58 protein-coding genes (1 of these 58 running past the window's edge) are annotated in these 57,671 nt (G+C 44.1%); 30 read left to right on the forward strand and 28 right to left on the reverse strand.

Annotated elements, in window-relative coordinates; genetic code table 11:
- The 5 genes from NBH07_RS18240 to NBH07_RS18260 all read left to right on the forward strand — a co-directional run.
- On the forward strand, nucleotides 1–2,055 hold a 2,055-nt coding region (locus NBH07_RS18240), incomplete at its 5' end, for an RHS repeat domain-containing protein (protein WP_284706147.1).
- A gap of 2 nt (nucleotides 2,056–2,057) precedes the next feature.
- Nucleotides 2,058–2,483 carry a hypothetical protein gene (locus NBH07_RS18245; protein ID WP_250833568.1) on the forward strand — a complete coding sequence of 142 codons (426 nt, stop codon included), beginning with the start codon at nucleotides 2,058–2,060 and terminating at the stop codon, nucleotides 2,481–2,483.
- Nucleotides 2,484–2,685: 202 nt separating this feature from the next.
- Nucleotides 2,686–4,170, forward strand: a complete 1,485-nt coding sequence (locus NBH07_RS18250) for an FRG domain-containing protein (protein ID WP_117816564.1) — start codon at nucleotides 2,686–2,688, stop codon at nucleotides 4,168–4,170.
- A gap of 331 nt (nucleotides 4,171–4,501) precedes the next feature.
- On the forward strand, nucleotides 4,502–4,891 hold the full coding sequence (gene tssD, locus NBH07_RS18255; RefSeq protein ID WP_004308665.1) for a type VI secretion system tube protein TssD: 390 nt from the start codon (nucleotides 4,502–4,504) through the stop codon (nucleotides 4,889–4,891).
- 221 nt (nucleotides 4,892–5,112) lie between these two features.
- On the forward strand, nucleotides 5,113–7,002 hold the full coding sequence (locus NBH07_RS18260) for a P-loop NTPase fold protein (RefSeq protein WP_250833569.1): 1,890 nt from the start codon (nucleotides 5,113–5,115) through the stop codon (nucleotides 7,000–7,002).
- A 241-nt stretch (nucleotides 7,003–7,243) separates the two neighbouring features.
- Here NBH07_RS18260 and NBH07_RS18265 read toward each other — a convergent pair whose 3' ends face one another.
- Nucleotides 7,244–12,223 (reverse strand): helicase-like domain-containing protein, encoded by a 4,980-nt coding sequence (locus NBH07_RS18265; protein WP_250833570.1) that lies wholly within the window; start codon nucleotides 12,221–12,223, stop codon nucleotides 7,244–7,246.
- Nucleotides 12,224–12,762: 539 nt separating this feature from the next.
- Here NBH07_RS18265 and NBH07_RS18270 point away from each other — a divergent pair.
- Genes NBH07_RS18270 through NBH07_RS22675 form a run of 3 tightly spaced genes read left to right on the forward strand, consistent with a single transcriptional unit; the run spans nucleotide 12,763 to nucleotide 14,184 of the window.
- Nucleotides 12,763–13,320, forward strand: a complete 558-nt coding sequence (locus NBH07_RS18270) for a Panacea domain-containing protein (protein ID WP_004308669.1) — start codon at nucleotides 12,763–12,765, stop codon at nucleotides 13,318–13,320.
- 5 nt (nucleotides 13,321–13,325) lie between these two features.
- Complete coding sequence (locus NBH07_RS18275; RefSeq protein ID WP_004308670.1) at nucleotides 13,326–13,811, forward strand: hypothetical protein; 486 nt, start codon at nucleotides 13,326–13,328, stop codon at nucleotides 13,809–13,811.
- Nucleotides 13,812–13,830: 19 nt separating this feature from the next.
- Nucleotides 13,831–14,184, forward strand: a complete 354-nt coding sequence (locus NBH07_RS22675) for a hypothetical protein (protein WP_004323416.1) — start codon at nucleotides 13,831–13,833, stop codon at nucleotides 14,182–14,184.
- A 139-nt stretch (nucleotides 14,185–14,323) separates the two neighbouring features.
- Here the strand turns inward: NBH07_RS22675 and NBH07_RS18280 are convergent, their stop codons facing one another.
- Together NBH07_RS18280 and NBH07_RS18285 are read right to left on the reverse strand one after the other, a co-directional pair.
- A complete protein-coding gene (locus NBH07_RS18280; protein WP_004308671.1) occupies nucleotides 14,324–14,896 on the reverse strand; it encodes a hypothetical protein in 573 nt (190 codons plus the stop codon).
- 12 nt (nucleotides 14,897–14,908) lie between these two features.
- Nucleotides 14,909–15,130 (reverse strand): DUF7688 family protein, encoded by a 222-nt coding sequence (locus tag NBH07_RS18285; protein WP_234237711.1) that lies wholly within the window; start codon nucleotides 15,128–15,130, stop codon nucleotides 14,909–14,911.
- A 457-nt stretch (nucleotides 15,131–15,587) separates the two neighbouring features.
- Here NBH07_RS18285 and NBH07_RS18290 point away from each other — a divergent pair, with 457 nt between their 5' ends.
- Nucleotides 15,588–15,788 carry a hypothetical protein gene (locus tag NBH07_RS18290; protein ID WP_234237713.1) on the forward strand — a complete coding sequence of 67 codons (201 nt, stop codon included), beginning with the start codon at nucleotides 15,588–15,590 and terminating at the stop codon, nucleotides 15,786–15,788.
- A gap of 179 nt (nucleotides 15,789–15,967) precedes the next feature.
- Nucleotides 15,968–16,453, forward strand: coding sequence for a dihydrofolate reductase family protein (locus tag NBH07_RS18295; RefSeq protein WP_004308674.1), 486 nt, complete (start codon nucleotides 15,968–15,970; stop codon nucleotides 16,451–16,453).
- 341 nt (nucleotides 16,454–16,794) lie between these two features.
- Here NBH07_RS18295 and NBH07_RS18300 read toward each other — a convergent pair whose 3' ends face one another.
- A complete protein-coding gene (locus tag NBH07_RS18300) occupies nucleotides 16,795–17,298 on the reverse strand; it encodes an SLOG family protein (protein ID WP_117848616.1) in 504 nt (167 codons plus the stop codon).
- A gap of 1 nt (nucleotide 17,299) precedes the next feature.
- Nucleotides 17,300–17,866 carry a type I phosphoribosyltransferase gene (locus tag NBH07_RS18305; RefSeq protein WP_004323418.1) on the reverse strand — a complete coding sequence of 189 codons (567 nt, stop codon included), beginning with the start codon at nucleotides 17,864–17,866 and terminating at the stop codon, nucleotides 17,300–17,302.
- A gap of 996 nt (nucleotides 17,867–18,862) precedes the next feature.
- On the opposite strand from NBH07_RS18305, the gene NBH07_RS18310 reads away from it, so the two are divergent.
- Entirely contained in the window at nucleotides 18,863–19,699 is an 837-nt protein-coding gene (locus tag NBH07_RS18310; RefSeq protein ID WP_004308677.1) for a phosphoribosyltransferase family protein, read from the forward strand.
- Nucleotides 19,700–19,731: 32 nt separating this feature from the next.
- Here NBH07_RS18310 and NBH07_RS18315 read toward each other — a convergent pair whose 3' ends face one another.
- Nucleotides 19,732–20,391: a M23 family metallopeptidase gene (locus NBH07_RS18315; RefSeq protein ID WP_004313629.1), complete on the reverse strand. Its 660-nt coding sequence runs from the start codon at nucleotides 20,389–20,391 to the stop codon at nucleotides 19,732–19,734.
- Between the two features lie 221 nt (nucleotides 20,392–20,612).
- On the opposite strand from NBH07_RS18315, the gene NBH07_RS18320 reads away from it, so the two are divergent.
- The 15 genes from NBH07_RS18320 (at nucleotide 20,613) to NBH07_RS18390 (ending at nucleotide 36,805) form a co-directional block, all read left to right on the forward strand.
- Nucleotides 20,613–21,371 (forward strand): DUF4099 domain-containing protein, encoded by a 759-nt coding sequence (locus NBH07_RS18320; protein WP_004308679.1) that lies wholly within the window; start codon nucleotides 20,613–20,615, stop codon nucleotides 21,369–21,371.
- 20 nt (nucleotides 21,372–21,391) lie between these two features.
- Nucleotides 21,392–21,616 (forward strand): hypothetical protein, encoded by a 225-nt coding sequence (locus NBH07_RS18325; protein WP_005836766.1) that lies wholly within the window; start codon nucleotides 21,392–21,394, stop codon nucleotides 21,614–21,616.
- Nucleotides 21,617–21,641: 25 nt separating this feature from the next.
- Complete coding sequence (locus NBH07_RS18330; RefSeq protein WP_008659504.1) at nucleotides 21,642–23,210, forward strand: hypothetical protein; 1,569 nt, start codon at nucleotides 21,642–21,644, stop codon at nucleotides 23,208–23,210.
- Between the two features lie 4 nt (nucleotides 23,211–23,214).
- Nucleotides 23,215–24,906 (forward strand): toprim domain-containing protein, encoded by a 1,692-nt coding sequence (locus NBH07_RS18335; RefSeq protein WP_004308682.1) that lies wholly within the window; start codon nucleotides 23,215–23,217, stop codon nucleotides 24,904–24,906.
- A 12-nt stretch (nucleotides 24,907–24,918) separates the two neighbouring features.
- Nucleotides 24,919–25,404: a PH domain-containing protein gene (locus NBH07_RS18340; RefSeq protein ID WP_250833571.1), complete on the forward strand. Its 486-nt coding sequence runs from the start codon at nucleotides 24,919–24,921 to the stop codon at nucleotides 25,402–25,404.
- Nucleotides 25,385–26,080 carry a hypothetical protein gene (locus NBH07_RS18345; RefSeq protein ID WP_004308684.1) on the forward strand — a complete coding sequence of 232 codons (696 nt, stop codon included), beginning with the start codon at nucleotides 25,385–25,387 and terminating at the stop codon, nucleotides 26,078–26,080. The genes NBH07_RS18340 and NBH07_RS18345 overlap by 20 nt, the downstream gene beginning before the upstream one ends.
- 12 nt (nucleotides 26,081–26,092) lie before the next feature.
- Nucleotides 26,093–26,779, forward strand: a complete 687-nt coding sequence (locus NBH07_RS18350; RefSeq protein WP_004308685.1) for a hypothetical protein — start codon at nucleotides 26,093–26,095, stop codon at nucleotides 26,777–26,779.
- A 12-nt stretch (nucleotides 26,780–26,791) separates the two neighbouring features.
- Nucleotides 26,792–27,436: a hypothetical protein gene (locus NBH07_RS18355; protein ID WP_004308686.1), complete on the forward strand. Its 645-nt coding sequence runs from the start codon at nucleotides 26,792–26,794 to the stop codon at nucleotides 27,434–27,436.
- Between the two features lie 26 nt (nucleotides 27,437–27,462).
- On the forward strand, nucleotides 27,463–28,293 hold the full coding sequence (locus NBH07_RS18360; protein ID WP_004313633.1) for a M23 family metallopeptidase: 831 nt from the start codon (nucleotides 27,463–27,465) through the stop codon (nucleotides 28,291–28,293).
- Nucleotides 28,294–28,316: 23 nt separating this feature from the next.
- A complete protein-coding gene (locus NBH07_RS18365) occupies nucleotides 28,317–28,598 on the forward strand; it encodes a hypothetical protein (RefSeq protein WP_009017568.1) in 282 nt (93 codons plus the stop codon).
- A 14-nt stretch (nucleotides 28,599–28,612) separates the two neighbouring features.
- Nucleotides 28,613–30,397 (forward strand): hypothetical protein, encoded by a 1,785-nt coding sequence (locus NBH07_RS18370; protein WP_004323424.1) that lies wholly within the window; start codon nucleotides 28,613–28,615, stop codon nucleotides 30,395–30,397.
- A gap of 19 nt (nucleotides 30,398–30,416) precedes the next feature.
- Complete coding sequence (locus NBH07_RS18375; protein WP_004308690.1) at nucleotides 30,417–32,666, forward strand: MutS N-terminal domain-containing protein; 2,250 nt, start codon at nucleotides 30,417–30,419, stop codon at nucleotides 32,664–32,666.
- 11 nt (nucleotides 32,667–32,677) lie between these two features.
- Complete coding sequence (locus tag NBH07_RS18380) at nucleotides 32,678–34,234, forward strand: glucosaminidase domain-containing protein (RefSeq protein ID WP_004308692.1); 1,557 nt, start codon at nucleotides 32,678–32,680, stop codon at nucleotides 34,232–34,234.
- A 271-nt stretch (nucleotides 34,235–34,505) separates the two neighbouring features.
- Nucleotides 34,506–35,117 (forward strand): hypothetical protein, encoded by a 612-nt coding sequence (locus NBH07_RS18385; RefSeq protein WP_004308698.1) that lies wholly within the window; start codon nucleotides 34,506–34,508, stop codon nucleotides 35,115–35,117.
- A gap of 5 nt (nucleotides 35,118–35,122) precedes the next feature.
- Nucleotides 35,123–36,805: a zincin-like metallopeptidase domain-containing protein gene (locus tag NBH07_RS18390; protein WP_250833572.1), complete on the forward strand. Its 1,683-nt coding sequence runs from the start codon at nucleotides 35,123–35,125 to the stop codon at nucleotides 36,803–36,805.
- A gap of 54 nt (nucleotides 36,806–36,859) precedes the next feature.
- On the opposite strand, the gene NBH07_RS18395 is transcribed toward NBH07_RS18390, so the two are convergent.
- The 4 genes from NBH07_RS18395 to NBH07_RS18410 form a co-directional block, all read right to left on the reverse strand.
- A complete protein-coding gene (locus NBH07_RS18395) occupies nucleotides 36,860–37,231 on the reverse strand; it encodes a hypothetical protein (protein ID WP_004308703.1) in 372 nt (123 codons plus the stop codon).
- Nucleotides 37,232–37,241: 10 nt separating this feature from the next.
- Nucleotides 37,242–37,526: a hypothetical protein gene (locus NBH07_RS18400; RefSeq protein WP_004308705.1), complete on the reverse strand. Its 285-nt coding sequence runs from the start codon at nucleotides 37,524–37,526 to the stop codon at nucleotides 37,242–37,244.
- Nucleotides 37,527–37,530: 4 nt separating this feature from the next.
- Nucleotides 37,531–37,725, reverse strand: coding sequence for a hypothetical protein (locus NBH07_RS18405; protein WP_004313635.1), 195 nt, complete (start codon nucleotides 37,723–37,725; stop codon nucleotides 37,531–37,533).
- Nucleotides 37,726–38,156: 431 nt separating this feature from the next.
- On the reverse strand, nucleotides 38,157–38,642 hold the full coding sequence (locus tag NBH07_RS18410) for a hypothetical protein (RefSeq protein WP_004323429.1): 486 nt from the start codon (nucleotides 38,640–38,642) through the stop codon (nucleotides 38,157–38,159).
- A 15-nt stretch (nucleotides 38,643–38,657) separates the two neighbouring features.
- Between NBH07_RS18410 and NBH07_RS18415 the strand changes: the two genes are divergently transcribed.
- Nucleotides 38,658–38,897: a hypothetical protein gene (locus tag NBH07_RS18415; protein ID WP_008659509.1), complete on the forward strand. Its 240-nt coding sequence runs from the start codon at nucleotides 38,658–38,660 to the stop codon at nucleotides 38,895–38,897.
- A gap of 184 nt (nucleotides 38,898–39,081) precedes the next feature.
- On the opposite strand, the gene NBH07_RS18420 is transcribed toward NBH07_RS18415, so the two are convergent.
- Both NBH07_RS18420 and NBH07_RS18425 read right to left on the reverse strand, forming a co-directional pair.
- Complete coding sequence (locus NBH07_RS18420; protein WP_004308712.1) at nucleotides 39,082–39,438, reverse strand: hypothetical protein; 357 nt, start codon at nucleotides 39,436–39,438, stop codon at nucleotides 39,082–39,084.
- Between the two features lie 175 nt (nucleotides 39,439–39,613).
- Nucleotides 39,614–40,084 carry a hypothetical protein gene (locus NBH07_RS18425; RefSeq protein WP_004308716.1) on the reverse strand — a complete coding sequence of 157 codons (471 nt, stop codon included), beginning with the start codon at nucleotides 40,082–40,084 and terminating at the stop codon, nucleotides 39,614–39,616.
- A 469-nt stretch (nucleotides 40,085–40,553) separates the two neighbouring features.
- Here NBH07_RS18425 and NBH07_RS18430 point away from each other — a divergent pair, with 469 nt between their 5' ends.
- Nucleotides 40,554–40,727 (forward strand): BF3379 family histone-like protein, encoded by a 174-nt coding sequence (locus NBH07_RS18430; RefSeq protein ID WP_004308720.1) that lies wholly within the window; start codon nucleotides 40,554–40,556, stop codon nucleotides 40,725–40,727.
- 129 nt (nucleotides 40,728–40,856) lie between these two features.
- Here NBH07_RS18430 and NBH07_RS18435 read toward each other — a convergent pair whose 3' ends face one another.
- The 7 genes from NBH07_RS18435 to NBH07_RS18465 form a co-directional block, all read right to left on the reverse strand.
- Nucleotides 40,857–42,299, reverse strand: a complete 1,443-nt coding sequence (locus NBH07_RS18435) for an OmpA family protein (protein WP_004308721.1) — start codon at nucleotides 42,297–42,299, stop codon at nucleotides 40,857–40,859.
- A 53-nt stretch (nucleotides 42,300–42,352) separates the two neighbouring features.
- Complete coding sequence (gene mobV / locus NBH07_RS18440; RefSeq protein ID WP_004323434.1) at nucleotides 42,353–43,810, reverse strand: MobV family relaxase; 1,458 nt, start codon at nucleotides 43,808–43,810, stop codon at nucleotides 42,353–42,355.
- A 206-nt stretch (nucleotides 43,811–44,016) separates the two neighbouring features.
- The gene (locus NBH07_RS18445; RefSeq protein ID WP_234237732.1) at nucleotides 44,017–44,877 is read right to left on the reverse strand and encodes a MarR family transcriptional regulator; all 861 of its coding nucleotides are present in this window, start codon (nucleotides 44,875–44,877) and stop codon (nucleotides 44,017–44,019) included.
- Nucleotides 44,878–44,901: 24 nt separating this feature from the next.
- Nucleotides 44,902–45,459: a hypothetical protein gene (locus NBH07_RS18450; protein WP_004323436.1), complete on the reverse strand. Its 558-nt coding sequence runs from the start codon at nucleotides 45,457–45,459 to the stop codon at nucleotides 44,902–44,904.
- The gene (locus tag NBH07_RS18455; protein ID WP_004323437.1) at nucleotides 45,456–45,851 is read right to left on the reverse strand and encodes a hypothetical protein; all 396 of its coding nucleotides are present in this window, start codon (nucleotides 45,849–45,851) and stop codon (nucleotides 45,456–45,458) included. Before NBH07_RS18455 ends, NBH07_RS18450 begins: the two co-directional genes overlap by 4 nt.
- A 10-nt stretch (nucleotides 45,852–45,861) precedes the next feature.
- On the reverse strand, nucleotides 45,862–46,308 hold the full coding sequence (locus NBH07_RS18460; RefSeq protein WP_004308726.1) for a hypothetical protein: 447 nt from the start codon (nucleotides 46,306–46,308) through the stop codon (nucleotides 45,862–45,864).
- A gap of 17 nt (nucleotides 46,309–46,325) precedes the next feature.
- Nucleotides 46,326–47,375, reverse strand: a complete 1,050-nt coding sequence (locus NBH07_RS18465; protein ID WP_004323439.1) for a hypothetical protein — start codon at nucleotides 47,373–47,375, stop codon at nucleotides 46,326–46,328.
- Between the two features lie 234 nt (nucleotides 47,376–47,609).
- Here NBH07_RS18465 and NBH07_RS18470 point away from each other — a divergent pair, with 234 nt between their 5' ends.
- Nucleotides 47,610–48,254 carry a recombinase family protein gene (locus tag NBH07_RS18470; protein WP_234237724.1) on the forward strand — a complete coding sequence of 215 codons (645 nt, stop codon included), beginning with the start codon at nucleotides 47,610–47,612 and terminating at the stop codon, nucleotides 48,252–48,254.
- A 368-nt stretch (nucleotides 48,255–48,622) separates the two neighbouring features.
- On the opposite strand, the gene NBH07_RS18475 is transcribed toward NBH07_RS18470, so the two are convergent.
- From NBH07_RS18475 to NBH07_RS18515, 9 genes are all read right to left on the reverse strand, one after another.
- Nucleotides 48,623–49,303, reverse strand: coding sequence for a DUF1281 family ferredoxin-like fold protein (locus NBH07_RS18475; RefSeq protein ID WP_250833573.1), 681 nt, complete (start codon nucleotides 49,301–49,303; stop codon nucleotides 48,623–48,625).
- A 471-nt stretch (nucleotides 49,304–49,774) separates the two neighbouring features.
- On the reverse strand, nucleotides 49,775–50,029 hold the full coding sequence (locus tag NBH07_RS18480) for an LPD11 domain-containing protein (RefSeq protein WP_004313639.1): 255 nt from the start codon (nucleotides 50,027–50,029) through the stop codon (nucleotides 49,775–49,777).
- 490 nt (nucleotides 50,030–50,519) lie between these two features.
- Nucleotides 50,520–51,020: a DUF4313 domain-containing protein gene (locus tag NBH07_RS18485; RefSeq protein WP_007218096.1), complete on the reverse strand. Its 501-nt coding sequence runs from the start codon at nucleotides 51,018–51,020 to the stop codon at nucleotides 50,520–50,522.
- Nucleotides 51,021–51,438: 418 nt separating this feature from the next.
- Complete coding sequence (locus NBH07_RS18490) at nucleotides 51,439–51,753, reverse strand: hypothetical protein (RefSeq protein ID WP_004308733.1); 315 nt, start codon at nucleotides 51,751–51,753, stop codon at nucleotides 51,439–51,441.
- A 465-nt stretch (nucleotides 51,754–52,218) separates the two neighbouring features.
- On the reverse strand, nucleotides 52,219–52,746 hold the full coding sequence (locus NBH07_RS18495) for a hypothetical protein (protein ID WP_004308734.1): 528 nt from the start codon (nucleotides 52,744–52,746) through the stop codon (nucleotides 52,219–52,221).
- 487 nt (nucleotides 52,747–53,233) lie between these two features.
- Nucleotides 53,234–53,614, reverse strand: coding sequence for a single-stranded DNA-binding protein (locus NBH07_RS18500; RefSeq protein WP_004308735.1), 381 nt, complete (start codon nucleotides 53,612–53,614; stop codon nucleotides 53,234–53,236).
- A gap of 698 nt (nucleotides 53,615–54,312) precedes the next feature.
- Complete coding sequence (locus tag NBH07_RS18505) at nucleotides 54,313–54,573, reverse strand: DUF8466 domain-containing protein (protein WP_004308737.1); 261 nt, start codon at nucleotides 54,571–54,573, stop codon at nucleotides 54,313–54,315.
- A gap of 14 nt (nucleotides 54,574–54,587) precedes the next feature.
- Nucleotides 54,588–54,917, reverse strand: coding sequence for a hypothetical protein (locus NBH07_RS18510; protein ID WP_004308738.1), 330 nt, complete (start codon nucleotides 54,915–54,917; stop codon nucleotides 54,588–54,590).
- A gap of 182 nt (nucleotides 54,918–55,099) precedes the next feature.
- Nucleotides 55,100–55,402 (reverse strand): hypothetical protein, encoded by a 303-nt coding sequence (locus NBH07_RS18515; protein WP_008659523.1) that lies wholly within the window; start codon nucleotides 55,400–55,402, stop codon nucleotides 55,100–55,102.
- 906 nt (nucleotides 55,403–56,308) lie between these two features.
- Here NBH07_RS18515 and NBH07_RS18520 point away from each other — a divergent pair.
- Nucleotides 56,309–57,671, forward strand: the 5' portion of a protein-coding gene (locus NBH07_RS18520) for an FAD-dependent oxidoreductase (RefSeq protein ID WP_250833574.1). The gene runs 497 nt beyond the window's last position; only the first 1,363 of its 1,860 coding nucleotides appear in the window; the start codon lies at nucleotides 56,309–56,311; its stop codon lies off the right edge, out of view.

Raw genomic sequence — 57,671 nt, forward strand, 5'->3', positions numbered from 1 at the left:
GAAAAGGACTACGGCGGCATAGAGCGCATATACCACAGGGACGGTTGCGGACGTGTGACACGCATAGATCGTCCCGGGGGGCGCAGCACCGCCTACACATACGACACCATGGGACGCGTGCTCGCAGCCGAGTACCACGACGGCACGAAAGAGGAATACGGCTACGACAGGAACGGGCTGATGGCCACCGCCGACAACGGTGAGGCGCGCATGGTGTTCGAACGCGACCCGATGGGGCGTGTGACAAGGGAGACGATGGGGCTTCCCGGAGGCGACAGGTTCATGAAGGTCATGTCGGTGGAGTCGGAATACAACGCATACGGCGAGCGCACCCGTGTGGTAAGCTCACTGGGAGCCGACACGGAACTGTCATACGACAGGTTCGGGCTTGTCGGCGGGATAAGGGCCACCGTCGGGAAACCGGAAGCGGATGATGCGTCCGCATACGGCGATGCCGGAGGGGACGTCCGGCCATGGGAAAGCACCATAGGCAGGGACGATGCCGGGCGTGAGGTGGAGCGTTTCGCAACAGGAGGGATAAGGATCACCACGGACTACAACGACATGGGGCTTGTCCGCTCGCGCCACGTGCGTTCGGGCAACCGCCACACGGGTTGGAGAAGCTACCGCTGGGATGTGGGCGCGAGGCTGATGTCGATGCGCGGCAACCTGTCACCGGAGCCGGTCATCTTCGACTACGACTCGATGTGCAACCTCGTCAGGGGCGACTACTCCATGCACGAGAGCGTCTTCCGCACCCCCGACAAGGTGGGCAACCTGTACCGGGAGGACGGATGCAAGGGGCGCGAGTATGACCGTGGCGGACGTCTGCTGTGGGACGGAAAGTACCATTACCGCTACGACTGCGAGGGCAACCTCATAAGCAAGAGCCGCAGGAATGTGTCCGTTCCGGAAAACAACGGGCATACCGGAAAGAAAGGATGGCTCGGTATGCTGTTCTCTGCGGATGATGCCGACAACAAGGACAACAGCCTTGAGACCGACCCGTTCGCCGACTGGCAGCAAGGTGACACCTGTTACAAATGGCAGGCCAACGGTATGCTTGCCGGGGTGAGGACTCCCGACGGAAGGACGGTCACGTTCGGCTATGACGCCCTCGGCAGACGGGTGTCAAAGAGGACTGGCGACACCGTACACCGTTTCGGCTGGGACGGCAATGTGGTGCTGCACGAATGGGACATTGAGGAAGCCGACAGGCCGAAGCTCGTCACGGACGAGACCGGACGCGAGGAATACGATGGCACGGAGAAGCCGGGTAACCTTGTGACATGGGTGTATGACGGAACGTCGTTCACTCCTGTGGCGAAGGTCACGGACGGGGAACGCTACACGATAGTGCATGACTACCTGGGTACGCCGACGCAGGCATACGACAGCAAGGGAGAGCTTGTCTGGGAGATGCTGCTGGATGTGTACGGCAAGGTGGCGGAATGCCATGGGGACCGAACGCTCGTACCGTTCCGCTATCAGGGACAGTACGAGGATGGAGAAACGGGGCTGTATTACAACAGGTTCAGGTACTACTCGCCGGATATGGGTATGTATATTTCTTCTGACCCTATTGGGCTGGCGGGTAACAATCCGACTCTCTATGGATATGTGCAGGATGTCAATATGTGGCTCGATCTGTGGGGATTGAATCCATTAGGATTACTTACATCGAGCATGTCTAATCCATGGGATACAAATAGTAGTATAACATCCATTGTTGTGCCCAAAGGTGGTATAGATATTGAAATGGCAATGAGTCCTAATCAAACAAAACCAGGCGGTTGGGGTACAACTGACCATATTACGAATGTTGATTTTGTTCGAAATAGATTGGCTGTTACGCCAGAGTTTAAGCCCGAAATCTCGCATGTACAAAGGTTCCATATTCCAGAAGGTGTAAGAATTCAGGTTGGTATAGTAGGACCTCAAATTTACAATGGAAAAATATATGAAGGTGGAGGAAACCAAATTCAAATCCTAAATTATGAGGATAGAGCTAAGCTAAAGCCAATTGGTACACCAAGAAAAATAAGTTGTGAATAAATATGAAGTTTATAAAGAATTTTACATTAAATAATGGGGATATTTCGGAATCGGGAAAAGGAATTTTAACGGTACTTGATACTCTACCCTATGTTATAACATGGTCATATAATGATATGAATCATAGAATTGAAGACATAAATAAATTAGTTCCATTGGTTTTAAAAGATAGCCAACATATTGCAATTATCCAAGCTCCGTATAATAAAGAATTAAATAAGGCTTATATTATTAATGGGGATGGAAACGTTGTTTGGAATTTAACAGATTTGTTAAAAAAACAAAAGGATTTAAATCAGTTTTTATTTTCTGATGTTTATTATATAAATAACTCTTTGTGCTTTTTTGTTGTGATTTCAAATATTGATTATCGGTTTGAATTTAATCTTTGTACAGGTAAAGTTGGAGATTTAATAGAGTCCAAATAATCCACTTATAAAGATTAGATAGATTTTACAGAAACCATCTTTTGAGGTAGTTTATCTATTTTACATAACAGATAGCAGTATCTCACAAAAAGTTATCAACAGGCCTTTTTGGTTTTCTCTCTTTTCTTCCTATGGTTTTAAGGGAGTTTTTTGGCTCTATAAACGGAATTATGTAAGAATTTAAATTATTATCACTAATGTAATGGATAAAATATTTACATGGCTACCATTCTATAAAGAACTATCCGAATGGCTACTTGGAAAACAGAATAACCAGCCAGAACTTATATCTAAGTTAAAAGAAATCGGTATTACCGGTTTTCGCGATGGCACAGAAAGAGGCAAAGAGATTACACTGCAAGAAATAGACCCGTTCACATTCTTGGCGTATCTCAACAAGTTTCACTCCGATGAAAAAAGGGTCGAAATCTTACAGGATTTAAGGCATAAGCTAAATTTTAGTTGCCCAGAACCGACAGATGTATCAGGTATCCCGACCACACATCCCATGAAAGTGCATCTATTCCCATGGAAGACAATCAGGGGCAACAATGATATAAATGTATTATGGGAATTGTTCGGACAGGTAAAAGAAGGGAAAGTAGATGAACGACTTTTTCAAACGGCATTGAACATTAAAAGTGTCGGAAAGGGAAAGCTCAGCATTGTTCTGTTCTACGCTAATCCAGAAAAATATGTTCCTTTGGATTCCAACACTTCATCGTATTTAAGAAGCAAGAAACTGGGCTATACTTATGATAGCTTTGCATCATATAATGGGTTGTCAGAAAAAATAGTCAAGACTCTTGGAAAACGTCCGTGGGAGATTTCATACGAGGCATATAATTATACACCGGAGAGTGATTCATCAAGTATTGGTAGCATCCGGACTCTATTCGAGAAACTTGAAGACGAATTAGAGGACGATATGGATTACCATATCTTTTATCGAGGACAGTCAGATAAGAGTTTTGGATTAGTACCTTCCATATATCGAGAAGAGTTCTTAATCCAAAATGAAAATAGAATTTTCAGAGATATTATCGCTCAAAGTCCGGCTGATTTCAAAGGGTGTACATCTACCTTTGAGAAGTTGGTCAAGATGCAGCATTACTCCTTGCCGACACGCCTCTTGGATATTACTACAAATCCTTTGGTAGCTCTGTATTTTGCGTGCGAGAATGATGCCGTTGACGGAAAACTGTTCCGATTCAAAGTTCAAACGTCAGATATTAAATATTTTGATAGCGATGCTGTCAGTGTCGTTTCTAATATCGCCAAACGCCCAATAGATTTCAGTATCGAAGATTTAAGAGAACTGGATAGGAAGGAGTTCAACTCCGAAGAGGAAATCCAATATCTTCTGCATGAAATTAAGTACGAGAAACCTCATTTCCAAAATGTGATTGACTCAAAGGATATTGAAAGAGTCTTTTGCGTGAAACCTATGTTTGACAATCCTCGCATAATCCGGCAGTCCGGGGCATTTTTCCTTTATGGTATCAATGGCAATAAAAGCAAGCCTGCACAGCTTAACTTCAGATACAAAATGTACATCATCAATAAAGCGCAGAAGCAGAAGATCAGGAAGCAGCTTGAAGCCCTCGGCATAGATAAATCAACGTTGTTCCCAGAAGTCGAACACGTGGCCGAGCATATAAAGGACAAATACCATCTGTCTAAATAATCTTTTCCCTCATTTTAAAAAACAAGCCGAGCTATTACGCGGATAGCTCGGCTCTCAACTTGAAAAAATTACATCAAGTCTTAATCTCGTGATACATCTTGAACTTGCAAGCATTTCTCTACTTTGTATAAATAATACTTAGAAGGGAGGATAGCCTATAAATAGAGTTTCTTCTATTTTGCTGGTTAATAAATTTAATTGATTGTTTGCTATGTTCAAAGGAAAATTCTATATTTGCGAAATATGATATCCTCCTTCTTGTCTTGAAAGCGGTCTGACTGCTTTAACCAAGGCGAAGTGTCTTGGTTTTATAATAAATAATAAGATCAGCATGGCAGAATTAAAGGCAACCGTGTGCTTGCAAGGGAAGGATATAGAAGTGATTTCATCACACATTGAATTTAACCGCAAGACAGATAATAAAGGAAGGCCAGTGACAAATGTTATTGGCGGACGTATTACCATAACCGTTGAATCTACCAGAGAAACTACTATTCTTGAAGCAATGGTAAACAGTCCTTTCAAAGCGATAAGCGGCAAGGTGATTTATTACAACACTAAGGATAATTCAATCTTTCGTGTCGTGGAGTTCAAATATGCGTATATCGTATATTACAAAGAGGTTTACAATGTTGACAGGAAACGCCAAATGTATTCCACCATCACATTTTCTGCGGATATTATTATGATAGGAGACGCATATTTAAGCAATCAATGGTAATACTGACGATTCCTGCAAGCCTTTATTGGATCTTTCAAAGAAGAAACATGAAATTTAGTTGTTTGGATATTATTGTATAAGAAATATCACTAACTTTGTTCATTGTGGATGTGGTGATAATGGATTTGCAGCGTTGTTTACTATTTCAATATTTAATGTTCTTATTGCTACATTTTTGTTTTTCAATGGAGTTAAAATAGAATTATGTTAATAACAAAGGTATGAATACTTTGATTCTTGATTTTTTAAACAGCTATGCTGATAATACTAATCCTCAGTACGCCGTGATGCTGAAAGGAAAATGGGGATGTGGCAAAACTCATCTTATAAAAGAATGGAAGAAGAGGTTTGATGAGACCGCAGATACCGACGGGGAAATTACGCTAAAGCCCATCTATATTTCGACCTATGGAATGGATAGCGTGAATGACATCAAGACAGCTATAGATAGGGAATTAAATCCTTTCTTCTATTCGAAAACGGAGCGTTTCATAAAAGGAGTTTTGAAATTAGCCGGTAAGGTAGTCTTCAAGACGAGTATGGATTTTAATGAAGACTCTAAAGAGGATGGTTCCTTTTCCGCAACACTGGATTCGTTGTCGTTACTACAAGTGAAAGACGACAGTATAAAAGGTGTAAAGTTTCTGATATTCGATGACATCGAAAGGTGCCTGATAGAGATGAAGGAATTGTTAGGCTTTATCAACTATTTTGTAGAACATTGTAATTGTCATGTTGTCGTAATTGGAGATGAGAACCACCTTGAAGAACTTCCCAAGGCTGTATTGGATGAGTTTAAGGAAAAGACCATAGGCAAGGAATTTGAAATACAACCTGACATAGAAGAAGCCATCGAATACTTCCTTGGCGAAGTACCGGTATCCGATTATTTGAAAGAAATGCGTGATTTCATTATTGCCTGTTTCAAGTGTACAAAATCCGACAACTTACGGGTTTTGAGACAATGTTTATATGATTTTAAAAGCCACTTAAACAAACTTCCTCCCGAGCTGATTGAAAAGGATAATATCTTTCTTAAAAATATTCTTGGGTCATTTATTGCAGTGTATGCAGAGTATAATAATAGTGAGAACAAAGAGGTAATTTGTAATTGGAGTAGAGATTGTCGGATTTCACTACTCCAAGATAATAATGAGGATAAGCAAAGGATACAGCATCTAAGGGAAAAATATCACTCTTTGAACAAGGAGCTAATTTATGATGTCTTAAATCCGGAGTATGTTACGGCTATTATACAATATATTATCACAGGTGCTCCACTTGTAGAATTTATTGTTACGGAGATAAGGGATAAGCAAAAAGAATTGAAACCTTGGGAAATGCTATCCGGCTTTTTCGATATGGAGCAGCAAAAACTTGAAAGTATTTGTCAGGACACTATAAAATCCATATTGGATAGAGAGATAAAAGACGCTTATCAACTTGGTTATAGTATTGCATATCTATCATATTTTCACGCTATTGGCATTTTCTATTTTATACAGGCTTATGTCTCTTTAATAAAAGTAAGAATAGCAGAAATGATTGATAGCCAAACCTGTTTAGAGGAACTTTATCAGCTAAGAGGGCTTTTTATTAGTGGATGTAATTATGTAACCACAGATTCCAAGACCTCAATAACGGTTGATATTGTGGACTATTTCTTGCAGAAGATAGAATCAAAGATAAATGAGTTGCCAGATCAAATGCAAAAAGCACTGCGTAATTTGACTGAAGGAACAGTAGAACAACTTATAATCATAGACAGATTGCCTTATCCAGATAAAAGTTGTACATACGAACTTCGTGCTATATTTGCATCTGAAGATGCCAATGCTCTCTTTGATGCTCTCTGCAAACTAAGCAATAAAAGTAAAAATACTTTTACGCAATTTCTTGCTTATCATTATAATTTTGACTATGACCTACAAGATGTGGGAGACAGATATAAGGCAGATGTTCCTTGTTTACTCAAGTTGAAAGATTTGGTCTGTAATGAAATCAGTATATCAAAAGGAGTGGATAAACTTGCCTTCATAAGGTTAAAAGATGCCTTGCTTGAAGCTATTAGGAGGTGTGAAGGCAAAAGTGATACATTGCCACCAATGTAGAAGCTAAAAATGGCGTATCGCAAAAAACGGATATGCGATGAAAGAATATTATCTCTATTTGACTAAAAACAGAAGATATTAATAGCTATAAATGAGAATGGGTGGTGGCGGGGAATCGGGAGGTTATAAAGGGAGAAAGGATGCCATAAAAGAGTAGAGCCGTCGGCAGACCGGAGCGCAAAAAAATCCCTCTGCCCGGTCATCGCGACCATGCAGAGGGAACGGTTGAATTATGATTATGTCAAGCAGCTTCGGCAATAGCTTCGTGTTTGGCAGCCTGCGGTTGTTCGGCCTCTTTCAGGCTTTCATCAATCCTGTGCTGGAGTTCCTTACATTCCTGTTTGAGCCTTGACAGTTCATCGGCTTTGCTCCACTGACGGCAAATGATGTCCTGCAATGTGGGAATTTCGCTTTCTATCCGCTCTACCGCCTTTTGTTGCTTCTCGATAAGAGAGGGCAATTTGCTTAATGCTCCATGCGGATATTGTGCCGACTCAACGAAACCAAGCGGCAGCGCACCGCTCAGACCGCATCGGTATTTCAATCCACTTATACCCTCTACAAAGAATGTATTGCGGTCAAACGTACCGTCCATATTATACTCGCTATGCACCAACAAGTTTAGCCCTGCATACGTGCCAACTGTACCATACGCTCCGTTGCGGTAGGTCTTGGCGATACGGTGCAACTCCCGGCCAACTTCCTCGGTACTGGCTTGCGGCAAGTTCAAAAGCAGGGTTGCCTTTGCCCCATTATACGAGTTGATGTATTCCAAATCCCTCTTGAAATCGGCCTCAGTACGCTTTGCCTTTTCGATTTCTCCCTGACCGGCAGCTATTTTACGCTCGGCACGGATGCGTTCTTTCTTGAAAATAGCCTGTTCCTTTTCAAGCTGCATAATCTTGTTGTCGAGCTTCGTCTTGTTCAGCAAGTCGTTATTGCCTGACAGAATAGCCACGAACTCGGCGAAGTTCATACCACTGTCCTCATCCATGCCTCCCTCGTCAATACGGCGCACGGCGATTGTGCCGTTGTTAATTTGATTGATAAACATCTGCTTGTTTCTCAACAGATTGAACTTGTAGGCGTCAAGGGTCTTTTCCGTGCCGTAAATTACAATATCTACCACATTGCCACCCCACAGCTTTACAGTGTTGCCTTTGCGTACCGCCCTGCCGTTTCGTTGCTCCATGTCAGCAGGTCGCCAAGGTATTTCAAGGTGATGCACTGCCACAGCCCTTTGCTGGGCGTTCACACCTGTGCCTAACATGGTCGTACTTCCAAAAAGAACTCGCACCTTGCCGTTGTTCATTTCTTCAAACAGCTTTTTTCTTGTCCTCTCGGTAGTGGCGCATTGGATAAACTGTATTTCATCAGCAGGAATACCGAGTTGTACCAACTTTTCTTTGATGTCGGCATATATGTTCCATTCGTTCGGTTTGTATGTACCAAGATCGCTGAACACGAACTGTGTACCCCGATTGTCATTCGAGCGTATATAGTAGTCATAGATTGTCCTCGCACAGATAGAAGCCTTGTTATCGGCATCATCCTTGAACTTGCAACCCAACAAGCGCATATCAAGAGCCATTTTTCGGGCTACATTGGTCGCAACCAGCATTTTTGCCTTATCGAGATTGTCGGGTTGCGGAACGTCAAGTCCCAAGTCCTTCCACTGGCCGCTACCAGCAAAAGAAATCAAGCGTCCTATCATTTCCTCCTGCTCGATTGTCGGGGGATAAGAGAGGAAACGCACGTTCTTCTCAGGCACGTCAAGATTTATCATGTCGGCTGTACAGTAATCCGTAATCTCACGCAGGAACATTGCCAGCTCCGGTACTTTGATGTAAGTACGGAAACGCTCTTTGCGCTTCACCGAGCCTGTCACATTCAACTCATAATCTGCCGTTTTCTTTGTGAATATGGCTGCCCACGCATCGAAACAGCTAATCCGTTGCCGTTGAAGCTCCTGCGGACGCAAATACTTGAACATCACATATAGTTCGGTAAGGGCGTTCACGACCACCGTACCTGACAGAAACGTAGCCCCAAGGTCACGACCTGTACGAAGTTGGATGTCACGAATGGCGAACAAGAGGTTCATTGCCCTTTGAGAGCCTTTGGTGTTGCCGATACCTGCCACACGGTTATGGCGTGTCTGAAACATTAAGTTCTTGAAAATATGGCACTCATCTACAAAAATATGGTCTATTCCCATTGTGTGGAAGTCCACAGCATCGTCTTTCCGATTATTGATTTTCATACGCAGTTCTTGTAATTTAGCCCCAAGGTTCTGTTTGCGCTTTTCTAACCCCTCCTGCATCTTTCCGCTACGGTAACGCATGGTGGACTGCTCCAAAAATTCAAGGTTACGTTCCACATCGGCAAGCTCTTCCGTGAATATATCTATCATGGTCTCTTCTGACTGCGGTATCTTGGCGAACTGGTCGTGGGTCAGTATGATGCAGTCCCAGTTGTTGTTCTTGATTTTTGAAAAGACCTCTTGCCTGTTGGCAAAGGTAAAATCTTCCTTGCCCGGATAGAGAACTTTGGCCGTAGGGTATGCCTTGCGGAACGTATCAGCAATTTCGTGCACATTCGCTTTCAGTCCGATAATAAGCGGCTTGTGTACCAGTCCGAGACGTTTCATTTCGTAAGCGGCAACACACATTATCATCGTCTTGCCTGTGCCTACCTCATGCCAACAGATACCGCCTCCGTTCTGCTTAATCATCCAGATAGCATCTTTCTGTGAGGGATAGAGGCTATCGTATGGAAATTGCTCAAAAGAGAGCTGCGGAAAGGTTTGTGCCGAACCGTCATAGTGCGGCCTAACATAGCAGTTGAAACGCTCGTTATATACCCTTACCAGCTCGTCCCGAACCTCTATCGGCTGCCTGTCAAGCCAGCAGTTGAAACGGTCTCTAATCTCCTGTATCTTGGTGGCTGCCTCTTGTATGGCTTCCTCGTCCGGTACACGCACCTTATCACCATTGCGGTATATCTTTTTCGTAATTTCGGGTACAGTATCATGCAGGGCATGAACAAACAAATCCTCACCGTTATAGTTGCGGACGAAATAGGTGTTGTAAGCCACCGGAGAGTAACTTTGCAGACGTACCATGTAGGTGTCGTTCACATCGAAATACATTACACTTGTCTCTACCTTGAAAAGTTCAGTTGCAAAATCGGCGTATAACTTTGTGTCAATCCAACGCTCACCCATGTTAATGTCGAGTTCCTCGTAGGGTATCGCTTCGGGTGTCGCATCCACCAAAGCCCTTACAGCAGTTTCCGTCCAATCTTTTTCCCTGTCCGTGAGTTCGGACAAGTAAGAACCTATCTCCTTGCATTTGGTTATGACATTGCCTGAAAGGAACTTGCCTTTGTGCTCCCACTCCCCAATAGCAGGATTGTAAAATATCTCACCTTTGAGGTCGCCGATGATTTCTTCCTTGGTGCTGTCCGTGGACTGCATCAGGTAGTCCATATCAACCCTGCCGTAGAAATTCAAGCTGCTTGCCAACGCTTCAATCGGTGTCAGCCGTTTGTTCGGGTCTATCTTCTTGAACGCCACAGGTTCACGCATGATGTCGGACTTGACTAAATCTTTTCCAAGCTGCATTTCTATTGTAAAGACTTCCACACCGAGGCTGTCAAGCATGATAAACTCCTTGTTGTCGTTCTCGTGGAAACAGCCCCATTTGGCAACAAAGGCATCGTATCGGGCGTTCAGCTCTCTACGCAATCCGTTATCCTCTTTTTGTTCTTCCCTCTCTTTGATTGACAGTTCAAAGTATGCTTTGCGTATAGGAAAATAGTCTTTCGCCCTATCTGTATTGACCTTACCCTCGTCCACCGGCACAAAATCAATGGCTACCTCTTGATAAAGACTTGATTTTCGATATTGGATAGTACCCACCTGGCCCTCAAACAGTACCATTGCGCCGTCTTTCATCCATGCTTCCACCCCATCCGTGTAGGCTCGTTTACCTTTTTCTACTTGTTTCATCGCTACATTCCCGAAAAGGGACATTTGCATATGTTCGCTGCCCTGTCCGTTCCCTGTGAAAAGACTTTTGCGGAAATATCGGCCAAAGTCGAGTTTCAGCAGTGCGGCGAGATATTGCGACATGGCATTTTCATTTCCCTGCCATTGGTATTTGCGCACATATTTTCCGTATTGGTTCTGTACAATGCGGCTACCTGTTGCAAGGGTAGTTTTCGACATGGTAAACAATTTGTTGGCGTATTCGGTCATTGTGCCTATGGCGTCCGCCTTTTCCCTGCCTACTTGTAAAAACAGTTGTTCCCGTTGTGAGAGTACCGTCTTGTGCGTGTGCTTTTGGAATATCAGCAGGTCACTGCCTACCTCTATACCGCTTGTCTGCATGAAAAGCATATCGGGCAGACGGATTGCACTTATCAGGTCTGCATGATTTACAAGATATTCACGCACGAACTTGTTACCGGGCGTGTCGGCTATGCCCCTCGATGTGATGAAAGCCAATAATCCACCCTCATTCAACAACTCCATCGCTTTGACAAAAAAGTAGTTGTGTATGGTCTTGGTGGCCTGTTCGTACATACCGCCTTTCTTCCACAGCTCCGCATCGAATACCCGGAAATTGCCAAACGGGATGTTGGAGGCTATGACATCGAAAGTTGTATGCTCAAAACCTTGTTCTCCAATGGTTTCAAATGCAGCCGTCCGTGTTAGCGTGTTCTCATGGAGCAGGGAAAGTATCATCCCCGAAATGAGATCTTTCTCAATGGCATAGTCATACGTGCCGGACATGGCTATGGGCAGAAAACCGCCTATACCTGCACTCGGTTCGAGAAATGAACGCATTTTGAGGCCGTTTTCGCTGAACGTGGCGTGTATCTGCCGCACCACTGCATCAACAAGGAATTTAGGAGTGTAAAATGCTGTCAGTACAGATGCTTTGATACCCTCTATGACATTGTGTCGCATGGGTTCTGTGAAATGAGGGTAAGCATTGATTAACTCCTGCAATCTTTGTATCGGTTCTTGCATATCACCACCTATGGGCTTGTCCGTACCTATATTCAACACTTCTTTGATACCCCCGAAACCAGAATATCGGGATAAAATTTCTTTTTCTTCCGCAGTGGCCTGCCTGCCTTGAACTTGGATTTTCATTGCCGTTTCTATGGCTTCCACGTTCGCTACCAATGATTTCAATTTGTTGTAACTCATAATTTAACCTTTCTTTTTTTCCCTTTTTTCGGCCTGTTTGCGACCTTTGGGATTTATTTTTCTGCCTCCAAAAGGTGGCGGAAACAATCTGACAAGGCTGATGCGGAAAAATACGCTCGACAGACGGAGAGGAAGATTTTTACGGCTCACTCGCAGCGGAACGCCGGCATTGGCAAGATTGGAGCAGCCTATTACCTTTGCGGGAAAATAAGTCCACGAGAGGTCGCACGGCAGCAGCAAAACGATAATAAATGACAATCAAATAGAAAGGGATGAATAAAACTGTAAAACAGGGGTGTTAAAACAGGGTAATGGACAATCGGAACGGATTGCCCGTACTATAATCGGAGGAAGGTGAACTATAAAGGGAGGTGGAATCGGGTGGATTGGCCCATCTCTTGATAATTGCAGACTATTACTCTCAGAATGATGACTATATTAAATGTCGTAAAAAAATGCAACGGACTATTTTTTTTGTATCATGAGCGTATTATTCAGCAAATTAGTTGTATCTTTGTAATCGCATAGATTTTTTTGAAATGAAAACAGCTATACAGATTGCTAAAATAAGAGCAGTGGTACTCTACATCATGCAGAGTTTCACTCAAGGAGTGGACTATATAAAGTTATTTAAAATACTTTATTTTGCCCAACAGGACCATCTTGTCAAATATGGCAAAGTGATTGTCGAAGACTCTTTCAGAGCATTGAAGCATGGCCCGGTGCCAGCCTATACCTACAAGGCACTGCAAATTGCAGAAGGCAAACCCTTGGATGGGAATTTTGACGAGTTCCTTTCAGACATAGAGGTTCGTGACAAGAAGGTATATACTTCTGCCGTACCCGATATGGACTATATATCAGGTGCCAACAAACGTTGTCTTGACGCTGCTATCGCTAAATATAAGGATACAGACCCTTATGACTTGTCCGATTTGTCGCATGACTCGGCATGGGAAGAAGCGATGACACGCATTCAGGATGATCCTCAAAAAAACTTCATTACCATTATAGATATAGCCCGGGCAGGAAAAGCTACCAAGGACATGGTAGATTATATCCGAGAAAAGCAGATTGTCAAGAACGCTTTATCTTAAATCAAATGGACGACAAAACCGGTGCATTGGAAAAGCTGAAAGCTATAATGGCCAAAGCTGAGCAAGTAGATATGTCATCAGTCAAAATTGGTGATATTATTTATGTCCCCTTGGACGAAGAGGACGGACTGATACTAAAAGACGGATATAAAGACCGCAATAAATATATTGTTATTATCGGCTTTACTCCGGAAGGTGTCGCTATCGGTGCCTTACTGATAAATTCGGAAATAGATTCTTCCAAGAGGTCGGAAGAGCTACTGGACTGCCAATATCCTTTGATGGTTCGGAACTATCGTGATATTCTGGACTATGACAGTTGGCTGGATTGTTCCGATATATTCGAACTTTCAAAATTAAAAATCACGGAAAAGAACGGTAAACTGAAAGGTTGCCTGATTTCCGAAGACAGGGAACGGGTAATGCAGTTTCTAAGAGAGACAGAGGTGTTCGATAATGCAACTAAAAGACGTTATGGCATTATTAAATAATGGCGTTAAATCATAGGGAATGGATAGAATAGGTTTAGATACCAGAATTTCAAGGAAAGAATCGTTTCTATTGGCAAATGACGGTTTGTATTTAGGCAGATTGTCGTTGAACACATCTACTCCTGATTCCATATCCAACAACGAGAATATATACGGTAGTCACTTTTCAAGTATATCTTTCAAGAATCGGTATTCCATATATGGAAGTCCCAGTTCATCGTTAAGTCCATACAATCCGAATACATTAACCCCACCAGTTATTTATTTAAGAGGTGAGAAAATCGGTTGTTTGAGTAAAAATGTGAATCTTACAAATCGTGTAGATCCGGACGTGCTTAATGACTGGATGATAAGTCAGCGATTATTTGATTAGTTTTCCATACAGAAAAATACATAAGTTTCCAATCGTAAATTGGGAACTTATGTATTTAGTAGGTCAAATGCTGATGCCGTCCTATAAAACGACTGGAGTTATCGTTGTAAGTAATAACTTCTTCAGACATCATTAATCTCTACTTTCCAATCTTATACATATTATCACGGGAGTCAAACCGCACACCGCAAAAAATGTAGTCAGGTGTACGCACTGCCCTTGCCGTGTATATATCCTTGCAGTTGCATTCTTCAAGGTATCCTGCCAAACTATCCACCATAATAGCGCAACTTAACTCCGCTGTTTGATGCTTGAACCGCCTGCCGTTTATTTCGACTAACACATAAGGGGCAAAAAAATCAAACGGGCTATTGCTTTCGGGGGATAAGATACCGATGTCTATCAGTCTGACAGGATTTAACTTTTCGTCCTTTGCCTTGTCGTTGTCCTTTTCAATTTGTTCACGTAGCAAGCGGAGATAGCAATCTTTCTTCGCTTCAAAAGTATGTATCGACTTAATCCACTCACGAATCCGTTTCTTAAAGTATGCCATACTATTGGAAACAAAGAGCGTTATCCGTCCGTCTATGACAAAACCGTAATCGGTCATACCACTCCATTTACCCATACATTTATGGCGTACAGGTTCCCATGTCTTGCCTCCTACAAGGGCAACAAATTCATCTACTGCTGCTTTCTCTTTCCTTTTCATTGTATATAGTTTTTAAAATTCAAGAATAGTTGCTTTCTCAATCAAAACGTTGTCGGCATAATACTCAATCGCCCCCGTAGTAACACCAATATCCTGACAAACTGTTCTGAGATAGTTTTGATAGTCGTTTCCAGAAAAGTTCTTACCACATAAGTTTTTGAAAATCATCGGAATGGATATATCGTCTGTACTCGATAGTATCACTTTGCCATTCTGCCTAATCTCTGTTTTCATAATGTTATTTTTTTATTGTTACTATTTCCCTTTGTTCAACCTGTTTGCGACCTTTGGGATTTATTTTTCTGCCTCCAAAAGGTGGCGGAAACAATCTGACAAGGCTGATGCGGAAAAATACGCTTGACAGACGGAGAGGAAGATTTTTGCGGCTCACTCGCGGCGGAATGCCGGCATTGGCAAGATTGGAGCAGCCTATTACCTTTGCGGGAAAATAAGTCCACGAGAGGTCGCACGGCAGCAGCAAAACGATAATAAATGACAATCAAATAGAAAGGGATGAATAAAACTGTAAAACAGGGTAACGGACAATCGGAATGGATTGCCCGTATTATATCGGAGGAAGGTGAACTATAAAGGGAGGTGGAATCGGATGGATTGGCCCATCTCTTGATAATTGCAGAATGACGACTGTATTAAATCATGGGGAATGAGTAAGTCTTTTTGATAAGGCAGAATGCAGTTCGGAACAGGCGACCTGAAAAACAATGTTTTTTGTTTGCTTATCCGCCAATCTTTCGTTATCTTTGTCAAAATGAAGACAGCAGACGGTACTTTCGGGTACGGTCATTGTCGTGACATGGAAGATTCATACTCGGCTTGGAAACAGGCGGAGATTGATATACATATTATACGTTCACTGAACGTCTTGGAATAGAAAACTGACACTTATCAAAAAGACAAGATGTATAGCAAAATATTCATACTGTATGTTTATACAGCAAGGGTTTGCTTATCTGCCTTTTAGGTATGGCAGTACCTCTATTCCGGAATAGCGTGGGTTCATGCTGTTCTTTAGGGTGCAAGGTGGACATAATTCTTAAAAACACATTGAATATGAAACAGATTTCCTTGCACGTGTATCAGTCCATCGACGGTTGTCCGGCTCCTTCGGACAAGCATTTTGATGCGGCTGTGGATGCCTCCAGTTGTGTGCTGATTGACGAAGAAACTTACCTGCGTATTTATATGAACCATTTGGGTTGGCCGATTACGGCGAAAGAGACTTTGGTCGTGACGAACGGCGGCATCGACCTGACGGAGAATGAACGAGTGAAGTTCATCCAAGGAGATGCAGTGGCAGAACTGAGACAGATGAAGGAAGACGGCGACGGTATGGTGGTGGCTTACGGTGAGGAAATCGGGGCTTTACTCTTGGATAACGGGCTGGCGGACGAAATCACAGTGACAACCGTTCCGGTACTAATCGGCGGCGGCGAAAAGGCATTGGAATGCGGATTGAATGACGGCAGAGCTTGGATTGTGCGGTCAAATAAGGTGCTGGTGGACGGAAAAATGAGGACGGTGTACGGGAAGGTCTAATATGACAAATAGATATTATAGCAAAAGTGCAGCAACCAATTGCTGCACTTATTTATAAAAAGACGTGCCTTAAACATGCTAAATAGGCGAAAAGTAAGGCAAGTATATTACTTTTTAAGCCGAATACTAAAAAAGGTAGAGAAAGATATAAGGAGGATGGAGCCTCCGAAGATATAAAAATACAGCAACACCAACTAAACCGGCACATAGGTAAAGCCGGGCAATACATCAGAACTAATAGCGTACTTTGCCATATCACGCTATGGCTGACAAAACAGCCTTTACATGAATGGCAAAGGAGTCACCGCTACGGCTCGGAATATGCGAAAACAAGATGGCTGTTATACGATTGAGCTGCCATAGAGATTTAGAACTTTTAGTCCATTCGCTGTAGCCTTACGATAAGTATAAAACGTACCACCCTTGGGTTTGCCGTCATACCAGGCAATAAGAGACGAACTGTGAAAAACCATATAGTCGTTGCGTCGAAGCAAACAGCCATGGTAGTAGTGTTCGCTCAGGATGATAACATCATCCGAGTTACAGAGAATAGTATCATACCGGGCTTTCATCGCATCGTTCCACCGCTCGGATTGTCCGCGATACGGTACTACGGCAATAACTTGCAGACCTGACAATTCGGACTGCAACGCAAGAGCAACTTCTGCCGCCAGCATATCAAACCCCATGGCACAACCACAGTAAAAATGACGATAACCTCCAGCGTATGCCTTGGTTATCGCTGCCTTTAATTGCAGCTTCAGTTGCTTCCTGTATAGGAATGGAATATTGCGGTGTCCACTGAAGCAAACGGACACTGCCTTATCATACTTTGTCTGGGTCATATTATTTCACTTTGTAATGGGTTCTTGCGAGGAATATACCTCCGAGTACATTAGCACCAAGGCTTTCAAGCTGATTGGCATAGGTAGCATAACTCAGCCCTTTGGTTATCACATCATCAAAGACTACCACAGACCTGCCGTTGAAAAAAGCCGAATCAAACTCAATGACGTTTACCTTACGGACTTCTTTCTCTGCCTTACGGTTTTCGTGAATGGTTAGCCTCTCACCACTCACTGATACATGGTCATAACCATTGATAGCTCCCGTCAGTTCGCATACTCTTTGGCAGAATGCTTTGTAACGTATCTCGTTCTTCTTATCGGTGGATGCCGGTACGGGAGAAAATACAATGTTAGTACATGATGTTCCATAACGTTCGGTCATGTTGGCTGCCGTGCGTTGAGCAACCTCTTCGTATGCCCGTCCATCCTTGAAATCAAAGACTAACTTGCGGTCTGCTATCTCACGCTCACTCACATTGCGTATGCGTGCAGGAAAATACTTGCAGAACCATGCCTGTGGCTTGTCCAACTGTTTTTGAAGTTCTATGTCTATCGTCTTTGCCATAACTCTGATAATTTTTCTTTTTCCCTCTTTTTGAAGGCTGTTCAGCCTGCTGAGGGATATTTTCTGCCATCAACTGCCGCCCAAGAATACCGATAAGACAAAACGGCGACAAGAAATACGCTCTGACGTGTCAGAGGAAGATTTTTCGTTCCAGCGATAGTGGCGATTTGATGTTTGGTAAAAGGCGGCTTACTTTGCGGAAAATATGACTACAGCAGAGCTAACCGACAAACAGAATATGCTTTCTTACTACAGGCGGTTGTCATATAGACATGTAGAATAGGTGCAAGATTTATAAAAGGAATGGGTGGGCAGTGGAACGTCTGTGGCTTGCCGGTCCAAACTTCCCGATGAAGTGACCATACAACTTAGTCTCAAATCTGGCGAAGCGTAAGCCTTGGCAGTTTGTGACCGAGGTGTACGGTCTTTTCATGTTTGGCTTCCGTAAAGAGTCTTTCACTCACCCCATAGCAGCTCTGCTGCCATAAGGTGAGTGAATGTCTCTTGCGGACAAGTCCTGTGACGCTCCGCTGATGGTGTGGGGCGAAGCTATAAAAACAAACAGACGGCATTGCCGGTTACAAAAGAACAGATAGCAGAGGTCGCTGCAAGGACAACAGATTGGCTTGATTGACACTTGTGGCAAATGTGCCATCGTCCTTGCTTTATCCCAAAGACTGGTACACAGCATATAGCAGACTTGTATGCCATTTGCCGTGTACCGGTCAGGGCGAACATCTTCTATAAAAGTTGAGCATGTACAATTAAAAGAGGAAATTGTATGGGCAAGACTTTATGATATAAAAGTGATATGGCTTATAAATTATCGGTGCTATTTTAGATTAGTGCCACGATTTTGCTAACTTTGCAAGTGAGTGAAAACGAATTTGATATAAGTAATGAAGCCATAATTCCCATATCCGATTATGTCGAAATACACCGTAATGTTGTAAATAACCGGATTGAAACGGGCCGCTTCATTCAAATAAAAATACGATGAATGCAAGACTATTGTTCATACTCCTGCTTTTCACAATTGGGGCATTGTGGTATATTATCGGCTACTGGCGACGAAAAGCAGGAGAAGCGGCATTCGCCGCCGCACGGTTGACCGAAAAGAGCGAGGAACGTGAACGTTACTGTCGTCTGGCGGTAATGGCCGGTCATCGGGAAGCCTGCCGTATGTTCTGTCTCTTGCATCCCGAACGGTTTGATGGCCATTCTCCCCATAAGCCGTTCAAGTTACGAGGCATCCGAATCTCCTTTTACGGATATTACTATCCGTCACGATACAATGCGCTGCTCAATGATGAACAGAGGGCTTTCTGCCATTCCATCTACCAGTTCAAACAAGGAGATATACACGGAATCGAGTTCTTTAAAACGTGTATGAATGCCTTGCAACTGAAAAAGAGACCTTACCATATAATGTTCATGCCGTGTAGCAACTGGATAAAATACGGTCAACGGTTCAAACGGCTCGACTGGTACATCGGAAAGCACCGACAGGATTTAACTTCAGGACTGTACGACGTTGATATTTGCGATGCACGAGAAAGCCTGCATGAGGCCAAAGGTGGAGAGAAGCGTATCCTCGAACGAAACTACCTCATTACCGGAAAAATCAAAGGGAAAGAGATTATCATCATAGATGATGTGCTGACAACCGGGCAAAGCGTGGTGGATTACAAGGAAGAGATAGAACGGTGCGGTGGCAAAGTAGTGGCGGCTATTTTCTATGGCAAGACGCTCTCCATGCCTTCGATGCTCCTTGTACAAATACACGTCTGGGGCAACCATATTGCCCATATTATTGAACGGATGACAAAGTAACCGGAACGTTTTCAGCCCTTTTCACTTCTCTTTTACAAACCTGCCAATGCTGATATACACTCCTGCCGGATGGATTGGATATAATCGAATATAAGCGAGGGGCTGATACTCCTGCCATTGAGTTTGCAGGTGATATGCAGGTGTTCGCCGGTGCTGCGTCCTGTGGAGCCGGTAATGCCAACCACATCACGAGGATGAACTATTGCCCCTTTGACGATAAGAATTTTAGAGAGATGACAATAACTGACGGTGTACCTACCATGCCGCAAGGTTACATACTTGCCGGAAGTCTTGTCCTGTCCGACCTTCACGACCACACCCTCCATCATGGCCATCACCTTGTCGCCACGTGCGCGCAAGTCCAGTCCGCCATGAAATTTACTCTTTCCCGTAAACGGGTCCTTACGGTAGCCATAAGGCGAAGTGACCTTGATATAACGTAACGGGTAACTTACACTCAAGTAACGATCCATCCACTTTTTCTTATCCATATCTGCGGATACCGGGATACCTGTTGAAACTTCCTGTACGGAAATCTCGCTTTCGGATGCCGGTTCCGCTTGGTCTAACCCCATATCCAATACCTCCATCTTGTAGCGTGTTGGGGTAACGGCAACGGTATTGAATTGTGCTTTGGCTGGCGTGATACATAATGAGACACCCGTCATCATCAATAATAAAATCTTTCTCATGGCAGCAAAGTTAGCACGCTCTTCTTATGGTCTGTCCATTGCCGACTGTTTTCTCTCCAAATATAACTATTTAATCAATTTTGAATATGATTATTTGCGAAAAATCATATTCAAAACATTAAAAATACCACTTTATAATCACTTATAAAGAAATGTTTTAGTCATCAGATAAGAAATCGCTCTATATTTGCTGAGTATAATTTTATAACATCGTTCAGAATATGAAAAAAGAACAATTTGAGTTCAACGAACTGCCTTATCCGACATTGGCCCGCTTTGGGCTTACCCAAGAAATGATTGAAGATTTGCCCCTGTGTATCCTGAAAGAAATCGGGAAAGGCGGCTACTCGCCGGTACTGCCCATGCGTGTCACTAACGAGAATGGCGAAGTAATCGAGAGTCGCAGTCGGTTTGCCTTTATCCGTATGGATAGCGGCGAGGTGGATGTGGTCTTTTATCCCACACTAAAGTCGTCACCACTGGAATGCTACAACGAGGAGCAGCAAAAACAGTTGCTTGACGGCAAATCCATCATTGCAGACGTGGCTATGGCGGACGGACGACGCAGTAAAGCTTTCGTGCAAATCGACGAGGAGACAAAACAGGTGATGTATGTTCCGACACCCATCATCGCCCGTAACCTGAAAGTGCTGGCAGAGGTAATGCACTTAGGTACAGTAGAAGTAAACGGAATGCAGCATGGTGAGCCTCTGACGGTGGCAGTGGATGGCGAACCTGTCACGGTAGGCATCGACCTTCACAACAAGACAGGCATCCGTTTCTGCGCAGGTGACGCGCAGAAATGGAAAGAGCAACCCAAGCGTGAATGGGATAAGTACACCTTCGGTTGCTACGGTTGCTGGGTGATGAATGATGACGGCAATCTCGACTACGTTCCAGAGGAGGAATACACCGAAGAACTGTGGAACGAACAGAAGAAAAGCGGTGAGCGTAACCGAATGGCAGGTATTCACAAATAAAACCTATTTAATATAAGCGTATGGCACAACAGAAATATTATCCCGAAGAGATTCTCGTCGAGAAGATGCAGAGCGGCGAATACGGCTGGCTCGATTACATCAATCATTTTTCTGCCGAGTGGCAGGAGGAGTACGCCCATTACTGTGAGGAAAAAGGACTCACGGTCTGCGAAGATTCTGCCGCCGGGTTTGTCCGTTTCAAAGACGAACAATTGGAAGCGGCTATGAAATACGGCAACGCATAACAAGTAACCATCATAACATCAGACTATGACGATACGAACAAACACTAATCCTCGGCAGATGGACTTGCAACCCGAAATGCGCAATCTACTGATGCGTAACGGACTTCAAGCCCATGTCGCATTTGACGGAGGCGGCTACCGGCTGATTGTGCAAGGGCATGATTCACCGTTATTGGTCTATCCTATAACAGAACGACAGATGTTGGCTCTGACGGACTGGGGAACGAATACGGCCAACAAGAAAGCCTACAACATACTCACGAGTATCATAGGAAAAGATTTCTATATGCCGAAAAATTTCGTCCATGCCCGCAATGCCAACGGTCGCGTGGCGATGGGGCTACATGGCTACCGCATCGGTATCGGTGAGTACGGACACATGGGGCGACTGGGCATGCCCCCTCCATTCCTTGGTTGGACACCACGCGAACAGTGGGGTTTCCACCTACGCAGAGTTGGTGGGCAGCTTTTCTTTCCGGGGCCATCCATCGTACCCGAACGCCCAGACGGGCGCATGAAGCCCGGCGAACTGCAATCGGGTGGCTACGGCTTTTACTACAAAGGCGGTCAACAGGAGCAACCCATTGTACAGCAAGATGTATTGAAGAACTTGCAGGAGGTCATTACACCGCTTGTCAGCCGTCCGCGCAGCAAGGAACCGGCACAAGCATACAAGGAGTTGATTGCTTCACCAGTCTATTTTTCCAACGAGAAATGGTCGGAGTGCCTTACTTCGCACGGTCTTATCGTGGATATGGAACGGAGGACACTGACCGTACAATCGGAAAGTGTCAATGCCGATATGGTCTATGACCTGACGGAAGAAGAAGTGAAAAAACTGGCTACCGCATCCATCGAGGAACAACCTGTGGAGAAACGGCTGGATCTGCTGAACGGCATTATCGGAGCGGACTTTGCCGATAAAGTAACGATGGAACAGCTCAACAGCGAACAACGCATCAGTATCGGCCTGCATCCCGAAGTGCGGCATGAACTGGAAGAACGGCAGCGGCAGGAACAAGAATTATTCATGCAGCAAGAAACTCCGATGCGGCAGGAATACATACAGGGCAGTATCGGTGCAGCCGTGGACGGTCGTGACCTGCAACTACTCAACGAAAGCAAAGGCTGGTATCGTGAGGAGAAACATGGCCGGGAAGTAGAGGTCAGTGACATTGCCGTGCAACCGGCACAGACGGAGGGTAAATACAAGATGTCCGCTGTTATTGACGGACAGGTCATCAGCCACGAAATCAGCCAGAAAGACTACGACAAGTTTCTTGCTGTGGATGATTACCACCGGATGAAACTTTTTTCGAAGATTTTCAACGAGGTGGATATGAAGACACGTCCTGAAGCGAACAAGGGGCTTGGCGTGAAGATATTCGCTGCCCTTACCGCCGGTGCTGTGGTGGCATCGGAAGTCGCACATGGCTTCCATCACCACCACTCTCCGGAGTTCTATGGCGAACGTTTCAGCGGACCGCCACATCCATACTTCAAGCCCGGCGTAGATACACCGAGAGATGTGGCCATCCGTAATTTCGAGGCACAGATGAATCAAGATATTAATGAAATGAGAAGAGGGAGGTAAACCTATGAGAGACGGAGACCTTACATACGATGACTTTCTGCAACGACTAAACATCCAGGACGTATTGATTGACGCAGGGTATCACCTGAACCGTCGTGACGGTCTGCGCTATCCCTCGTATGTTCGTTTGGACAGCGACGGCAGACGTATCCGTGGTGACAAATTTATTGTGACACAACAAGGAAAATGCTGTTTCCACGCACAACAACAGAAAGTTTATAACATCATTTCCTTCATCAAGGAGCATCCGCACTTTTTCACGGAGTACCATGCGGGTATGTCTCCAGACAGACTGGTGAATCTTGTCTGTAACAGATTACTGAACATTCCTGTCACTGAACGGAAAACCCGAATAGTGAACCCTAAACGAGATGTAAAGCCATTTGACATAGCGGATTACGACATTCATAAGTTCAATCCGCAGAATCGGGAAACGCAGAAAAAATTTTATCCTTATTTTAAAAGCCGAGGTATCGACCTTTATACACAATATGCCTTCCATCGGCATTTTTATCTGGCTACGAAACATCGGGAGGACGGTGCGACCTACACGAACCTGTCCTTTCCACTAACCCTGCCCAAAGGCGACGGAGCGATTGTGGGACTTGAAGAACGAGGACGTGCCCGTATGGACGGGAGCGGCAGCTACAAAGGCAAAGCCGCAGGGAGCAATTCAAGCGAGGGACTGTGGATTGCCAGCCCTGCCCGCACTTCTCTCACCTCCGCCAAACATATCTATTGGTTCGAAAGTGCTTATGATGCGATGGCATATTACCAACTTCATCAGGCACAGAACAAGGATCTGCGAAAGGCGGTATTCATCTCTACCGGAGGGGCACCGAGCCAGCAGCAATTCAAAGGAGCGATAAAAGCAACTCCCCATGCCTCACATCATCTTTGCTTCGATCATGACCGTGCCGGACAAGTCTATGCTATCCACTTTGCTCTCACTCATGCAGGCTGGAACTTCTCCACCTGTCTGTCACAAACCGGCAGACTGATTGTACAGAACAACAGCGAAGACTATTCACAGTATGAAATAGAACTTGAACCATTCAATTTTGAAAAGATTACAGCCATTCTGGGTATAAATGATGCAAAACAAAATTTGAAGAATGGGGAGCGTGACGACATGGGAATTGGTGACGGCTATCTACAGGAAATGAGAATGGTTTGTATGGATGAGTACGACATGGCTCGTGACGAAGGTTCTGCCAGTGAGGAAGAATTAGAGAAAATGAGAAGCAATCTGGAAGCCATCGAAAAAGCGATTGATGCTTCCATTTCCGGTCCGGAAGCTACAGGATGCATCTTGTATGAATCTGCCGCAGAGGGTTATAAGGATTGGAACGACCAGCTACTCGGCAAACGGATAAAACCAGAGAAGGACAACCTTGACGATTGGGAGATCAGCGGTAAAGCCACGCTGAATCATGCCTTGTCCGATTTGCCCGAAGTCAATCCGGAACATATCCGAAACGGATTATACGACGAAGCAGACCATGAGGCTGTGCGAAAGCGTCTTGAACGTGCGGACAGAGTAATATTCTCCTTTGAAACCAATGACCAGGGAATGTCAGATAAGGGTTTTCAGGAAATGTACAAGATACGGGAAGAACTTGCCCGGTTGGAAGTGGATATAACCAATTCTCTTTCCGGAATGAGAGAAGACTTTCATTCCCGTTTTCACCGATAATCCATAAAACCTATGCAGAGAACTTGTCACAAAACCATTGTCATCCATCCACATACCGGGCAATTTGTCATCAACGAGCTGCCCACTCTCGTGCTGTGCGGCACTGTATGGGTGTACGGAGGCATGGAAGGGCTGCCATTGACAGCTATTGCCACAGTAATTGCCTTGATACTCTCGTTACTGTTACTCTACCGTTATCTCTACCTGCGGCGAATCCGTTATTGCATCGGCACGGAACAACTTGTCAGTGAATACGGTATTATCCGTCGCAAAGTGGATTATATGGAGCTATATCGTATCGTGGATTTTCAAGAGCACCAAAGCCTGCTGCAACAATTTTGTGGGCTGAAAACCGTACGTATCCTTTCAATGGACAGAAACACGCCCCGTCTTGACCTGATCGGTATCTTCCATAGGGACAACCTCGTGTCAATTATCCGTGAACGGGTAGAAACTAACAAACGAAAAAAGGGAATATATGAAATCACGAATCATTAGTCTGGGGCTGGTTGCCTCGCTGGTATGCCTGCTTCCACAGGTGGCAGAAGCCCAAATTGCGGCTTCCAATCCGTTGGAATGGACTGCATTGGCCGAAGGTAACGAACTGATAAACGGGCAGATTGAAAAACAAATAAAGGGACAGACACAAACAGCCTTGCTCCAAAACAGCATCGCTACCGAGTTCAACCAAATCCACAAGTGGGAGAAGCAGTACAACAGTTACCTCAAGACAGCAAGCGGTTACGCTTCATCACTGAAAGCCTGTACGCATCTCTACAATGACGGTGTGCGGATTTTCCTCACGCTGGGGAAATTAGGCAAGGCCATCCAAAACAATCCGCAGGGCATTGTGGCCAGTATGAACATGAACAACCTCTATATAGAAACAGCAACGGAACTTGTCTCTGTTTTTACATTGCTGAATGACGCTGTGGCCAAAGGTAGCAACGAAAACATGCTTACGGGGGCAGAACGCAGCAAGACGCTATGGGCGTTGAACGACCAACTATCGGATTTTAGCCGGAAGTTACATCTGCTCTATTTGAGCATACGGTACTATACTTTCAATGATGTGTGGAACAACGTAACGGCAGGAATGCTTGACCGTGACAACGGTGAGGCAGCTCGTATGGCTCTGTCCCATTGGCACAGGGCGGCAGCTCTCGTCCGATAAAATATATCAGTTATGAAATGGACAATTTGGATAAGTATATTACTGCTGTGTCTTACCGGTATCGGTGAGGTACAAGCGCAGAATGACCCTGTACTGGCCGGAATGATTGCAGTATATACCGAAAAGGCAGAGAAGGAGCTGAAGAATCAGGAAAAGGTCATGCTGATGCAGACCACCGGACATATTTGGACAAAAGAAGAAGTGCAGGCGACAACAGACCTGCAACGAGAGTTTAATAACTATCTAAACTCTTTCCGGTCAATAGTCTGCTATGCGGCGCAAACTTATGGGTTCTATTATGAGGTATCGAGGCTGACAGACAATATGGGCGACTTCACCAAACAATTGAAGCGAAGTCCAGCCAATACGCTTGCCGTAGCCCTATCCACACAGCGCAACAAGATTTATAGGGAACTGATGATGAACAGCGTGGAAATAGTGAACGATATACGCACAGCGTGCCTTTCGGAGAACAAGATGACGGAAAAAGAGCGTATGGAAATTGTCTTTGGCATCCGTCCAAAGCTCAAAACTATGAACACAAAGCTGCAACGACTGACCAAAGCGGTAAAGTACACGACAATGGGCGACATTTGGCGGGAAATCGACGAGGGTGCACGTCCCGAAGCTGATAAACGTAGTATCGTGGACGCAGCCAAGCGACGTTGGCGACAGATTGGAAAGAATGTAAGACCTTAAAAATGTAATGATATGGGAATTTGGGATTCAATATTAAAATATGGCGGCAAAGCAGCAAAAGCTACCGGAAGAAGTATGGGACATGCTGCACTGCATCCTTCACAAACCTTACGGGGCACAGGACAAGCCGTCAAGACCGCAGCCATCGGCGGTGCAGTCGGTTATGTGGGTTGGGAGAAACTAACCACAGATAAGAGCGTGGTACATATCGTAAGCGATGCGGTCATAGGGAAATCGGCTACGGATACCCTTGCAGATGCAGCGGACGGTGTGCGAGAACTGACAAGCAAAGCCGGAGAAGCAGTCGGTTCCGTCAGCGGTACGGTAGCCGGCATAGACTCAAAACTGGGTGGAGTATCGAATTTTCTACGGCAAGTCTCCAATGGCGGAGTTTCCGATATGTTCGGTAACTTTTTCCGTAATCTCGGACAGGGTAACGTGTCGGGATTGAGTATAGCGGGACTGGTCGCAGCAGCATTTCTTATATTCGGACGCTTCGGCTGGCTGGGCAAGATTGCCGGTGCATTTCTCGGCATGATGCTTATCGGTAACAATGCCGGTATTTTCCGCACACCTGATACGAGAAGCATACAACGAATACAGACACCCGCTCTTCCCGTTGAAGAACAGACGAATAGCGGGGGGATGAAAAGATAAGAATAAGAATCAAATATAATCACATAATGAAATATACAGAAGAAATGATCCTGCAATCCGAAAGTGGATACTGTATGCCTTTTGAAGAACGGAAGGGCAAGGATGTGAAACTATCGCTCGGCTATGGCGAACAAACCGATCCGACAACGGGCAAAACATATTTTCATCATGGCATCGACTTCGATGTACGGTGTTACACACTGGCGGCTGTCGCCAGCGGTATCGTGTCAGGTATAGGCAATGACCCTATACTCGGCATCTGCCAAACTATACGCTATGGGGAGTATGAAGTGACCTATGGGCATTTGTCAAATGTCTTCGCCCAGTTCGGACAGCGTGTCAAGGCCGGACAGACTGTAGCTTTAAGCGGTGACAAGCTGCATATCGGGATACGCTTCAAGGGTGAGGAACTGAATCCGCTGGAATTTCTAACCATGCTGTATGGGAATATCCAAGCATTGTGTCATGCTGATGGAGGCGAAGCGGCAACATCTCCCAACATGGAGATGGCACTGACCACCGATTACGAGCAGGACAGACAGGAAATAGAGGAATTGATGCTACGTTTCCTGCCCTACTACATGGAAGACTTACAGCGTGGTGCATACCGACTTCCTCCACATACGGAGCAGTCACTCCGCCATGTCTTTACAATGGGAGCAGTCAAAGAATATTTCTATGAAAATATGCCAAGTATATCCAACCCACTCGGACTGGGACATAAAGCAATGCCGCTTGCTTGTAAGGTGCAGAACCTACTCATTGCGGACTTCCTGCATTACCTTGCCCTACGGCATGGCGTGTACTTATCGACGATGGGCGATGATGTAAAAAAAAACTCTACGACGAAGCCCTGACCCATAGTGGTATCATTGACCCACTGGCAGAATTAGACATAGACATCCAGAGCTTTGACATACCGAGAGCAGTCACGGTATATCCTGACCGGGCCGGTGTGCGCTGGTGGACGAAAGCATGGTTCAATAACCGGGAAGAGGGCGAAGCATCGGTGGAGATTGAGCGAGAACAAGCGATACGCTTCATTCACGACAACATCGAGAAGGATGTATGGCTGGAAGAGTTTTATCCCAAACAGATGGAAATTTACCACAACGCCATCGAGCAGACAAAAGAGCAATTATTAATGAATAGAATAGGATAAACATATAATACACTATGGACGGAATCAAGCATAGCGGACGGTTTGCAGAAATGGAACGCCTCGTGAACGACTATTTCAACTGCCATATCGCACCCATCATGTCAAAAACGCGGACTGACCTCATACGGAATCAGGGAGAGGAAATGAAAGAATATTCCACCTCTTTAGGTGGTATTCTCAGTATGATGGCATCTTCGGCACAACCAATGAGCGACCCCTATCAAGCACTCAAGGTCACAGGCGAATGGAACTCCAAAACAACAGAGGACTATATCGAGATGTGCAAGACGGAGATTACCGGTTCCGAGGAAATGCAGCAAGACCTTGCGTATATGGCCGGGCAGTGGCGGGATACCGTCGTGCAGGAAATCGGAAGGGCACGTTACAATGAGTTGTCAGAACAGCTCGGTTGTGACCTCGCCTATGCCTATATGGACCACCGAATAGAGGAACTGATGATTGACCGGTTGGTGAAAGAACGTATGCCCAAGTCTTCCGCTGACTACATCATCCGAAAGGCTGCCGAATCGAGTCTGCTGGGATTATCGCAGACGTTAAGCCGTTCACCGCTGACCGATGAAATAGAGGCACGAGGCGAAGCAGCTTACCGCCCGAACAGATGGGAAAAAGGTACGGGATGGATGTTGGGCACAGCCGCAGATACCCTGATGATGGGTGGTACTGGTTCATGGACGACACTGGCAAAGTTTACCGGTGCAGATGTGGCTATTGCAGCCATCACCAATCATTTTGAAGGCAAGAAGCCTGATACCCTTTCAGTAGAACAGTGCATCAGTAAAGGAGTGTTCGGCAGAGACAGAAACGTATTCGACGATTTTCGCAAAGAGGCAGCCCAAATACAAATCAAAGAGAACACGGCGATTGGTACAGACAACAAGCAACTGAAAAAGAAAATCCCTGTCATGGACTTTGGCTTCATGGAATGGACACAAAACCAGAATAGCGGTTTATTGTGGCCGAATGTACAGAGCAAGGAAGAACAGAAATATGAGGAACGGTACAAGGATGTGCCGATTGTTGTTGCTCCCGGACAGGAAGAAGCCTACTTGCAGTCTTTGGAACAATGTGACAAAGCGAAAATGGTCAGGACAGAACAGGATGAAATTATGAAAGAAGAGAAGCATGAAACTGTTGTTCCTGCCAATGATGCGGAACAACATGTACAAACGATACAAAGTGCGCAAGTAGCACAGGGAAACGGTTGGGGCGGACTGCTTGGTATGCTGGGACTGGATGGCATAGGTAATATCACAGGCAATCTCGGTTATGTAATGGCCATGCTCCCTGATGTTCTACTGGGAATATTCACAGGCAAGACAGAATCATTGCATTTGGAAGACAATATGTTACCGATAGCGAGCATTGTGGCGGGTATGTTTGTGCGTAACCCGTTGCTGAAAATGCTCCTGATAGGCCTGGGAGGTATGAACTTGTTGAATAAGGCAGGACACGAAGCCTTGAAAGAACGAACAGAGGGAAAACTGAACGTAACAAATGAGAACAATGTGCAGTACCGACGCTATACAAATGAAACTCTGAACCCACGTATAGTAAACCCTGTATTGCAAGATAGTACGTTGATTGCCACGATAGACCGAGTACCGTGTACCATCCAGTTGTCACCGATTGTAGCAGAAGCCTACCGTACCGGGGCATTGCCTTTGAACACGCTGGCAAATGCTGTCCTTGCCAAGAACGACCAGCTTCGCCAGGCTGCCGCACGGAATTATGAGGACGGAAAACTGGAAACCATCGTGCGCCCACGGGGTATTCAATAATCCTATAATCAAATAAACGATGAAAGAAAAATCGCAAATCGAAAAGAAAGCCGAGGAAAAACAAATCACCTTGCTTTCTACGGCTTTGAGTGAAGCCTCGAATGCCGGTGGACACTGGCTCAACGCATCAGGAAAGGGATACCCGCGCTTCTATCCAAAGGGTGTTTCTGTCAGCGCATTCAATGCACTATTCATGACGCTGCATTCTGATAAAAATGGATGCAAAACCAACCAGTTCACGCTATTCAGCGATGCCAAGGCACAAGGAGCCTCGGTGCGTGAGAATGAGCAAGGCGTTCCATTTTTGTTTTATAATTGGAACAAGTACGTTCACCGCAATAATCCAGAACAGGTTATCAGTCGTGATGACTACATGAAACTGTATGAAGAGGAACAAAAATTATATAAAGGTGTACATAACCGTGAAATTCGCACTTTGTTCAACATTGACCAGACGACACTACCCTACGTGGATAAGGAGCGATACGAAACGACGTTGCGGCGGTATGGAAGTGCAGTGGAAAGAGGATATACGGAAGCTGACAACCGACGGTTGCATATTCAATTCAACGACTTCCTACTGAGGATGCGAGACAACCTTGTGCCTGTTCGTTTGGATGGAAGCGGTGTACCCCACTACGAAACAGATAAGGATGCGGTCTATATGCCGCGACAAAGAGAGTTCAGACATTATCACGACTATATACAGGAAGCCTTGCGGCAAATCGTGAGTGCTACCGGACACCAACAACGATTAGCGCGTGAAGGTATGGTGATGAAGAACGGTGTGGCTCCTTCGGAGGATGCTGTCAGACAGGAACGGTTGGTAGTGGAACTGGCTTCAGGGATTAAAATGTTGGAACTGGGGTTGCCAGCACGGTTGTCTGAAGAAAGTCTGAAGACAGTGGAATACTGGTGCCGGGAGCTAAAAGAGAACCCGAACTTGATGGACGCTCTCGAAAGTGACGTAAACAATGCCATCGAAGTAATCAATAAAGCGGAACGGGGCGAGAAAATCGAATACGCCACCATGCGCAACCGGCGAGACACTTCAACCATGCAGGAGCAAATGCCCAAACATTATTTTGTGTCGAACGAGATTCGGCAGCATCCGGATAAAGAAACGAAAAAAATTGTGCTTGTTATTGACCCACAGGCAAAAACCGCAGATGTAATTCTTCCAGCAGGGGCTTCTACAGAGGCAGATAACGAGATACCGGGAATGAACAAGGGACGTATCATGCGAGCGTTGCAGAAAGATGGAATCGAGCAGGTACGCTTCTACAATACGGATGGTGCATTAGGTTATCGACCCGATGACAGTTATTTTGCCGAGAAGATAATTATGCTGGCCCGGCTGAAGAATTGGGCAATGGAGAAGCTCTCCACACTGGACGTGGCGTCAGCGGTCAAACAGGCGAATGAGATCGGATTTGACCACGTAGAGATGATTCAAGATGATAAGAAACGATGGGCACTTTATATCAAACCCGAAAATAAGAGCGGATATAGCATCTATCCTGATAAAGAAGATATAAACCGCTTCTTTTCAACACTCAAGCAAGCAATGGATAACATCGGTAAGGTTCGGATGGAACTGGCGCACAAGTATTATGCGCTGGCCGAGGTCAAACCTGACCTGAAGGTGGATTTGTTCAGCAGCGAAATGCCGGAAATAGACTTGAACCGTATCCAGCGTGTTTCGGTTTTCAAAACCAAACAAGACGGCATACAATGCGTCGCAACTATTGATGGGCAGAAACAGCCTGCCCGAAGTGTCACTCCGCAACAGTGGCAGCGGATGTGGATAGCGGAAGAGCGTGACAGCTACAAACGTCATTTGGCAGCTACCTTATTCGCAGACGTACTACAAAAAGGACAATCGCAGGAGGCACACACCGGAGAGAAACAACAGAAAGAAGCAGAGTTGTGGCCGATAGAAACGGTAGCGCAGGAACGGACGGAATCAGACAACAAGGGTATTTCACCGGAACGGCAGTTGTGGGACAAACTTAAAGCGAATCATCCCGATGCCTTGCAACTGCTTCGCACGAAAGATGGTTATCGGCTCTATAACGAAGATGCGGTACAGGGTGCAAAGATATTGGGCATAACCCTAAAAGAGTATCCGGAAGGGGACATTACGGCTTCAACGGAATTTTCAACGGAGCAGCTCGACAACTATCTGTCTAAGCTCGTCCGTGCCGGGGCACGGGTTGCTATAAGTGACATGGAGGAACAAGAAACACACAGAGGTTTTCATAGATAAGGAGTAAGGAAATGAGCAAGAACCAACAATACGCAATGAAATATGCAGAGTATGCTATGGAGCAGATGCGCCGGTACGGAATCCCCGCATCCGTGACGTTGGCACAAGGCATACTGGAAAGTTCCAACGGGCAAAGCCGTTTGGCGCAAAACGAGAACAATCATTTTGGCATCAAGGCTACGCCTGCATGGATTGCCGAAGGAGGAAGGTATGGTATATATACTGACGATAAGCCGAATGAGAAGTTTTGCAGTTATGACAGTGTGGGTGATTCATACGAACACCACTCCCGTTTTTTAAAAGAAAACAGCCGCTATGCCCAATGTTTTGCACTTTCGCCCGACGATTACAAGGGTTGGACACAAAATATCGAACAGGCCGGTTATGCCACAGGCGGAGAATATGCCGAGAGTCTGCAACGGATTATAGAGCAAAATGGCTTACAGCAGTATGACAAACTGGTGATGCAGGAAATGGAGACACAGGGTAAGCGGTTCGGTACGGAACATAATCCTCTCCGAACGTCTGAAAATTCAGAGTATGGTGCGAAGTACTCATTCCCGGTAGAGCGTGAAGAGTTTCTTTTTGTTACCTCGCCTTTCGGTATGCGGCAAGATCCGATGGACAACACGAAACAACAGATGCACAAGGGAATTGATATCCGTTGCAATGGCGATGCGGTACTGGCTACTGAGAACAACGGGAAGGTGGTGGCTGTGAATCAGAATAAGAACACGCCCGGTGGAAAATCGCTGACTGTGGAATATACCAGAACGGATGGCAGCAAGGTACAATGTACTTATATGCACCTTAAGGAGGTTACTGTAAAGGTCGGTGATGTAGTACAAGCCGGTGGGAAGCTCGGCACATCGGGCAACACAGGTACACGTACAACGGGCGAACATCTACATTTCGGCGTGACAAACTTCTATGCAGACGGAACAAAGCGTGACATCGACCCTGCGGCTTATCTGACTGAAATCGCACAGAAAGGTAATATCAAATTGGAAGTGTTGCACAACGGGAACAGCCTGCTCACCCGATATAAAGGAACAGAAGAGAATGCCGCCGGCAAAAACCTTTCGCCCGACGGATGGATGAAGAAGTTGCTTTCGTCAGAGGATAGCGGTGTGGGAATGTCAGGATGCAATGACCCTATAGTAGAGATGGCGATGACAGCCTTTAGTTCCCTTATGCTATTGGCCGTACAAATCGACAACAAGAACGAGGAGGAGCAAAAGACTGCCATATCCAAACAAATGGATAGTGGACGCATCAATCTGAAATCATTATTACCGGGCATGAAAAACTGCGAACTGGCAATCAGTGAAAATGGAAAGGCTATTCTGCGAGTGAACAATGGAGAACTGCGCATGTCACGTGAGTTGACTACTGCGGAGTTAAGCCGTCTGTCGGCAACACTGAATAACAATACTCTCACAGAAGAAGCCAAAAGGATACGTGTAACCGGTATGCTGAATACGGTTATCCTCTCGGAAGCGGCTTCACAGAATTTTGAACAAGGGATGTCCCAACAGCAGGGACAGACAGAGAACCTAAAAAGATAGAAGCGTGGCGATATGGTAAAATGCGTGATGATACAGCTATGCAGATGTCTGTTCGGACTGTCCTACCTTGCCTTGTATGTCCTGCTCTGCTACCAACTCTTCGGCTGGGTAGCAACGCTCATTATCGTGAGCGTTCAACTGTTCCTTGCCGGATGGCTGATCTGGGCAATGATACGAGCACCCGATTAAGAGCAATGATTTAGCAGTTCAACAACAAATCATGGCAACACAGTTGTCGGGTGATTATGTATCACATTAAAAGACAATAGAAATGATAAAATGTAATGTTACGGTATGTGGCGTTATCGGACGTGATGCGTCGATACGCACCAATAAGGAAGGGAAAACGTTCCTGGTTTTTCCTCTTCGAGTAATGATCCCTGACACTGACGGGAAGACTATGCCTATTGAGGTGGATGTCAGCAAAGATACTGCCGGAAAGGAGGTTTCCAAATATCGAAATGGTTCCCGCATCGAGGTTTCGGGGACAATGTATCTCAAACACCGTGGTGACAAACTTTATTTCAATCTTTTTATTAACGAAATTCGTACAGCTACGGCAGATGCGAAAGATACGGTCAAGGGCGAATTAGTATTTCGAGGTAAGGTCGGGCAGCATATCGAGGAAAAAAGGGATAAGAAAGACCAGCCTTACACAATGTTTTCGGCATTCAGTACGGAGAAAGTAGAGGATGGCTTTGAATACCAATGGGTACGTTTTTTCTGTTTTGGCAAAGAACGCGAAGCATGGTTACAGCCGGGCGTGCGAGTGGATGCCAAAGGTGAAATATCCCTTTCGGCATATAACGGAAAGCTGAATGTTTCATGCAAGGTGGAAGAACTTGTACAGTATGTAGCAGATTCGTCTAATTCCAATCAGTAAAGGATATGGCCGGATATAAAAAACAGCACACGGACGGGCCGAACAGCGAAGATAAAGCATTAGACCTCTTCGCTGAAATGATGATTGAGAAAATCGAGAGTATCCGTAAGGATTGGAGAAAGCCATGGTTCACAGAAGAAGCGTTACAATGGCCCTGCAATCTTTCCGGACGCGAGTATAATGGCATGAATGCCATTATGTTGCTTATACATTGTGAAAAGGAAGGTTACAAGATTCCGCGCTTCTGCACTTTTGAGTGTGTACAACGGCTCAACAAATCCGATAAGGACAATCAGGAGAAACCTCGTGTTTCTGTACTTCGTGGAGAGAAATCATTCCCAATCATGCTGACTACATTCACCTGCATACACAAGGATTCTGGTGAGAAGATTAAGTATGATGACTACAAAAAACTATCTGATAACGAGAAGAAGGAATACAATGTTTATCCTAAGATGCAGGTATTCCGAGTCTTTAACGTGGCACAGACCAACTTGCAGGAGGCAAGACCGGAGCTGTGGCAAAAACTCGAAAAGGAGTATTCGCTACCGAAGATTGAGAACGGAGAGTATTTCAGCTTCGCTCCCGTCGATGCGCTGATAAAGGACAATCTGTGGATTTGTCCGATCAAACCACAGCATCAGGATAACGCTTACTACTCTATATCGAGAAATGAAATCGTTGTGCCGGAAAAGGAACAGTTCAAATCTGGAGAGGCGTTCTATGGAACACTATTCCATGAGATGACACACTCGACCGGTGCGGAAGGAGTTCTCGACCGTATCAAGCCGACAACTTTCGGCTCGGCAGAGTATGCGCGCGAAGAATTGGTAGCCGAGTTAGGCAGCGCATTGGTTGCCCAACGTTACGGCATGACGAAACATATAAAAGAGGACAGTTGTGCCTACCTCAAAGGATGGCTCGACGAATTGAAGGAATCGCCACAATTCATCAAGACAACTCTGTTGGATGTGAAAAGAGCGGCTTCTCTGATTACCCAAAAGGTGGATAAGATTGCACTGGAATTGGAGCAGAACATTGATGAAGAGCAAACAGTAGCACCGAAAGAAAAAGTGTATTATTCTTCCGTGGCCTATCTTCAGCTTACCGATGACACGATGCGGTTGGAAGCATTCAAGGATAAGGGGGACTACGAAGGACTGCTGACTCTCGCCAAGGAGTATTATGACGGTAACGGCATTAACGAAGAATATACTTATTCTTCTCCCATACAGAACCGAGGAGACAATCTTTTGATTGAGGACAAGGATTTTGCTGTGGTGTACAATGGGAGTGTCGGGGGAACTTATGAAGTGATGCTGAAATTCACGGAAAAGGAAGTACGCGACCATATCAGGCGTTATGGTATCGAACATGCTGGAGATACATTAAAAGGGGTAGCCAAGGAGATGGCTGCGGAACAATTCGCTATCATGACACAACAAAAGATTCCTGCATTTGAAATGCCGAATGGTGATGTGCTGTATGTCAGCTATAATAAAGAATCCGACATGATAGATATCGGGCCGGTTACTAATGCGGGACTTGTCGCACAACATCGTTTCCCATACGACCATAATGCTTCGTTGGATGCCAACCTGCAAACCGTGAACGAAAAGCTGAATAATATGGAGGAATACCGGGAAGAGCTACAAGAAGCAGAGTACAGCGGCGGAATGCGCCGATAAAACGGAAAAAGATGCGGAGCTGTTTGCTCCGTACCTTTTCTTGAATTTATTTTATTACTCTAACAAATTATCTATCATAGACTGTAAATTTGTTATATCGCAATACTGATTATGTCCCCCTCTGTAATCTTTCGCGTGTTGGGCTGTCCGGATTAAGAAAGAATCGAGTTCTATTTTTACACCGCTACCCATTCGGGACAAACCGGAAGAGTGACTGATGTAAACGAATTTACCGTTACGTTCTATGAAACAAGAGGTATTATAATGCCCCTTTAAGTTGAATGTTACTTTTGCGCCAACGGCTGTTGCGTACTTGGAAATCTCACGTACTAAGGCCGTTTGGAAACTGCGGTATTTTTTTGAAACATAGACTCCTGCATCTGCAAGGATTGCGTTCTGCCATTTGGTATAAAAATTCTGTGCCATATTTTTAATATTAATTCTGTAAATAATTCTCCCAATTCTCTTTGTCAATAGTTAATTTGTTCATTTCCCAATCGTATTCCACTTCCGGCATATCAGAATAAGGGAAATACACAGTGTAGCCTATCTGTCCATAAGAACAATGTAGCGGTATAACGCAAATCTCCTGACCACAATAAGGCTGTGGCGTACAATATTTCTTCCAATCAAAACGACCTGCTGCTATATTGCAGCAAAGTAATTTTAGAGTTACTATACCTTTCCAACTCTGAAAATCTTTTTTATAACCTTTTTTCATACTACTAATGTGCTATATTATAATAAACTTCGGGTTCACTTGACACGTTGTAAATCCAGCTTCCGCAACGTACCAATAGAGCATTCTTGCCATAATAGAGTTTCTTCATTCCGGTTATACTTCCTGTTATGTGAAAGTTAGGGAAACGACTGATGTCTATTTTCTGTGCATCGCATCTGTAGAGTGTTTTAGTTCTCATTGCATTTATTTTTTTAAGTTGTTTTTTATTTCCCTCTTCTTGAAGCCTTCCGACTTTACCCAAGAGGTTGTTTCATGTGCATTTTCAACGGTGGATGCAAGAACTATGAGCAAGTAACCGGAATGAAATTTTATGAATACCGGAATCTGTGATTGCGGAAGGTTACGTCAAATTTCATTTCAGGTAGCAACAGCGGTACTTGAACATCGTTTGCCACCGTACCTTTGCGCACGAAACAAACAATGGTGCATGTCGGGACTGTGAGAATGTAATACAATTAGAACAGGTAATATAGAATCGGTAAAAGAGGCTGTGAATTGGTAACAGAGGTTCGGCAGAACATGGTCTATAAAAGTAACCGGACTGTTATATAGGAAGATGATAACCACCCGCTTGAGTTGCGGGTGGCTTTAAAAAAATTATATGGAGTATCAGAAGTGATAGTCGATGACTCCTCCGATATAGAGTATCGTTCCCGGTTCAAGCGTACAGACAAACTCCATAAATGCAAAAGATTTTTCGGCAAATGACTGGTATCCCTCTCCGTCCAAATAGAAATGATACGCAATATCCAATGGATTTTCCAATGCCTTTTCAAGTTGATAAACAGGGCCTACAAACTCCAACATATTTTCCGTCGTAATAGCTTCAGCTTTCTTACGGATGTTAGTCACAAAGTTCTCTTTCCATTGTTCCACACCACCAATGTAGCGTATGGTGTCATCACCTACAAGTTCGAACATATCTTTTGGTAGAGCAGTATTGACCAAATAACGAATATCCTCCTTACGTTCTTCGTCATCTATCTCCGCACAATAGTCATAGAAACTGCCATCTCCTTGATGGAGAGTGTCTTCATTCAGATAGTTTTCTTTTTCTATCCACATTTTAGAAATCTGAAAAATTCGGCTGTGCATAATTTTGAAATTTAAATGATTAAACTTTATTCCCTTTACTTGAAGCTCTTTCGGCTTCTTGTCAGGAATGATTTTTATGCGAAATTGACAGCAAGGAAAGGATGGATAAGGCAAGTAAACAGTGAATGGAATGAAGTGGAATACCCAAATCTTCGATATGCGGAAGGCTGCCACAAGTATCCGGGAACTGTTAGCGCAGCGTTACTTGACGACCATTCTAAAGCTGTATCTTTGCATACAAAATCTCTCAGATAAGAACTGCCGATGTGCGATATAAAGAATATCTATAAAAGACTGGAGAAGCACTCTGAGACTGTATAAAAGGACTGAAGGCGACAAAGTCTCCAATCTGCATGAAATCAGAGAAGCTTATCGGATAATGATAGTTCGCTGCACGCTGTCAGCATACCGTCATTTCGTTTTCTGCATCGGATTAGTCTTAGCCTGCGGCATATTCATAGATGTTACAGAAAGAATTGTCGTTTTCATCTTTCCGTTGTTCGGCAATAGCAAGAATTTCTGTTATTGATTCGACAGACTGACCGCTTATCACCTCAAACCACTTGAATACTTCTGTCTGGTTGACAAAATATTCCTTGTACCATTTGTCGTCTGGAGTACATAGGTCTGCAATGTACTTTTCGGGAAAGTATTTACTCTCTTGGTCATTTGTCCAGTATTCCGCCAGACCCGACTCTTCCGATTGATAGAAATAACATAGTGTTGGGAATTTCTCACATACCAGTTCAAGTGTTTCATCACACGGAAACCAAGCCGTTTCCGTTGTGAATTTCAAGAATGTCAGGCCAATAAATGTGTTATACTGTTTAGAAACGGAGTACGACGAGTAAAAAAGGAATAGGACCGGTTGTGGGAGTTCGGTGGAGCATGGCTATAAGAGTAATCGGGCTGAATATACAATACAAGGAAATGCTATCCACCCGCTTTGGCTACAGGTGGATATGTTATTGTCATTCCGCACCTCTCATGATGGTGAGTTGGTCGGGACGGTTAGGAAACCAATAAGAATCACTGTCAATATATACACATCTGCCACTATTACAGAGATTCCCAAAAGCTAAGACCTCACAAGGTCCAAATATCACTCCATAATCGTTTGTAAACGCCACCATATCTCCCACACTCAAGTCGTTTTCCGTATCCATCACCTTGGAAAGGTGGTCGTAAAACTCAATACCTTCAGCTTCACGTTCTGTTTTCCAACGCAAAAAGTCTTCTTTATGACTTCTACCGGTATGTATCGGTGATAATTCAGAAGGAAAAACCTCCGCTTCCGAAGTATCAGATGCAATCAAAATAACGCTATCCTCTTCAATGTTTTCCGGAATAGAAGCCACTTGGTAAACCCCATTAGACAGACCACTATCTGGGTCATGCCAATAAAGAAGATTACCCAACTTGATAAAATCGTATTTTCCCATATTCTTTGATTTATTATTTCCCTTTGCTTGAAGCTCTTTCGGCTTCTTGCCGGGGATTGATTTTTATGCAGGATTAACAGTGGAATAAGGGCGATAAGACAAGTAAACAGTAAATGGAATGGAACGGAATACCCAACCTTCGAATGTAAGAGCAGAAGCAGGCTTGTCCTTTTATACCTTGCAATGAGAAGGGGACTGAAAGTCAATCTTTGATTTGAGGAAGGCTGCCGTAAAATATCCAGGAACCGTTAGCATAGCGGTGCTTGACAATCGTCCGGACACTGTACCTTTGCATATAAAATCTCTTCGGCCAGATTTGCCGATGGTGCGATAAGGGAATACTCAGAATGGAAAAACATAAAAAGGGGTATCATATTATAGGCGAAATATATAACAGAGCTAATATAAGTCCTAAAAAAATATTTTTGCTATCTTTGCCAGCGTATTATATAATATTAAGAACATAACAATGGAAAAAACATTTACACAAATCTGTGAATTGTTCGATCAATTCTCAAAAGATGCCAACCTCCAGATGGAGAAAGGCAACAAAGCTGCCGGAACTCGTGCCCGCAAAGTATCACTTGAACTTGAAAAACTTCTCAAACAGTTCAGAAAAGAGTCACTTGAAGCATCGAAATAATTTTCATTCTGGTTCTGACAGTAGGAAAATGGCGAACTTCACGTGTACCATATCGAAAAAGCCTCTTCGCTTCACAGCGGAGAGGCTTCATTGATTATGACAAAGTTAAACATCAATTATGCGAAATTTCTATTTCGCTTTTGGAAAAAACAACTCCACTTTCGTATGTCTGTTGGCTTCCACGGGCGTATAGTCGGCAATTCCACCTTTGCTAACTCTGATAATCCGCTTGGCTGGTATTCCACGTTGTTCCAGTTCTGCGGTAATAAAACCGGCTCTCGATATACTCAAAGAATCATTGATACTTGATGTTCCTGTAGAACTGTCAGCAGCACCAGTTACCCTCACGGATAAACTGTATTTCTTAGCTACACGAGCCAGTTCGTCAAGATTAAGCCTCTGTGAGGTATCCGTCAGATGTGTCGTATTGAGAGCAAAAAAGAAATAGATGGGTGTACCGATGCACTCTCCATCAGCGTATGAAAGAACCGTGGAATCCATAGCGAGGGTGTCCTGATGGGCGGACTGCACATTTCGGGAAGCCGTGTAATTATATGATGGCTTTCCATTCTCTGTCTGAAGAATAGTCGTGTCAAGAGGTGACGACCCGTCCCAATAGCTATGCTTCAATCTTGCACGAAGCGAGTTCAAACCGCTATAATTATTTATAGGATATCTGCATCCGGTTATATCGTCGTTGTCAAAGATATGGCTATATGTATCGAGTAGTCCTTCGATTTCCAGAATTTTCTTTAATTCCACGAGTGTTCGCTTATCTTGATTGTGACGTCCCACATAACGCCTGTTCTCCTCCGAAAGGAAGTTGCCATAATCGACAAGCAGTTCGTTCCGATGGATGTATGGTGCCGTATCCACCGCGCGCTTCCAGCCGACCTTACCGAGATGAAAGGTGAATCCGGCAGTCAGCGAAAGCATGTGATCGCCCAGACGGTTTGGATAGCCATATCCGTCGAAATCCTGGAATGTAGTTGTGTTAGAGAGTTCCAGCATAGCACTAACCCGTTTGGAAATACGGTATTGTGTTAGTATGCCGTAAGAAAGCGCAAAGGGATTGTTCCCGTTGGTGGCGTTATGTAGCAGACCGACACCCATAAAGGGTGCAAGCCTCCAACGTACCTGTTCCTGTCGGGCATATCTGCGTCCAAGGAGATTCCACAGGAGATCTGCATGGATATAATGGTAGTCCTGCGTAGATAATTGTGCATCCTTAAACTGCAAGCCACTATAATTTACCCTTGCGCCGACCAAAGGAGTAAACCATTTGCCGACGGCGAGGCTGTACGAAGGTTTCACTCGTCCAAAAAGGTCTTCACAACCGAGAGGTGTACCAAGAAAAACTGTCGCACCTCCGGATATGCTAACAAACCAGTTGCCGGTTCGAGATGCCGGAAGTAGCACCCCGTTGAGATAGACGGGCTGCATCGGTTGAAGCAATTCCGCTACTTCATAATGAATAGTGTGTCGTACAGTGTCCTTCTGTACGGGTTGTACACTTGCTTGTGCCTGCAACGTGCAGAGCAAAGCGAAGATGAAAATAATTTGTTTCGTCATATTCCAATGATTTCATTAGTTATACTTTTAATCTGGTGTAAGGCGTATGCCATTTACCGTTTAGATTTCTTGCCGATAGTCGAGCGCATCATGCGGCTCGCCATCCTCATACAGCGAAGTGCCCATGCTCGATTGTCCTCGTCCTCGTCGCGTCCCCATTTGAGGTCACTCCCTCCGCCTCCACCACCATGTGATTCGGCAAATGTAGTGGCATCATCTACCATTCCGAGAAATAGCATTGTCGCACAGTGCATGATTTCCGTACCCCGCTCGGCGATAGACTGTACCAGTGAACCGTCAAAGAGCTGCCGTTCTGAAACATTCATTTGTGCCGATGCGTTACGATACTCGCTGATTACACTCTCCAGTAGGACGTCTTTAAACAAGCTATCCACTTTGGAGTGTACATCACGGGAATATTGATAGGCCTCCTCTTTGAGTTCTTCGGTACGTTCTTCAATGGCTCCCATATCCTTTTTCAGTTCGATGAGTTGCCGGTCAGCCGTCTGCAACTTTTCCTGCTTGTCTGCCAGTTGCCTGATGATTCCTTGCAGCTCTTTTTCCAACATTTGTATTTGGATTGCCAATTCTGCCGCATTGCCTTTGTTTTCTTTTAAATTGTACTCGGCTGCCGATAACAAGGTTTCTTTTTCAGTTTTCTGCTTTTCAAGATTGCTAACCATTGTCGTAAGCCCTTTGACTCTGCGTTCTGCCAACCGGATGTCTGATTGAAGTTCACCCAATACCTGTTGATGGAGTTTGATATTATCCTCGATTGTTGTACACTCTTCAGACAACATTCGGCGGTATTCCTCAGTCGTTCTGTGCCGTGCACCCGTTTCGGATATGCTTGTTCCTCTTGACATTCCCCACTTTGTATTGACTTCTGCGAAAAAGTCCGTATGAAGTTGTTTCATTCTTGCACTATATTCAAACTTATCCTTACCGGCGAAGATTTCCTTGTACGCAAAGCGACTATCCTTGATTGGCAGAAGCGTACAGTGGATATGCGGGTTCAATTCATCCAGATGTACAATGAATGCAGCGATGTTCTGCTCACCATATCTGCCACAAACGAATGAATAAACATCCTTGGCCCAGCGTTCAATGTCACGCTTCCGTTCGATGCGGGTATTGTCCGCACCTTTTTCAAAGTCCACCTGTTGCGTACCGAAAGCAAGTTCCTGCATTCGCTGCCGTGAACCGCCGAAGATGATATTTACCACCGTGCGGTATTTTGGTTCGAGCAGCCCCTCATTAGGATCTTTGATTCCACGGTGACTTAATATGTCCGCCATCCGTTTGGGAATGCTACGGCTTGTGTCGATGGGATGTATTTTACCTCCGGGCGCAATCTCGAAGTTCAGCCGTTTACGCGTAGGATCATAATTTCCCTTACTCATAGCGTACTTCTCTGCCTTTTCACTACGGTCACGCAGATGTTCATTACTTTGGGCGGTGGTAATCCCTTTCGACACCTGCACGTCGAGTACCTGTTTTTGATTTGCCATACGTTTTTCATATTGTTTCGGACAATCTACCGTGTCCCAGCTTGCTGCTTGTTCGGACACCCTTCCCACCAACGTCAGGCAGGTGGGGTATTAGGCTCCCCCTTCCCTTTGTTCGTGGCAGGCGGGCAAGCCCGGATGCCTTCTATAACTGGCAGGGGGGCTTCACTGGATACAAAAGTGGATTGTTGCGGTTATACATTCTGTTTTCAACCTCCAATCTGATACGTTGCCTCCTGTGCCTTTGCCGCAAATGCCAGAAAAGGCTTAAAAAGCGTTTTAAGGAACTCCCTGTCATCTTCATCATAATCGGAATTTTCATCCCTATCTACATCAAGAATAAGCCCGGCAATACCTTTCGAAGTTGCAATAAGTCCTGTCCAGTCCCCATACAATTCCAATCGGAAGTAGTCCATAAACTCTGTACTGTCATCGAATCTCGACTTACGCAGTGCCCGTTGTATAGCGGCAAATGTAATGCACTCCAAAGCTACCATACGAATCTTGACAGCTCGTTCATCATCATCCGCTGCCGGATTGATGCGAATGATACTGTCCGGAGATGGGCAGCTATCGCATATGCCAGCTTCATCCATTGCCCGACGAACAAGTTGCTCACACTTGATTCCGATCTCGTCAAGGGACACTTTGCCGATTATCCAATCGGACAATGCCTCACGTAGCTGTTCTGCAAGGTTCAACTTCTTCTGTCCATTGCAAGACTCCGTGGATTGGCTGGTTTGCACAGTCATGGTAATGATGACGCTTTTGGAAAGCCGGATGCGATTCAACAAGCCGAACTCTTCCATTACATCCAAAAAAGAACGGACAGTAGCCCTATGCCAATGCCATTCCGATGAAAGGTCAGAAACAGTCACGTGGCACTGGTTGGGTTGAAGTTCGTAGCCTTTGTTCCTTAAAAAAGGGGAAACAAAACCTGCCAAAGATTTATCCAATAAATCACAGAAGGCTTCTGTCTTTGTTTTTCGTTCACCGACTTTCTCCTTGAGGTAGTCAAATACTTCTCTGTCTGCCAATATAGGGACAGCTATTTTCTGCTTGGTTTTCATTTTCATTTCATTTTTTAATTATTACTACTGTGCGGATATATCAGTGTTGCCGCTATCCGCATCTTGCGGCAATATCGCGTGATGATGGTCATAATAACTTTCGGCTAATAGTCTGGGGAATTTCATCCATTCAGAGATTATGCCTATGTCCTGAAATTCGGTCATAACCCGAACAGAGGGATAGAACAGGGCAGCCAAAAGAAGATAGGCGGCAGTTACCGCCGTTGTGTACAAGTGTGGAACAAAACTGATGGCCAAAGCCACCAATGAGAGTATGACAAACATACATGGTCGGTCACATAAACCTCTTAACAATCTGTCCGCTCTCCTAAATGAATATATAGTGGCACAGATAGCAGTTGAAAGAAAAACACCGAACTCGCCAACATGTCCGCTGATGTAAACATAGTGGAAGAGCAATAGCAGAATCAATACGACCTGTACATATAGTTTACGAGCCTTTACACTGTGTATCATAGCATCGTAGAACCTTACCATAAAAGAACGGTGGCTTTTGTACAATGCTAATGGCAATACGAAAAGCGTTATACAGAAGATAAGTTGTAGTATATTCCAAATCATAAATAATAGGGTTTCTCGCGTATTTGAATGGGGGATATCATCAACTCTAATTGGACAATATTGTGGGTGGCCAATAGGATGATAACTTCGGCGTCCCTCGGTGAAAGGTATATCGCTGCTTTCTTAATACGTTGCTTGAACGTATGCTCCTGCTTACGGTAGGCTGCCAATGCCTTATCCAGTTTATGTTCCGGAATTGTCCATGTCATGCCTTTGGCGTATGAGCCTTTGTCTTTGCAAGCCCGCAGTACCAACGTGCGGGAAACAATGTAATTGATATATCCGTTTCTTGACAAAGCATACTCCTTATAGAAATTGTCATCAACAACCTCTATCCATGTCCGGTATTCCCTAATCCAATAAACCATTTGTCGGTATAGTGTGTCCCGCATAACATGACCATTAAAGGAAATCCATCAAGAGATCGTCTTTGTTCTTCTTATACTTGAATGTGCCACTTTTGGAATGAAGATCCAAATCAAGGCACAGCTCGCCGTACATCTGCTCAAGAGAATCATAGATGGTGACAAGAATGCTATTTACCTTACCGTCTGCATCTGTCTTGCAATTCATCTTGAACATCTGTCCAAATGCCGGGTTGGAGTATGCACAGGTGCTATGCCCGAATTTGTCAGCGTGCGTGGGGATGTGGTGGTAGAGAGTTATAAGCTCCATATCGTCCTCAAACAGATCCATCACTTCCTCCAAATCGTAAGGGTCGCGTAGCGGGAAGGTCAGTAGGGCGTAGTCACCGTAGAATTGTGCTTCCTCCATTGTCGTCACATCGAGTAGTTGCGGTAGTTGCAGAGGGACAAATGTCATAAAGTCATTGAAAAAATGTCGTAACATATTCATTTTTTATATTGTTAGAGCGTCTGTATGAAAATATCCATAAGCATTCCTGGCAGTTCAGTCAGTTGACCACTTTCCGATTGCAGGATTCGGCTCAAGGTTTTGAACGCCACAGGTGTCTGTGCCGCCATCCTGTCAAGTTGTTTCCGTTCTTTATCGGAAAGCAATGTCATAGAGAATCCGTCCAGTGAAGTATAAGGGTGGATAAGCATCCATATATAAGCATGTGCTTGCGAAGAAGTCTTGATTTTTTTGTTCCGAACATCTTCTATACAAATCTGCATATTTTGTATTTGGCGACGATTGGTGCGCATTGTCAAATAAAGCATAGCCTCCCGATAGGTAATCTCCTTTCTCTCAGCGGCAAAGAATATCTGCGAACAACACTGTTCAGTACCACGTGTGATGTCAGCCATACTCTCACCTTCGAAATCGTGCAAGTGAGAGAGGAACGCACGGAATATAGCATCTTCTTTAGTGATATAAGTAATCAGTTCATTGCGGCTATGTATGCCGTTACGGATAGTTCGGGTCAGTAACATACGGTAAGCCGCAAGGATTTCCTCTTTGTTACCCTTATGAAGCGGAAGATTATCCAGTGAGTTGAAAAACGGGCGGATTTCTCCAGCGGCATGATGCAGTTCCTCATCATTGTTATAAGGTGAGAACTCTCCTTTGAGAGCCAAAAGTTCCTGATAAGTACGCGTCTTTGAGAGGGCTAAGCGTGAGAACTCAGTGCGGATAGAATCATGCAGTCTGATACACTCTTCACGCTGATTGGAATGGGGGTGGCTGAGCGTATCATTCCGGAGATACCTAAAAACAGAGTCTTTTACTGTTTGCCATTGTAGGATATGCTTGGTCAATACTTGAAATGAGGAATCTTTCTGACGTCGTATATTGTACAAGTACTCCCTGTATATTCCGGCAGGATCGTTCGTAGCTTCAGACAATGATTTGCCATTTCTATCGCTGCATGATATCAGGCCCAATATGGCCAATGAAACGATACATCTTCCAGTCAAAAATGATGGAGTCTTGTAGTATGATTTTAAAATTTTCATATTTAACAATTCATATTTAACGATGCAAATCTATATATTATTTTTATTGTAAAAGCCCTTTTATATCGCATTTAGTATAATTTTTGGTATCATATTAATAATATGATTATCAATGAAAACAAGTGCAAGAAAAAAGCTAAAAAAAGGATTTAGCGAGATTTTTGCCACGATATGATTTTAGATTAAAATGAAAGTGCTATATTTGCACTTGTTATCAAAACAGTGTATATTAAAATGGCAAAAGTTGGCTATATATTCAAGGAAAATAATGACAGTTTTGATGCTGAGAGAGAATGGATGCAGCGATATGGTTGTGTACAAATCGTAGAGGAAACAGTTGAACATGAAACATTGAGACCTATGTGGAAACAGCTTATGGCGAATCTTCAAAGGGGCGATGAAATAGTCATATCCAAATTCAGCAATGCTGCACGCGGTTTAAGAGAACTGGCCGCGTTCATCGAACTATGCCGTATCAAAATTGTACGTGTCATATCCATTCATGACAGAGTTGATACTCGCGGTGAATTATTCCCCGGTACGACAGCAGCCGATGTGTTGTGGATAATAGGGGCATTTCCGGAAGAAATTGCCGCACTACGAAAATATTCCGCTCATGTCGAGAAGTTACGCCAGAATATCAAAGCCCCGGCTGTGCCGAAGGTATTACCTAAAGCTGAACGAGATAAGACAATCGTGGATATGTATATCAACGGGCATTCTTTCGATGACATTTGGGCTGCAAGCGGTTTTAGCAGCAAAAGTTCTATTTGGCGCATACTCAATAAATATGGCGTAAAACTTGATCGTGGCCAAACCAGCGGTCCGCGTGTCAAACAGAACCCGAAAGAGGACAGAACAAATGAAGGTGACTCCTGATAGAATTTTCAGATAATCAGGATCGTATATTTGTTTTTCGGTTATTATTTTGTATTTTTATTATTGTTAAAACTATAAAAGTAAGACTTATGGGAGATATTATAATTGTATTGCTGGTATTCTGGGTTGTCGGCAAGCTCTTGAAGGGCGTGTTTGGCGGTTTCAGTAAAAGCAGCTTCAAAGATGATAAGTAGGCCAGCCAAGGGATGGGTAAATACGGTCAAAAAAGACTGGTTCAAGAGGCGTGAAATTGTAAAAAGGAAGTGGAATGGAATAAATATAAACGGAGCTTCCGGCAACAGGAGTCCAGGATATATCGGTTGAGATATACCCTGAATACATGTCGGATATTGTCTGTCCGGAGATGTTTAGGCTTTCCACCTATACCCCTCGTTTGTCAGTTCCAAGTATTCCTCTAATCCCGGTTTTACGAAAAAGACAATTTCAAAGGCTTCGTTACTTCCGTTATCGGGGAATGTCATGTCGGTTTCTCCATTTCGGATAGTCCCTTTGCCCACGTTGGAACCAAGGTCTTCATCCGCATAGGCATATTGAAACTCGACGTCCGGAAATATCTCGGAGAGTGTTTGGATAAGCAGAGGCACACCTTCCCAAGCCGTATCAAACCAAAGCACGTTCGGTTCTTCAAAATTCTGATTAAAGGCATTCCATTTTGTACCCCAGTTGGCAATAGACCATTCATACCAAGTAGGATAACCGTATTTTCCCCAGTTTCTCAGATATGTCATTCCAAGTTGTAATGCTTCTTCCCTGACTTTTTCCTCCTGAATTTCCATCCATTGAATGACTTTCAGGTCGTCCTGTGAATTGAACGGTTTACGTTGCTGTGCTATGATATACTGCATACCAAATTCCCCAGAAGTGGACGCTTCTATCAGTAAGTCCTTTGGCATAGGGATAATGTTGTTGAAGTCAATATAGCAAGGCGTACTGTCTTCATCAGTTTTTCCTTTTAAGAAATCCATCACATTTTGTACTGTTTCTCTGTCTGCGTTTATTTCTAAACGGTTTGTTACATAATTAGGCATGATTTTAATGTTTAAAGAATTGGTTAGTATTAACTTTTATTTCCCATATTGTCGGTTCTTTACTGATTGAACCGTTTTGGGATTTATGGATGCGGTAAACGGATGTCGATACAGCTTCATACGGCAACTTTTCTTGCCAAATTACTCTTGCGCAGGAAGGAAGAATTTTGTAAGAAATACACTTCAAGTAGCAGGATCAAGCGCGATAGCCGACCTTTGCATTTGATAAAACCAAACCGGTGATAGGATGAAGAATAGATGGGAGATAAAATGAAAAATAATTAATATAAAAGAAGAATGCTATTCCTTTTGCAGAAATATAAAAAAGGAATAGAATGATATAATTATAAAAGAGGGACTATTATTACCCTCTCAATTATAAGAGGGTATGTTCTCAAACTCCGACCCTTATTTGTAATACTGTAATACCGCAACACCTCCGTTAAAGGTTATTACGGTATTTTTTTTGAATTATTCTTGTGTTACTTCCATAGCATTGCTGTATTCTTTGATTTGCTCCATTGTCAGCCATTCGGGTTTTTCGTTTTCTCGGAAGCTGTCGTGAATTTTCGTCATGTATTCAATTTGTGCCTTTTCAGAACCAGCCCACAAACGACGAGAACTTTTGTTTCCAAAGCCAAGATAATATTCACAGTCGGCTTGCAAACGCCCCAATAACATATACCTGAATTTTAAATCGTGCTGTAATACTTCTTCTATTGTCATACTCGTTTTCGTTTTTAATTAAGTTTTTTATTTTCCCTTTTTTCAAGTCTTTCGACTTTGCCGGAAGGGTTGTTTTTCATGTGCGTCCCAAACGACGAAGCAGGAACGCAGTGCAAGGAATCGGAAATGAAATTTTATGAATACCGAAATCTATGATTTAGGAAGATTACGTCAAATTTCATTTCGGATAGCGTAGCGATACTTGGATAGCGTTCGTTCGCCGTAATTTTGCACACGAAAACAAGACCGGGCGAAAGTCTGGATAACGACAGGAAACATCAACATTCATTACATAAGGGCTGTAAAAGAGAAGCAGGCAGTTACGCTGCTATAAAAGGGAAACAAGGAAATTAAAAAAGTGGGCACGGAGCAATCTGTAAAAAAGGGGGATGCCACCTGTCTTCGGGCAAAAGAAGATACCATACCGATAGGATTTAACCGATACGGTATCTCTTTGGTAGTCATCAGTACCATACTTTCAGAAAACCATTTAAAAACATTCGATATTCGCCTCTTGGAAAATCTGCGGGGCGTGCTGATAAAGCAAAGGAAGATTCAATACCGCCATTGGATATTCCACAAATCCGCTTCTACGCTTGTAACCTGAATAGGTCGCTAAATTATTTGTCTCCAGAAACTCCATTGCATCCGGATAATGATTCACATCAATAAATGTACGGTCTGGCAAATCGAGTGCATCCATGCTCTCCAAATTGACGGATAGCACGATATACTCTGTTTCATCTTCCACACTTTGCAAAGTAAGTGCTAACCAGCCATTGCCATAAAATTGAGGCATGAGATAAAAGCGTTCTCCACGAAACTCGTATTCTTTCCGCGTTAGGGAGCTGTCCGGCTCTACCAAGCGAAAATCATCCTCTCCAGAAACAAATTCTGTTGATGGGTCGCTGACATCCACATACGTTCCATTTACATTGTGACACAAATACTCTGCATTTTCTGAACGAACAATCACAAATTGAATTTCCATACTTTTAAAATTTAGCTATTAAACATCATGTTCTTTTTTTCCCTTTTTTCGGAAGCCTTTAGGCTTCTCCAGTCGGGATTTGATTTTTACGTGCATTCAAGATTGCCTTTAAGGAAAAGCAGGCAAGGAATTTGGACAGAATTTTTACAGTTGCGGTATGGAGCGTATACGACATTTGAGCGATTGAAAATCGGGAAAGCTACTGAAAAATTGTGTTCAAATAGCGTAGCGGTACTTGAATGTTTTTCCGTGGCAATACCTTTGCACAGGAAAAAACAAGTCCTGACTGGTAGCAGCCTGAAACGAAATAATTTCGTTTTATACAAGGGTAAAACGGAGTGATAAAAAAGGGAATGACCACAAAGAGCAGCCGACAAAAGCCGGCTTTCTTTTGTTCCTGTGGGAGGAGCTGGGACATTTAATCCGTTACATCATAATAATAGCTTAGCTCGTCATCTTTCAGATACTCCATTGCATATTGACTGGCTTGTGCCCAAAGGGTATTATACAATGTCGCAATTTCCGGCCTTGTTTCATAATACTGCCATATCTTATGGTTAAGCACTAAAACCAGTTCCGTGAGATACTTGTAGTTCTCTTTCCACTCCTTAAAAGCACGGTTGAAAGTGTCCTGTATCGCCGAAAGACCAAATCGGTCAGCAATGGAAAAATCATTCCAAAAGGTTGTTTGCAATTCATAACCGTTCTCTAACATAAATTCTCTGAATGTCATAATGCCTCAAATTTTAAGATTAATATTTTATTTATTTCCCTTCGATACTTCCTGTACCGAAAGGTTGATTATTTTTCTGCCCACGGGATTGGCGGCCAGAACGGGCAAGGAGGATGCGGAAAATACACTCTTCGATATTTCGGAGAGGAAGATTTTACAGCAGCAAGTGTCAGCGGTCCTTGACAGGACGGACAGCCGGCAATCGAATTTTGCAGGGAAATAACCAGGCTTGCGGGATAGAAATATAGGGGGGTAGCTGGATGGGGCTATAAAGGAGGGCCGGAGTCTAAAAAAGGAAACTGGCACAAGCGGCCACCTACAACAGTTGGGCGGGAACATTCATAAATGTGTAAAAAGGAATAGTTTCCCACCACATTTTATGCAGAATATATACGGCATAAAACACAAGTGCGTAACAGCCTCTTGAGAAAGCGTTACGGCATTTGTTTAAGTACAGGTTACAGGCTATTTTACCTGAACGAGGTTGTCCTGTAGAGTTTTCCAGCCATACACTGCGGCCACATAGGGGTGGAGGGAACGTGTAACTTGGCGAAAACCATTCTCGTCAATTTCATAGTTGTAGATTTTTGCGGCAATCCGTTCTGCGTCGTCACGATTTTCAGCGACACGGTACAAAACATAATTCGTGCCATCATGGTGCGACATACGGCCTCGTATATCGTAGCCGTCACCGTACCACTCTGCATCATACTGTGTAGATTGTAATATCCCGGCAATGTTGTCACCCAAAATTTGATAGCCTTGTTTGCGTCCGTTCCACAATCCTAAATCTCCAAATGCAATAATGACTCCATTGACATCCTTGTTTAGGTTCTGCCGCTCATCCCCCAATTCATTATACACTTCGTCCGACCACTCTTCATCGCTGACCTTGTAGGCATCATCGTCCAGTTCTTCTCGCTTGAAATTTTGATAATACTCTCTTGCTGTTTCATCCAATAGAGCATCACTTGACCAAATTATTTGTTTCATACATTCTAATTTTTTATTTTCCCTTCCCTTCAGAGGCTTTTACCTCGTCCGGTGGGATTTGATTTTACGTGCAAACCACAAGGCGGAAGAAGGGAACAATGCAAGGAGGAAGCGGAATCCGAAGGATTTCATTTGAACGGCATTGACTGCAAATGAAACGCGCCTTGCAGGTTCACGTCCGACTTAACTTCGCACTGTAAAATTAATGGACGGCGGACGTAACCTCACTTTTGGGAAGAAATATGGTTATAAGAGGGACTGGAAAGCTGCTCAGAGGTATGGAATTGAGAGAGTCTTCTTTTTTCTATTGAAAATCGTAATCTGCCTGTTCATCAAGTGGAGCTAAGTATAACAGTATTACCGGGTGAAGATTTCATTTGGAGCTTGGCATCGCAACAGTCACTTATAAAAGTATGATGCGTATTAATCCGGTCATGAGCAAAACAAAAGCGACCAAAAGATCGCTTTGTTCATGATAAGGCAAGAATTATTTTTTGCCTTTTTTCACGGGCTTTACCGGCTTTTCAGGAACATCCTCCTTTTCGATAGGAGGATAAAACTTGACAGCCACCATAACAACACGATTGTGCTTCACACCGACCTTGTCGGTCCACTCTTCAGGCTTAAAGTAGCCTTCAATGGTGAGCATCGTACCTTTGGTCAGTTGGTCGAATGACCCAGTATTCTCGTTTTTACGCCAAGCCTCAATATTCATAAAGGCTGAAATGCGGTTGGTTTCCTCGGCATTCCTTTCCTGACGGCTTACGGCCAATGGGAAACGTGCGACACTGCTGTTGGTGAACTCTCGGATTTCAGCGTCTTTACCTAAGAATCCGGTTACTGTGAAATTGTTTTCAATCTTTTTCATGTTGAATTGCTTTTAGAAGTTATTAAATCAATTTTTACACTGCCTAAAAAGTAGATGTCGTTTAAGGGATGCACCAAGGATAGCGCGTCAATACGCTTTATTTTTAGCCACAGGTAAAATCGAAGGCTCGATAAAGGAAGATTGAAGCGGCTACGCCATTGGTCAAGACAACCATGTCGTTCCCGTCGGCATACTATCTTTGCAGAGGAAAAATGATGATTGCTTCGATAAAAAGCGATTATGGAAAATGGGAAACAAGTAAACCGGTAATGATAAGGAAAAAGAGCAAATCCAAATGTCGGCACAAAGGCGAGACATCCGTCCGAAAGTCAGTGAAGAATAGCAAAGCCAAAGCGAGACATGCCTGGCTTGAATTGAGACTGTAACAAACAGAATACCATCCAATCAGAAAAAAGGCCACTGCATAAGGAATGTGTCAGCCAAGAGTGGACAGAAGCGTAGGTAGCCCATCCTTGGAGGATAGTGATATCCGCATCGAAAAAAAAATGGAACTGGAAGGAAAAACGGCAGGAAGAACCAGACTTTTCACAAAGTGGTTTCCAATTCGCTTTGTGCGAATGGCTGGTTTCTACAAAAGGGAGTGGCGCAGCCAAAAGAAAAAGTTATAAAAGGAAAATGGAAGTAAGGCTGAAATGGGTGATTCCATTCCAGCCAGTCGATGATATTTGTCCAAGGTGTCATTGAAATTCAACCATCATAATACGATGCTCGAATATTTTGGTTTTGTCGCTGGGACGTCGCTGGCAAACCCAAAGGTGTCGTGCACCGTAACCGTATGTGAAATATTCATCAAGTGGAGTTTTTTTCTCCAACTGTCTCATGCTTTCACGCAATTCCGCCTCATTGCCAGAAAAAAGAATCGTGTTAATGATTCGGAAATAAAGTTCAGTTACCTCGTCACAATAGGGGCAAAAGCTGTGTTCAATTGTTACTTTCATGCTTCTTTTGATTTTTATTGTACTTCGATTATATCTTCAATTCGACCATATAGGACAGAACGTAGTGCGGTTTTGTCAATGGTATAATATTCGGCAATATGTCCGTGTTGTTTCACGAAATACCGTTTGAGAACATCGGAGAAGTCAAAACGGTAGCCCATTAAAGCGATACCTCTTTTGAAATGGCAGCACTCTTTCACATTGCGGGTGAGCCAGTTCTTTTCTTCCCGACTCAACTTGTCGCCATTATCAAGACGTTCCCGTAATTTGTAAACCTTGCTATCTTTCAGTTTTTCCAATTCGGGCACATCCCATTGGACGAATTTCATTGCTATCTGTGTCATGGTTTCTATGTTGTAAAATTGTAAAAATTACTTCATCACAGTATTTAATACTCTCTCTTTGCCACAGATGAAACGAACAGTGATTTTGTTGTCGAAATCACCGACAATCGTTCCATCCGTGTGTCTCTTATAGAATAAGCAAAGTGTAGGATAGACCATAATTTTACTTTATCTTCTTCTACTCATTCAGTTATTAATTTGACCTTCCATTCTCCCTGAGAGAATATTCTAAAGCTCACGTACTCGTCTTCAAATTCATAGGTTAGAATCTTGATATAGACTTTATCTTTGTCCTCCAACGATTCTACCAATTTTTTGATTTCTTCTTCTGGATACACCCAACGAGAGGAAAATTCTGCATCTACACTATCACCATATCGATTGGTAAATTCGCTGAAAGTGTCATCCAAGAAAGCCTCTATTTTGTCGAGGTCTGTTTTATTTTCCGTTCTTGCGTGGAAAATGTTGGTTGCATAATTTGCCATAAATACCAAGTTTTAAGTTTGTTACTTTCCCTCCTGTAGCATTTCACTTACTTTCGGGCTTGATTGAAATTATGTCGCTTCAACAGGTGGCATGGCTATGTATGCAGGGTTTCACTACAAAATACTACCTCTGCGAAGCGGAGCGTGGAGATTTTGTAGTGAACCTTCAGGTTACAACCTTGCATACAATAAAGACATGGCAAATACCTTTGCGACACAATTCCCATCGGGCAGACCGAAAGTTGATATGCGAGCATGTGGGAGTTTGCTCGGTACGGATGTGTGTAAAAGGTGGCTATGAAGTAAAAGAGTATCGCAGCGAAAAGAGAAAAGAGGCAAGAGCTTATCTTCTCTTTTGGCTGTATGGGTAGAATGGGAAAATCACAAAAAGTAACATGAAAATCCAGTTTGGTTTAGTTTGTTAGCCTTATATATGCTAAACTAAATTAAACTAAATATAGGCAGGCATTTTTGGCTGCCTGTACAAAAAAGATTATCTTTGCTACAAGCAATACAACTTCAAGAGATAATAATTTGTATTCTCTTTATGAGCTGCAAATAATTTGTTAGTTAAAGTTAGGAGCAAATTCTTCGAATGATGAGAGCAGATAAAATTGCTCAGAATGCACTCTGAAAGCAAACAAACGAAAAGAAAGAAACAGAGTGCAAATAGAAAAATGAGAAATCACTTTAATTCCTATTTTTGTTCCTTATTTGTTTCTCCATTAAAATTACCTTTCTTATAATATATTGATTATAAAATATTTAAGTGTATATTTTTAAGATGGTTAAGAATATTTACAAATATCTAAGGAATACATCGACTCCCAGCAACATCCGATCCGCATCAAGGAAGAGTCCCCAAGGCCCACTCCCGAGCGTCAAGCCCAACGCCCTTTCGTTCGCTTGGATTGCCTATACGGTTTCGCTTGTAACCCTTGCTCTTTCGCTTGTCCTCAAAAGGCGATCACCAAAAGCTCCACCAGCGTAACGCCCGAGATCAATTACGAAAAATGTACCGGCTGTATGCAATGCGTATCCCATTGTCCGGGGCTGGCTATTTTCGGCTACGATACCCGGAAGCAAAACTTATTCTTACCGGTAGAATACGAGGTGGAAGTAGGTGCCGAGGTGTGGCTCGTCGATGATAACGGGAAGAAACAAGGCGAAGGTATCATTGAGAAAGTATTAAAGATGCCGACAAAAACAAACGTGGCCCGTGTGAAAGCGGCAGGAATGGAAAACGATGCCTTATTGAATATCACAGGATTCATCGTAAAAGAAAACTATCCGGAGGAGATCGACTTCAAGCAAGAACCGGAGTGTGAGTCGGAGACCTATGTTTGCCATTGCGAGGACGTATCTTTGGACGAGCTACTTTCCGCCATTGGGGATCGTAAATATATCTCCGTCGACGAGGTAAAACATATCACCCGCCTAGGAATGGGGCCATGCCGTGGAAAACGCTGCATACCCCGCCTACGCATGAAACTAAGGGAAAAAGGTATCGAACTGGTAGGCGACGCTACCCCCCGTGCTCCCCTATCTACCCGCTTCGTCCTAGGGGAAATGTATCCACAGCGTCAGATAGCGGATACCTATAAAGTAGATTCTGGAAAGCAGGTTCGTAAGACGGAAGTCTTAATCGCCGGCGGAGGTATAGGTGGTAGCGCATTGTTCCGTTATTTTGCGGAAGCCGGTAAAAAGACCGTGCTTATTAATGCGGATCGAGGATCATCATGGCGTAATATCGGTGGTGGTCGTCCAGCGTTCTCGATCCCCGAACTAGCGGAGATCGCCTGTAATAACCAAACGATATTCGAGGAGACACAAAAAGAATACGATATCCATTACCGTGAGATACGCTATATCACGTTCGCCCACAACGAGGCTACCTACAATGATCTGGAACGTTCCTGCGGTTGGTCCAACGCTTATTTGATCGACAAGAAAGACTTCCAGAAAGAGGTGTCCCCCTACTTCAACACGAACCAAAACACCTATTTCGCCGCACAAATCTCCCAGCATTGTTGGCAAGCTACCCCGGGGCGTGTGATAGACTTTATACGAAACAAAGGCAAAGAGCGGCAAGGTGAGGTTTGGGAAGACACACACCTAGTGGAAGTACACAAAAACGGTAGAAAATATCACGTCTTATTATATACGCATGATAAGCGATACATCGAATACGAATGCGATCATTTCGTGAACGCCCTCGGTTATAGCGCCGAGCGTTTCGCCCGCATGCTAGGCCTTTACACCGGCCTCT

The organism is Parabacteroides sp. B2-S-102, from assembly GCF_023656665.1.
GTDB lineage: Bacteria > Bacteroidota > Bacteroidia > Bacteroidales > Tannerellaceae > Parabacteroides > Parabacteroides distasonis.

Excerpts from the sequence above, each read along its gene's own strand:
- NBH07_RS18290 (WP_234237713.1), top strand. The coding sequence starts at position 15,588 with ATGCAGTTCGGAACAGGCGACCTGAAAAACAATGTTTTTTGTTTGCTT.
- NBH07_RS18260 (WP_250833569.1), top strand. The coding sequence starts at position 5,113 with ATGAATACTTTGATTCTTGATTTTTTAAACAGCTATGCTGATAATACT.
- NBH07_RS18405 (WP_004313635.1), bottom strand. The coding sequence starts at position 37,725 with ATGAGAACTAAAACACTCTACAGATGCGATGCACAGAAAATAGACATC.
- NBH07_RS18305 (WP_004323418.1), bottom strand. The coding sequence starts at position 17,866 with ATGGCAAAGACGATAGACATAGAACTTCAAAAACAGTTGGACAAGCCA.
- NBH07_RS18275 (WP_004308670.1), top strand. The coding sequence starts at position 13,326 with ATGGACGACAAAACCGGTGCATTGGAAAAGCTGAAAGCTATAATGGCC.
- NBH07_RS18375 (WP_004308690.1), top strand. The coding sequence starts at position 30,417 with ATGAAAGAAAAATCGCAAATCGAAAAGAAAGCCGAGGAAAAACAAATC.
- NBH07_RS18450 (WP_004323436.1), bottom strand. The coding sequence starts at position 45,459 with ATGATTTGGAATATACTACAACTTATCTTCTGTATAACGCTTTTCGTA.
- NBH07_RS18310 (WP_004308677.1), top strand. The coding sequence starts at position 18,863 with ATGAATGCAAGACTATTGTTCATACTCCTGCTTTTCACAATTGGGGCA.
- NBH07_RS18465 (WP_004323439.1), bottom strand. The coding sequence starts at position 47,375 with ATGAAAATTTTAAAATCATACTACAAGACTCCATCATTTTTGACTGGA.
- NBH07_RS18345 (WP_004308684.1), top strand. The coding sequence starts at position 25,385 with ATGAAATCACGAATCATTAGTCTGGGGCTGGTTGCCTCGCTGGTATGC.
- NBH07_RS18505 (WP_004308737.1), bottom strand. The coding sequence starts at position 54,573 with ATGAAAGTAACAATTGAACACAGCTTTTGCCCCTATTGTGACGAGGTA.
- NBH07_RS18445 (WP_234237732.1), bottom strand. The coding sequence starts at position 44,877 with ATGAAAACCAAGCAGAAAATAGCTGTCCCTATATTGGCAGACAGAGAA.
- NBH07_RS18455 (WP_004323437.1), bottom strand. The coding sequence starts at position 45,851 with ATGCGGGACACACTATACCGACAAATGGTTTATTGGATTAGGGAATAC.
- NBH07_RS18315 (WP_004313629.1), bottom strand. The coding sequence starts at position 20,391 with ATGAGAAAGATTTTATTATTGATGATGACGGGTGTCTCATTATGTATC.
- mobV (WP_004323434.1), bottom strand. The coding sequence starts at position 43,810 with ATGGCAAATCAAAAACAGGTACTCGACGTGCAGGTGTCGAAAGGGATT.
- NBH07_RS18265 (WP_250833570.1), bottom strand. The coding sequence starts at position 12,223 with ATGAGTTACAACAAATTGAAATCATTGGTAGCGAACGTGGAAGCCATA.
- NBH07_RS18495 (WP_004308734.1), bottom strand. The coding sequence starts at position 52,746 with ATGAAACAAATAATTTGGTCAAGTGATGCTCTATTGGATGAAACAGCA.
- NBH07_RS18285 (WP_234237711.1), bottom strand. The coding sequence starts at position 15,130 with ATGAAAACAGAGATTAGGCAGAATGGCAAAGTGATACTATCGAGTACA.
- NBH07_RS18500 (WP_004308735.1), bottom strand. The coding sequence starts at position 53,614 with ATGAAAAAGATTGAAAACAATTTCACAGTAACCGGATTCTTAGGTAAA.
- NBH07_RS18390 (WP_250833572.1), top strand. The coding sequence starts at position 35,123 with ATGGCCGGATATAAAAAACAGCACACGGACGGGCCGAACAGCGAAGAT.
- NBH07_RS18320 (WP_004308679.1), top strand. The coding sequence starts at position 20,613 with ATGAAAAAAGAACAATTTGAGTTCAACGAACTGCCTTATCCGACATTG.
- NBH07_RS18380 (WP_004308692.1), top strand. The coding sequence starts at position 32,678 with ATGAGCAAGAACCAACAATACGCAATGAAATATGCAGAGTATGCTATG.
- NBH07_RS18410 (WP_004323429.1), bottom strand. The coding sequence starts at position 38,642 with ATGCACAGCCGAATTTTTCAGATTTCTAAAATGTGGATAGAAAAAGAA.
- NBH07_RS18350 (WP_004308685.1), top strand. The coding sequence starts at position 26,093 with ATGAAATGGACAATTTGGATAAGTATATTACTGCTGTGTCTTACCGGT.
- NBH07_RS18245 (WP_250833568.1), top strand. The coding sequence starts at position 2,058 with ATGAAGTTTATAAAGAATTTTACATTAAATAATGGGGATATTTCGGAA.
- NBH07_RS18430 (WP_004308720.1), top strand. The coding sequence starts at position 40,554 with ATGGAAAAAACATTTACACAAATCTGTGAATTGTTCGATCAATTCTCA.
- NBH07_RS18385 (WP_004308698.1), top strand. The coding sequence starts at position 34,506 with ATGATAAAATGTAATGTTACGGTATGTGGCGTTATCGGACGTGATGCG.
- NBH07_RS18280 (WP_004308671.1), bottom strand. The coding sequence starts at position 14,896 with ATGAAAAGGAAAGAGAAAGCAGCAGTAGATGAATTTGTTGCCCTTGTA.
- NBH07_RS18300 (WP_117848616.1), bottom strand. The coding sequence starts at position 17,298 with ATGACCCAGACAAAGTATGATAAGGCAGTGTCCGTTTGCTTCAGTGGA.
- NBH07_RS18325 (WP_005836766.1), top strand. The coding sequence starts at position 21,392 with ATGGCACAACAGAAATATTATCCCGAAGAGATTCTCGTCGAGAAGATG.
- NBH07_RS22675 (WP_004323416.1), top strand. The coding sequence starts at position 13,831 with ATGGATAGAATAGGTTTAGATACCAGAATTTCAAGGAAAGAATCGTTT.
- tssD (WP_004308665.1), top strand. The coding sequence starts at position 4,502 with ATGGCAGAATTAAAGGCAACCGTGTGCTTGCAAGGGAAGGATATAGAA.
- NBH07_RS18370 (WP_004323424.1), top strand. The coding sequence starts at position 28,613 with ATGGACGGAATCAAGCATAGCGGACGGTTTGCAGAAATGGAACGCCTC.
- NBH07_RS18460 (WP_004308726.1), bottom strand. The coding sequence starts at position 46,308 with ATGTTACGACATTTTTTCAATGACTTTATGACATTTGTCCCTCTGCAA.
- NBH07_RS18330 (WP_008659504.1), top strand. The coding sequence starts at position 21,642 with ATGACGATACGAACAAACACTAATCCTCGGCAGATGGACTTGCAACCC.
- NBH07_RS18415 (WP_008659509.1), top strand. The coding sequence starts at position 38,658 with ATGATTAAACTTTATTCCCTTTACTTGAAGCTCTTTCGGCTTCTTGTC.
- NBH07_RS18355 (WP_004308686.1), top strand. The coding sequence starts at position 26,792 with ATGGGAATTTGGGATTCAATATTAAAATATGGCGGCAAAGCAGCAAAA.
- NBH07_RS18480 (WP_004313639.1), bottom strand. The coding sequence starts at position 50,029 with ATGACAATAGAAGAAGTATTACAGCACGATTTAAAATTCAGGTATATG.
- NBH07_RS18475 (WP_250833573.1), bottom strand. The coding sequence starts at position 49,303 with ATGCCTAATTATGTAACAAACCGTTTAGAAATAAACGCAGACAGAGAA.
- NBH07_RS18250 (WP_117816564.1), top strand. The coding sequence starts at position 2,686 with ATGGATAAAATATTTACATGGCTACCATTCTATAAAGAACTATCCGAA.
- NBH07_RS18340 (WP_250833571.1), top strand. The coding sequence starts at position 24,919 with ATGCAGAGAACTTGTCACAAAACCATTGTCATCCATCCACATACCGGG.
- NBH07_RS18515 (WP_008659523.1), bottom strand. The coding sequence starts at position 55,402 with ATGGCAAATTATGCAACCAACATTTTCCACGCAAGAACGGAAAATAAA.
- NBH07_RS18425 (WP_004308716.1), bottom strand. The coding sequence starts at position 40,084 with ATGGGAAAATACGATTTTATCAAGTTGGGTAATCTTCTTTATTGGCAT.
- NBH07_RS18395 (WP_004308703.1), bottom strand. The coding sequence starts at position 37,231 with ATGGCACAGAATTTTTATACCAAATGGCAGAACGCAATCCTTGCAGAT.
- NBH07_RS18485 (WP_007218096.1), bottom strand. The coding sequence starts at position 51,020 with ATGGAAATTCAATTTGTGATTGTTCGTTCAGAAAATGCAGAGTATTTG.
- NBH07_RS18400 (WP_004308705.1), bottom strand. The coding sequence starts at position 37,526 with ATGAAAAAAGGTTATAAAAAAGATTTTCAGAGTTGGAAAGGTATAGTA.
- NBH07_RS18435 (WP_004308721.1), bottom strand. The coding sequence starts at position 42,299 with ATGACGAAACAAATTATTTTCATCTTCGCTTTGCTCTGCACGTTGCAG.
- NBH07_RS18470 (WP_234237724.1), top strand. The coding sequence starts at position 47,610 with ATGGCAAAAGTTGGCTATATATTCAAGGAAAATAATGACAGTTTTGAT.
- NBH07_RS18270 (WP_004308669.1), top strand. The coding sequence starts at position 12,763 with ATGAAAACAGCTATACAGATTGCTAAAATAAGAGCAGTGGTACTCTAC.
- NBH07_RS18335 (WP_004308682.1), top strand. The coding sequence starts at position 23,215 with ATGAGAGACGGAGACCTTACATACGATGACTTTCTGCAACGACTAAAC.
- NBH07_RS18360 (WP_004313633.1), top strand. The coding sequence starts at position 27,463 with ATGAAATATACAGAAGAAATGATCCTGCAATCCGAAAGTGGATACTGT.
- NBH07_RS18510 (WP_004308738.1), bottom strand. The coding sequence starts at position 54,917 with ATGACACAGATAGCAATGAAATTCGTCCAATGGGATGTGCCCGAATTG.
- NBH07_RS18295 (WP_004308674.1), top strand. The coding sequence starts at position 15,968 with ATGAAACAGATTTCCTTGCACGTGTATCAGTCCATCGACGGTTGTCCG.
- NBH07_RS18490 (WP_004308733.1), bottom strand. The coding sequence starts at position 51,753 with ATGACATTCAGAGAATTTATGTTAGAGAACGGTTATGAATTGCAAACA.